General features: G+C 72.2%; 55 protein-coding genes and 1 tRNA gene (2 of these 56 only partly in view). 33 read left to right on the top strand and 23 right to left on the bottom strand.

The window, feature by feature from the left end:
- From dxs to E5083_RS10010, 4 genes are all read left to right on the top strand, one after another.
- Window positions 1–1,568, top strand: partial view of a 1-deoxy-D-xylulose-5-phosphate synthase gene (gene dxs / locus E5083_RS10025; protein WP_135785226.1) — the 3' portion only. It extends 331 nt beyond the left edge of the window; 1,568 of the gene's 1,899 nt are visible here — the last part of the coding sequence; its start codon lies beyond the left edge, outside the window; its stop codon occupies window positions 1,566–1,568.
- Window positions 1,569–2,954, top strand: a complete 1,386-nt coding sequence (locus tag E5083_RS10020; protein ID WP_135785225.1) for an aspartate aminotransferase family protein — start codon at window positions 1,569–1,571, stop codon at window positions 2,952–2,954.
- Between the two features lie 65 nt (window positions 2,955–3,019).
- Entirely contained in the window at window positions 3,020–3,643 is a 624-nt protein-coding gene (locus E5083_RS10015; protein ID WP_135785224.1) for a helix-turn-helix domain-containing protein, read from the top strand.
- Window positions 3,640–3,762, top strand: coding sequence for a DUF6126 family protein (locus tag E5083_RS10010; RefSeq protein ID WP_135785223.1), 123 nt, complete (start codon window positions 3,640–3,642; stop codon window positions 3,760–3,762). Before E5083_RS10015 ends, E5083_RS10010 begins: the two co-directional genes overlap by 4 nt.
- Before the next feature lie 17 nt (window positions 3,763–3,779).
- Here the strand turns inward: E5083_RS10010 and E5083_RS10005 are convergent, their stop codons facing one another.
- Entirely contained in the window at window positions 3,780–4,577 is a 798-nt protein-coding gene (locus tag E5083_RS10005; RefSeq protein ID WP_135785222.1) for a tyrosine-protein phosphatase, read from the bottom strand.
- A gap of 260 nt (window positions 4,578–4,837) precedes the next feature.
- Here E5083_RS10005 and E5083_RS10000 point away from each other — a divergent pair, with 260 nt between their 5' ends.
- Complete coding sequence (locus E5083_RS10000; RefSeq protein WP_135785307.1) at window positions 4,838–5,623, top strand: SGNH/GDSL hydrolase family protein; 786 nt, start codon at window positions 4,838–4,840, stop codon at window positions 5,621–5,623.
- Between the two features lie 230 nt (window positions 5,624–5,853).
- Window positions 5,854–7,041 carry an MBL fold metallo-hydrolase gene (locus E5083_RS09995; RefSeq protein ID WP_135785221.1) on the top strand — a complete coding sequence of 396 codons (1,188 nt, stop codon included), beginning with the start codon at window positions 5,854–5,856 and terminating at the stop codon, window positions 7,039–7,041.
- Window positions 7,042–7,110: 69 nt separating this feature from the next.
- On the opposite strand, the gene E5083_RS09990 is transcribed toward E5083_RS09995, so the two are convergent.
- Both E5083_RS09990 and E5083_RS09985 read right to left on the bottom strand, forming a co-directional pair.
- Complete coding sequence (locus tag E5083_RS09990; RefSeq protein ID WP_135785220.1) at window positions 7,111–7,557, bottom strand: SRPBCC family protein; 447 nt, start codon at window positions 7,555–7,557, stop codon at window positions 7,111–7,113.
- 34 nt (window positions 7,558–7,591) lie between these two features.
- Complete coding sequence (locus E5083_RS09985; protein WP_135785306.1) at window positions 7,592–9,511, bottom strand: hypothetical protein; 1,920 nt, start codon at window positions 9,509–9,511, stop codon at window positions 7,592–7,594.
- A 473-nt stretch (window positions 9,512–9,984) separates the two neighbouring features.
- Here E5083_RS09985 and E5083_RS09980 point away from each other — a divergent pair, with 473 nt between their 5' ends.
- The 4 genes from E5083_RS09980 to E5083_RS09965 are packed head-to-tail and all read left to right on the top strand — an operon-like array spanning window position 9,985 to window position 13,667.
- Window positions 9,985–10,845 (top strand): ABC transporter permease, encoded by an 861-nt coding sequence (locus tag E5083_RS09980; RefSeq protein WP_208754007.1) that lies wholly within the window; start codon window positions 9,985–9,987, stop codon window positions 10,843–10,845.
- A 37-nt stretch (window positions 10,846–10,882) separates the two neighbouring features.
- The gene (locus E5083_RS09975) at window positions 10,883–11,938 is read left to right on the top strand and encodes a taurine ABC transporter substrate-binding protein (protein WP_135785219.1); all 1,056 of its coding nucleotides are present in this window, start codon (window positions 10,883–10,885) and stop codon (window positions 11,936–11,938) included.
- Window positions 11,925–12,731, top strand: a complete 807-nt coding sequence (locus E5083_RS09970) for an ABC transporter ATP-binding protein (RefSeq protein WP_135785218.1) — start codon at window positions 11,925–11,927, stop codon at window positions 12,729–12,731. The genes E5083_RS09975 and E5083_RS09970 overlap by 14 nt, the downstream gene beginning before the upstream one ends.
- 60 nt (window positions 12,732–12,791) lie before the next feature.
- Window positions 12,792–13,667, top strand: a complete 876-nt coding sequence (locus E5083_RS09965) for a TauD/TfdA dioxygenase family protein (protein WP_135785217.1) — start codon at window positions 12,792–12,794, stop codon at window positions 13,665–13,667.
- Window positions 13,668–13,717: 50 nt separating this feature from the next.
- Here E5083_RS09965 and E5083_RS09960 read toward each other — a convergent pair whose 3' ends face one another.
- Together E5083_RS09960 and E5083_RS09955 are read right to left on the bottom strand one after the other, a co-directional pair.
- Window positions 13,718–15,703: an FAD/NAD(P)-binding protein gene (locus E5083_RS09960; RefSeq protein ID WP_135785216.1), complete on the bottom strand. Its 1,986-nt coding sequence runs from the start codon at window positions 15,701–15,703 to the stop codon at window positions 13,718–13,720.
- Window positions 15,700–16,689: an amino acid ABC transporter permease gene (locus E5083_RS09955; RefSeq protein ID WP_135785304.1), complete on the bottom strand. Its 990-nt coding sequence runs from the start codon at window positions 16,687–16,689 to the stop codon at window positions 15,700–15,702. Before E5083_RS09955 ends, E5083_RS09960 begins: the two co-directional genes overlap by 4 nt.
- A 600-nt stretch (window positions 16,690–17,289) precedes the next feature.
- On the opposite strand from E5083_RS09955, the gene E5083_RS09950 reads away from it, so the two are divergent.
- From E5083_RS09950 to ssuE, 10 genes are all read left to right on the top strand, one after another.
- Entirely contained in the window at window positions 17,290–18,414 is a 1,125-nt protein-coding gene (locus E5083_RS09950) for an LLM class flavin-dependent oxidoreductase (protein WP_135785215.1), read from the top strand.
- A gap of 2 nt (window positions 18,415–18,416) precedes the next feature.
- A complete protein-coding gene (locus tag E5083_RS09945) occupies window positions 18,417–18,986 on the top strand; it encodes a GNAT family N-acetyltransferase (protein ID WP_135785303.1) in 570 nt (189 codons plus the stop codon).
- Window positions 18,983–19,933, top strand: coding sequence for an ABC transporter substrate-binding protein (locus E5083_RS09940; protein ID WP_244317447.1), 951 nt, complete (start codon window positions 18,983–18,985; stop codon window positions 19,931–19,933). Before E5083_RS09945 ends, E5083_RS09940 begins: the two co-directional genes overlap by 4 nt.
- Window positions 19,934–19,951: 18 nt before the next feature.
- Window positions 19,952–20,956, top strand: coding sequence for an amino acid ABC transporter permease (locus tag E5083_RS09935; RefSeq protein ID WP_135785214.1), 1,005 nt, complete (start codon window positions 19,952–19,954; stop codon window positions 20,954–20,956).
- Window positions 20,953–21,717, top strand: a complete 765-nt coding sequence (locus E5083_RS09930) for an amino acid ABC transporter ATP-binding protein (RefSeq protein ID WP_135785213.1) — start codon at window positions 20,953–20,955, stop codon at window positions 21,715–21,717. Before E5083_RS09935 ends, E5083_RS09930 begins: the two co-directional genes overlap by 4 nt.
- Window positions 21,718–21,753: 36 nt before the next feature.
- Window positions 21,754–22,734, top strand: a complete 981-nt coding sequence (locus E5083_RS09925) for an ABC transporter substrate-binding protein (protein ID WP_135785212.1) — start codon at window positions 21,754–21,756, stop codon at window positions 22,732–22,734.
- Between the two features lie 14 nt (window positions 22,735–22,748).
- Window positions 22,749–23,735 (top strand): LLM class flavin-dependent oxidoreductase, encoded by a 987-nt coding sequence (locus E5083_RS09920; protein ID WP_135785211.1) that lies wholly within the window; start codon window positions 22,749–22,751, stop codon window positions 23,733–23,735.
- Window positions 23,732–25,057: an NtaA/DmoA family FMN-dependent monooxygenase gene (locus E5083_RS09915; RefSeq protein WP_135785210.1), complete on the top strand. Its 1,326-nt coding sequence runs from the start codon at window positions 23,732–23,734 to the stop codon at window positions 25,055–25,057. Before E5083_RS09920 ends, E5083_RS09915 begins: the two co-directional genes overlap by 4 nt.
- The gene (locus tag E5083_RS09910; protein ID WP_135785209.1) at window positions 25,054–26,121 is read left to right on the top strand and encodes an LLM class flavin-dependent oxidoreductase; all 1,068 of its coding nucleotides are present in this window, start codon (window positions 25,054–25,056) and stop codon (window positions 26,119–26,121) included. The genes E5083_RS09915 and E5083_RS09910 overlap by 4 nt, the downstream gene beginning before the upstream one ends.
- Before the next feature lie 61 nt (window positions 26,122–26,182).
- Window positions 26,183–26,737 carry an NADPH-dependent FMN reductase gene (gene ssuE, locus E5083_RS09905; RefSeq protein ID WP_135785208.1) on the top strand — a complete coding sequence of 185 codons (555 nt, stop codon included), beginning with the start codon at window positions 26,183–26,185 and terminating at the stop codon, window positions 26,735–26,737.
- A 25-nt stretch (window positions 26,738–26,762) separates the two neighbouring features.
- Here the strand turns inward: ssuE and E5083_RS09900 are convergent, their stop codons facing one another.
- The gene (locus E5083_RS09900) at window positions 26,763–28,256 is read right to left on the bottom strand and encodes a SulP family inorganic anion transporter (protein ID WP_135785207.1); all 1,494 of its coding nucleotides are present in this window, start codon (window positions 28,254–28,256) and stop codon (window positions 26,763–26,765) included.
- A gap of 172 nt (window positions 28,257–28,428) precedes the next feature.
- Between E5083_RS09900 and E5083_RS09895 the strand changes: the two genes are divergently transcribed.
- The gene (locus E5083_RS09895; protein ID WP_135785206.1) at window positions 28,429–28,773 is read left to right on the top strand and encodes a barstar family protein; all 345 of its coding nucleotides are present in this window, start codon (window positions 28,429–28,431) and stop codon (window positions 28,771–28,773) included.
- Window position 28,774: 1 nt separating this feature from the next.
- Here the strand turns inward: E5083_RS09895 and E5083_RS09890 are convergent, their stop codons facing one another.
- Window positions 28,775–29,869 carry a hypothetical protein gene (locus tag E5083_RS09890; protein ID WP_135785205.1) on the bottom strand — a complete coding sequence of 365 codons (1,095 nt, stop codon included), beginning with the start codon at window positions 29,867–29,869 and terminating at the stop codon, window positions 28,775–28,777.
- A gap of 332 nt (window positions 29,870–30,201) precedes the next feature.
- Between E5083_RS09890 and E5083_RS09885 the strand changes: the two genes are divergently transcribed.
- The 9 genes from E5083_RS09885 to E5083_RS09845 all read left to right on the top strand — a co-directional run bounded on the left by E5083_RS09885 (window position 30,202) and on the right by E5083_RS09845 (window position 38,216).
- The gene (locus E5083_RS09885; RefSeq protein ID WP_135785204.1) at window positions 30,202–32,382 is read left to right on the top strand and encodes a sensor histidine kinase; all 2,181 of its coding nucleotides are present in this window, start codon (window positions 30,202–30,204) and stop codon (window positions 32,380–32,382) included.
- Window positions 32,383–32,453: 71 nt separating this feature from the next.
- Window positions 32,454–32,888, top strand: a complete 435-nt coding sequence (locus tag E5083_RS09880; protein ID WP_031181523.1) for a roadblock/LC7 domain-containing protein — start codon at window positions 32,454–32,456, stop codon at window positions 32,886–32,888.
- 2 nt (window positions 32,889–32,890) lie between these two features.
- Entirely contained in the window at window positions 32,891–33,262 is a 372-nt protein-coding gene (locus E5083_RS09875; RefSeq protein ID WP_135785301.1) for a DUF742 domain-containing protein, read from the top strand.
- Window positions 33,240–33,869 (top strand): GTP-binding protein, encoded by a 630-nt coding sequence (locus tag E5083_RS09870; RefSeq protein ID WP_030816689.1) that lies wholly within the window; start codon window positions 33,240–33,242, stop codon window positions 33,867–33,869. Before E5083_RS09875 ends, E5083_RS09870 begins: the two co-directional genes overlap by 23 nt.
- A complete protein-coding gene (locus tag E5083_RS09865; RefSeq protein WP_135785203.1) occupies window positions 33,866–34,429 on the top strand; it encodes a GAF domain-containing protein in 564 nt (187 codons plus the stop codon). Before E5083_RS09870 ends, E5083_RS09865 begins: the two co-directional genes overlap by 4 nt.
- 193 nt (window positions 34,430–34,622) lie before the next feature.
- On the top strand, window positions 34,623–35,651 hold the full coding sequence (tdh, locus tag E5083_RS09860; RefSeq protein WP_135785202.1) for an L-threonine 3-dehydrogenase: 1,029 nt from the start codon (window positions 34,623–34,625) through the stop codon (window positions 35,649–35,651).
- A gap of 29 nt (window positions 35,652–35,680) precedes the next feature.
- The gene (locus E5083_RS09855; RefSeq protein WP_135785201.1) at window positions 35,681–36,880 is read left to right on the top strand and encodes a glycine C-acetyltransferase; all 1,200 of its coding nucleotides are present in this window, start codon (window positions 35,681–35,683) and stop codon (window positions 36,878–36,880) included.
- Window positions 36,881–36,910: 30 nt separating this feature from the next.
- Entirely contained in the window at window positions 36,911–37,816 is a 906-nt protein-coding gene (locus E5083_RS09850; protein WP_135785200.1) for a LysR family transcriptional regulator, read from the top strand.
- Between the two features lie 40 nt (window positions 37,817–37,856).
- On the top strand, window positions 37,857–38,216 hold the full coding sequence (locus E5083_RS09845) for an MmcQ/YjbR family DNA-binding protein (RefSeq protein ID WP_030816684.1): 360 nt from the start codon (window positions 37,857–37,859) through the stop codon (window positions 38,214–38,216).
- On the opposite strand, the gene E5083_RS09840 is transcribed toward E5083_RS09845, so the two are convergent.
- Both E5083_RS09840 and E5083_RS09835 read right to left on the bottom strand, forming a co-directional pair.
- Window positions 38,213–39,127: a transketolase family protein gene (locus tag E5083_RS09840; RefSeq protein ID WP_135785199.1), complete on the bottom strand. Its 915-nt coding sequence runs from the start codon at window positions 39,125–39,127 to the stop codon at window positions 38,213–38,215. The genes E5083_RS09845 and E5083_RS09840 overlap by 4 nt on opposite strands.
- A gap of 32 nt (window positions 39,128–39,159) precedes the next feature.
- A complete protein-coding gene (locus E5083_RS09835; RefSeq protein ID WP_135785198.1) occupies window positions 39,160–39,858 on the bottom strand; it encodes a thiamine pyrophosphate-dependent enzyme in 699 nt (232 codons plus the stop codon).
- Between the two features lie 124 nt (window positions 39,859–39,982).
- Between E5083_RS09835 and E5083_RS09830 the strand changes: the two genes are divergently transcribed.
- Window positions 39,983–40,056 (top strand) — tRNA-Pro (locus E5083_RS09830).
- Between the two features lie 78 nt (window positions 40,057–40,134).
- Here E5083_RS09830 and E5083_RS09825 read toward each other — a convergent pair.
- The 4 genes from E5083_RS09825 to ctaD all read right to left on the bottom strand — a co-directional run bounded on the left by E5083_RS09825 (window position 40,135) and on the right by ctaD (window position 43,683).
- Window positions 40,135–40,545 (bottom strand): hypothetical protein, encoded by a 411-nt coding sequence (locus E5083_RS09825; protein WP_244317446.1) that lies wholly within the window; start codon window positions 40,543–40,545, stop codon window positions 40,135–40,137.
- 289 nt (window positions 40,546–40,834) lie between these two features.
- Entirely contained in the window at window positions 40,835–41,581 is a 747-nt protein-coding gene (locus tag E5083_RS09820) for an SDR family oxidoreductase (RefSeq protein ID WP_135785196.1), read from the bottom strand.
- A 39-nt stretch (window positions 41,582–41,620) separates the two neighbouring features.
- Entirely contained in the window at window positions 41,621–41,974 is a 354-nt protein-coding gene (locus E5083_RS09815) for a cytochrome C oxidase subunit I (protein WP_135785195.1), read from the bottom strand.
- 14 nt (window positions 41,975–41,988) lie between these two features.
- Entirely contained in the window at window positions 41,989–43,683 is a 1,695-nt protein-coding gene (ctaD, locus tag E5083_RS09810; RefSeq protein ID WP_135785194.1) for an aa3-type cytochrome oxidase subunit I, read from the bottom strand.
- A 288-nt stretch (window positions 43,684–43,971) separates the two neighbouring features.
- Between ctaD and E5083_RS09805 the strand changes: the two genes are divergently transcribed.
- Window positions 43,972–45,603: an alkaline phosphatase D family protein gene (locus tag E5083_RS09805; protein WP_135785193.1), complete on the top strand. Its 1,632-nt coding sequence runs from the start codon at window positions 43,972–43,974 to the stop codon at window positions 45,601–45,603.
- On the opposite strand, the gene E5083_RS09800 is transcribed toward E5083_RS09805, so the two are convergent.
- From E5083_RS09800 to E5083_RS09765, 8 genes are all read right to left on the bottom strand, one after another.
- The gene (locus tag E5083_RS09800; protein WP_135785192.1) at window positions 45,598–45,921 is read right to left on the bottom strand and encodes a CU044_2847 family protein; all 324 of its coding nucleotides are present in this window, start codon (window positions 45,919–45,921) and stop codon (window positions 45,598–45,600) included. The genes E5083_RS09805 and E5083_RS09800 overlap by 6 nt on opposite strands.
- Before the next feature lie 15 nt (window positions 45,922–45,936).
- Complete coding sequence (locus tag E5083_RS09795) at window positions 45,937–47,049, bottom strand: ABC transporter substrate-binding protein (RefSeq protein ID WP_167513500.1); 1,113 nt, start codon at window positions 47,047–47,049, stop codon at window positions 45,937–45,939.
- 98 nt (window positions 47,050–47,147) lie between these two features.
- A complete protein-coding gene (locus E5083_RS09790) occupies window positions 47,148–47,987 on the bottom strand; it encodes a hypothetical protein (RefSeq protein ID WP_135785190.1) in 840 nt (279 codons plus the stop codon).
- Entirely contained in the window at window positions 47,984–49,384 is a 1,401-nt protein-coding gene (locus E5083_RS09785) for a VWA domain-containing protein (RefSeq protein ID WP_135785189.1), read from the bottom strand. Before E5083_RS09785 ends, E5083_RS09790 begins: the two co-directional genes overlap by 4 nt.
- 106 nt (window positions 49,385–49,490) lie before the next feature.
- Entirely contained in the window at window positions 49,491–51,593 is a 2,103-nt protein-coding gene (locus E5083_RS09780) for a tetratricopeptide repeat protein (protein ID WP_135785188.1), read from the bottom strand.
- Window positions 51,594–51,596: 3 nt separating this feature from the next.
- Entirely contained in the window at window positions 51,597–53,297 is a 1,701-nt protein-coding gene (locus E5083_RS09775) for a trypsin-like serine peptidase (protein WP_135785187.1), read from the bottom strand.
- A gap of 61 nt (window positions 53,298–53,358) precedes the next feature.
- Window positions 53,359–53,613, bottom strand: a complete 255-nt coding sequence (locus E5083_RS09770) for a DUF3253 domain-containing protein (protein ID WP_135785300.1) — start codon at window positions 53,611–53,613, stop codon at window positions 53,359–53,361.
- A gap of 27 nt (window positions 53,614–53,640) precedes the next feature.
- Window positions 53,641–54,504 (bottom strand): LysR family transcriptional regulator, encoded by an 864-nt coding sequence (locus E5083_RS09765; protein ID WP_135785186.1) that lies wholly within the window; start codon window positions 54,502–54,504, stop codon window positions 53,641–53,643.
- A 93-nt stretch (window positions 54,505–54,597) separates the two neighbouring features.
- On the opposite strand from E5083_RS09765, the gene E5083_RS09760 reads away from it, so the two are divergent.
- Window positions 54,598–55,335, top strand: a complete 738-nt coding sequence (locus E5083_RS09760; protein WP_135785185.1) for an SDR family oxidoreductase — start codon at window positions 54,598–54,600, stop codon at window positions 55,333–55,335.
- Window positions 55,336–55,364: 29 nt separating this feature from the next.
- On the opposite strand, the gene E5083_RS09755 is transcribed toward E5083_RS09760, so the two are convergent.
- Both E5083_RS09755 and E5083_RS09750 read right to left on the bottom strand, forming a co-directional pair.
- Window positions 55,365–56,129: an SDR family NAD(P)-dependent oxidoreductase gene (locus E5083_RS09755; RefSeq protein WP_135785184.1), complete on the bottom strand. Its 765-nt coding sequence runs from the start codon at window positions 56,127–56,129 to the stop codon at window positions 55,365–55,367.
- Window positions 56,130–56,183: 54 nt separating this feature from the next.
- Window positions 56,184–56,434 carry the end of a TetR/AcrR family transcriptional regulator gene (locus tag E5083_RS09750; RefSeq protein ID WP_135785183.1) on the bottom strand. 334 nt of this gene lie beyond the right edge of the window, so only the last 251 of its 585 coding nucleotides appear in the window; its start codon lies beyond the right edge, outside the window; the stop codon is at window positions 56,184–56,186.

The raw sequence follows: 56,434 nt of genomic DNA, 5'->3' as shown, positions 1-56,434 counted from the left end.
AGAACAGTCACGCCTCCACCTCCCTCGGCTGGGCCGACGGCCTCGCCAAGGCGCACCAGGTGCTCGGGGAGCGCGGGCACGTCGTCGCGGTCATCGGGGACGGCGCGCTGACCGGCGGCATGGCCTGGGAGGCGCTGAACAACATCGCGGCCGCCAAGGACCGCCCGCTGATCATCGTCGTCAACGACAACGAGCGCTCGTACGCGCCGACGATCGGCGGCCTCGCCAACCACCTCGCCACCCTGCGCACCACCGACGGCTACGAGCAGGTCCTCGCCTGGGGCAAGGAGGCGCTCCAGCGCACCCCGGTCGTGGGCGGGCTGCTGTACGAGGCCGCGCACGGCGCCAAGAAGGGGTTCAAGGACGCCTTCGCCCCGCAGGGCATGTTCGAGGACCTGGGGCTGAAGTACGTGGGCCCCATCGACGGCCATGACATCGGCGCCGTCGAGTCCGCGCTGCGCCGGGCCAAGCGGTTCCACGGGCCGGTGCTGGTGCACTGCCTCACCGAGAAGGGGCGCGGGTATCCGCCGGCCCTGGCGCACGAGGAGGACCACTTCCACACCGTCGGTGTGATGGACCCGCTGACCTGCGCCCCGCTCAGCCCCACCGGCGGGCCCTCGTGGACCTCGGTGTTCGGCGAGGAGATCCTCCGGATCGGGGAGGAGCGCGAGGATGTCGTCGCCATCACGGCGGCCATGCTGCACCCGGTCGGCCTCGGCCCGTTCGCGGCGCGCTTCCCCGACCGGGTCTGGGACGTCGGGATCGCCGAGCAGCACGCGGCCGTCTCCGCGGCGGGCGTGGCCACCGGGGGAGCGCACCCGGTCGTCGCCGTCTACGCCACCTTCCTCAACCGCGCCTTCGACCAACTGCTGATGGACGTGGCGCTGCACCGCTGCGGGGTGACCTTCGTGCTGGACCGCGCCGGGGTCACCGGTGTCGACGGCGCCTCGCACAACGGCATGTGGGACATGTCGATCCTCCAGGTCGTCCCCGGCCTGAGGATCGCCGCCCCGCGCGACGCGGCCCAGCTCCGGGCCCAGTTGCGCGAGGCGGTCGCGGTGGACGACGCCCCCACCCTGATCCGCTTCCCCAAGGAGTCCGCCGGCCCCGAGATCCCGGCCCTCGGACATGTCGGCGGCATGGACGTCCTCCACCGGGACGACGAGCCCGACGTACTCCTCGTCGCCGTCGGCGTGATGGCGCCGGTCTGCCTCCAGGTCGCCTCGCTGCTCGGGGCGCGGGGGCTCAACTGCACGGTGGTGGACCCGCGTTGGGTCAAGCCCGTCGACCCCGCCCTGCCCGGACTCGCCGCCCGGCACCGGCTGGTGGCCGTCGTCGAGGACAACAGCCGGGCGGCGGGCGTGGGTTCGGCCGTGGCGCTGGCCCTCGGGGACGCCGATGTGGACGTGCCCGTACGACGGTTCGGCATCCCGGACCAGTTCCTCGCACACGCCAAACGGAGCGAGGTGCTGGCCGACATCGGTCTCACCCCGGTGGAGATCGCCGGCCGGATCAGCGCGAGCCTCGCCGTCCAGGACGTCGGCGCACGGCAGAACCAGGAGAGCTGAATGAGCACGGAGTTCGACCTCGGAGCCCTCCTCGCCGCGCGCGGAGCCGAGCGCTACGACCTGCACACGCGCCATCTCAACCCCCAACTCCCGCGCATGCTGCACACCATCGGCTTCGACAAGGTCTACGAGCGTGCCGAGGGCGCCCACTTCTTCGACGCCGAGGGCAACGACTACCTCGACATGCTCGCCGGATTCGGCGTGATGGGCCTCGGCCGCCACCACCCGGTCGTCCGCAAGGCCCTGCACGACGTGCTCGACCTCAACCTGGCCGACCTCACCCGCTTCGACTGCCAGCCGCTGCCCGGCCTGCTCGCCGAACGCCTGCTGGCCCACAGCCCGCACCTGGACCGGGTGTTCTTCGGCAACAGCGGCACCGAGGCCGTCGAGACCGCGCTGAAGTTCGCCCGCTTCGCCACCGGCCGCCCCCGCGTCCTCTACTGCGACCACGCCTTCCACGGCCTCACCACCGGCTCCCTGTCGGTCAACGGCGAGAACGGCTTCCGCGACGGCTTCGCCCCGCTGCTCCCCGACACCGCCGTACCCCTCGGCGATCTCGACGCCCTGGCACGGGAGTTGAAGAGGGGCGACGTCGCCGCCCTCATCGTCGAGCCCATCCAGGGGAAGGGTGTGCACGAGAGCCCGCCCGGCTATCTCCGGGCCGCGCAGGAGCTGTTGCACAAGCACAAGGCGCTGCTCATCGCGGACGAGGTGCAGACCGGGCTCGGCCGCACCGGCGACTTCTACGCCTACCAGCACGAGGACGGCGTCGAGCCCGACCTGGTGTGCGTCGCCAAATCGCTCTCCGGCGGCTATGTCCCGGTCAGCGCCACGCTGGGCAAGGACTGGATCTTCAAGAAGGTCTACTCGTCCATGGACCGGGTCCTGGTGCACTCCGCGAGCTTCGGCGCCAACGCCCAGGCCATGGCGGCGGGGCTCGCGGTGCTGTCCGTCATGGAGGACGAGCAGATCGTCGCCCGCGCCCGGACCATGGGCGAGCTGCTGAAGTCCCGGCTCGCCGCGCTCATCGGGAAGTACGAGCTGCTGGCCGACGTGCGCGGGCGCGGGCTGATGATCGGCATCGAGTTCGGCCGCCCCGACTCGCTGAAGCTGCGCGGTCGCTGGACCATGCTCCAGGCCGCCCGCAAGGGGCTGTTCGCGCAGATGGTCGTCGTCCCGCTGCTCCAGCGGCACCGGATTCTCACCCAGGTCTCCGGCGACCATCTGGAGGTGATCAAGCTGATCCCGCCGCTGGTGATCGACGAGGCGGACGTGGAGCGGTTCGTGGACGCCTTCACGGCCGTCATGGACGACGCGCACAGTGGGGGCGGGCTGATGTGGGACTTCGGGCGGACCTTGATCAAGCAGGCGGTTGCGGGTCGCTGAGGGGGGCTTTTTGCCTCTGAGGCAAGAAAATTGCCCCGCAGGCAAAAGTGGGGCTCAATGGAAGTATGAACGCCTCCGAAGCGGCCTCCCCGGCGGGCCAGGGCGACGACCTGCCCGCCGTGGCGCCGCAACTGCGCGCCCTGCGCCGCCGGGCCGGCCTCACCCTGGAGGCCGCGGCCGGGGCCGCCGGGCTCTCCCCGGCGCACCTCTCCCGGCTGGAGACCGGACACCGCCAGCCCTCGCTGCCGATGCTCCTGGCCCTCGCCCGTATCTACGGTACGACGGTCTCCGACCTGCTCGGTGAGACGGCCGCCGACCGGGACGCCATCGTGCGCGCCGCCGGCATGGAACCCACCCGCGCCGCCGGCTGGACCTACTTCCAGGCCGGCGCCCCCGGCCGCGGCATGCAGGCCCTGCGCGTCCGCGTCCCGTACCGCGCCGAGGGCGACATCGTGCGCGTCCACCCCGGCGAGGAGTGGCTGTACGTCCTCAGCGGCCGGCTGCGGCTGCGCCTCGGGGACAGCGCGCATCTGCTCGCGCCCGGCGACAGCGCCCACTTCGACTCGCTGACCCCGCACCGCCTCAACGCCGACGACCCCGACGGCGTGGAGCTGCTGTTCGTCCACACCCTGCTCCAGAGCCCCACGGCCACCCTGTGCCTGGGCCATCCGACCGGAGACCCGTCATGAGTGACATCGAAGACAAGCTGCCGCGCTCCCTGTGGGTCCGGCTCGTCGTGTACGTCGCCCTCGGCCATGTCCTGGCCGCCTTCCTCTACCTGCTGTTCTCGCTGGGCGCCAAGGGGTAACGGGGCCTGAGGGCAGGTCAGTTCACCAGGCGCTCGCGCAGCCGCTCCCGCGCGGAGTCCGAGAGCTTCAGCCCCCGCTCCAGGTACGCGTCCACACCGCCCCAGGTGTCCTCGATGCTGTCGAAGGCCGCCGTCAGGTACTCCGCGCGGGCGTCGAAGAGCGGGCTGAGCAGGTCCATCACCTCGGGCGTGTACGCGCTGGCCTGGTCGCCGCTGCGGCTGACCTTGTAGCGCCGGTGCTTGGCGTTGGACTCCAGGTAGTCGGCGGTGATCGCGTCCCGCTCCACGCCCACCGCGAGCAGCGTCACCGCCACCGAGATGCCCGCGCGGTCCTTGCCGGCCGCGCAGTGCATCAGCGCGGGCACGCTGTCCTCGGCCAGCGCGTGCAGCACGCGGGAGTGCTCGGCGGTGCGCTCGGTGACGATCCGCCGGTACGAGTCGATCATGCGGCCCGCGCCCTTGCCGTCGGCCAGGATGTCCCGCAACTGGTCCAGGTCGCCGTCGCGGACCATCCGCCAGAACTCCGCGCCGTCGGCCGGGTCGCTCAGCGGCACGTTCACGTTCCGCACGCCGGGCAGCTCCACGTCGGGGCCTTCGAGGCGCTGGTCGGCCGAATTGCGGAAGTCGAAGACCGTGTGCAGGCCGAGCGAGGAGAGGTAGGCCGCGTCCTCCTCGGTCGCGTGCGCGAGGTGCCCGCTGCGGAACAGCACCCCGTGCCGCACCCGGCGCCCGTCCACCGTCGGGAGGCCGCCCACGTCACGGAAGTTGCGGACGGCGGACAGCTCGGGTTCGGTCGACGGGACCTGCTGCGTCACGGGTGCTCCTGGAAGTTCCGCCCCGCCACGCGGCTCGTCGACGGGCGCACCGCCGACGATACGACATCGGATTTCGGCCGCTCCGACCCCGTGATCGCCCGTTCAACAGGGCGGCCGACAGGGCTATTCCGCGATTGGCAAATTCTTTAAGCGTGGCTTATCTCACCGTACGTCAACCCCTGCTTACGGTCGCGTAGGTCACATCCTGAGGTGAATCATGGTCCGATGTGGCAGACGATATGGAGAATGACAACAGGACACTGATCGGGTCGTACGTGGCGGTGGGGGACAGCTTCACCGAAGGCGTCGGCGACCCCGGCCCCGACGGGGCGTTCGTCGGCTGGGCCGACCGGCTCGCGGTACTCCTCGCCGACCGGCGCCCCGAAGGCGACTTCAGGTACACCAACCTCGCCGTGCGGGGGAAGCTGCTCGACCAGATCGCGGCGGACCAGGTGCCCAGGGCGGCGGCGCTCGCCCCGGACCTCGTCTCCATCTGCGCCGGGGGCAACGACATCATCCGGCCCGGCACCGACCCGGACGAGACGGCCGAGCGCTTCGAGCGCGCCGTGGCCCAGCTCGCGGCGGGCGCCGGCACCGTACTGGTGGCGACCGGCTTCGACACCCGCGGCGTCCCGCTGCTCAGGCATCTGCGCGGCAAGATCGCCACGTACAACGGTCATGTACGGGCCATCGCCGACCGGTACAACTGCCCCGTGCTCGACCTGTGGTCCCTGAAGTCCGTGCAGGACCGCCGGGCGTGGGACGGCGACCGGCTGCATCTCTCGCCCGAGGGTCACACCCGGGTCGCGCTGCGCGCGGGCCAGGCGCTCGGCCTGGAGATCCCGGCCGACCCTGAGCAGGAGTGGCCGGTGCTGCCGCCGCGCGGCACGCTGGAGATCCGGCGGGACGACGTGCACTGGGCGCGTACGCATCTGGTGCCGTGGATCGGGCGCCGGCTGCGCGGCGAGTCCTCCGGGGACCATGTGGTGGCCAAGGGCGCGCTGTCGCCGAGCGACATCAGGATGCGGATCGCTTCGGTGGCGTGAGGTCTGCCGCCGCCCCTGCGCCGTGGGGGCGGCGGTTTCGTCGCCTGGACGTCGTCCGGGCGCAACGGGAACGACCCCACGCGGTAGGGCAGATACGGAACACTGTTCGGGAACAGTGAGGGCCGCGTGAGCGTTGGGACTTGTGGCCGGGTCGCCCGGCCCGCGGCGGCTTGGGGCCGTCGCAGTCGCCGTCGACCATGGAGCCCTGAGCGACTCCACCTGGAGGTACCGTGTCCGGTCTGCGTTCCCTGAGCTCCGGGCTCCGCGCGCTACAGCCCGAAGCCTTCGGCGTGGAACCGAGCGGTGAGCGCCTCGCCCGCATCCGGCGCTCCCCGCACTTCAAGGACGGCGTCTTCCAGAACCCCGGCGGCACGGCCCGTACCCGGCCCTCCGGCTCCACGCTGGACCTCGCCAAGGCGTTCTTCGACAAGGACACGCGTCCCGTCCGCGCGCCGCAGGGCATCATCCCGGTGCACCCGACCACGGTGGCCGACCTGGCCAAGCCCCCGGCCGACGGCCTGCGGGTGACATGGCTCGGACATTCCAGCGCGCTGGTGGAGATCGACGGGTGCCGGGTGCTGTTCGACCCGGTCTGGGGTGAGCGGTGTTCGCCGTTCCCCTTCGCCGGGCCCAAGCGGCTGCACCCCGTCCCGCTGCCGCTGGCCGCGCTCGGCCCGGTCGACGTGGTGGTCATCTCCCACGACCACTACGACCACTTGGACCTGCCCACCATCAAGGCGCTGGCCGGCACCGACACCCTGTTCGCCGTCCCGCTGGGCGTGGGCGCGCATCTCGAACACTGGGGGGTGTCCCCGGACCGGCTGCGCGAGCTGGACTGGCACGAATCGACCGAGGTCGGCGGGGTGACGCTGACCGCGACCCCGGCCCGCCACTTCTGCGGGCGCGGCCTGCGCAACACCCAGCACACCCTGTGGGCCTCCTGGGTCGTCGCGGGCGAACGGCACCGGGTGTACCACAGCGGTGACACCGGCTACTTCGACGGCTTCAAGGACATCGGCGCGGCCCATGGCCCGTTCGACGTCACGATGATCCAGATCGGCGCGTACAGCCCCTACTGGCCCGACATCCACATGACCCCCGAGGAAGGCGTGCGCGCCCACCTCGACCTCCAGTCCGGCACCCCCCATGGCATCCTCCTCCCCATCCACTGGGGCACCTTCAACCTCGCGATGCACCCCTGGGCGGAACCGGGCGAGTGGACGAAGGAGGCGGGCGAAGCGATCGGCCAAGTGGTGGCTTCCCCTCGGCCGGGCGAGCCCTTCGAACCGGGCGGCCGGGTGCCGTCCGACGCGTGGTGGCGGTCGGTGTCGGGGCCGATCGCGCACACGTGGGAGCACCAGGAGCCGGTGACGGCCGCAGAGCGTCGCAGTGACGACCTCAACTACAGCGGCTCGTAACAGCGTTCAAGCGGGCCCCCTCCGATCGGTCGTCAGAAACCGTTCGGAGGGGGCCCTTTGGCGCTGCCCTCAACTCAGCGGCACCGCCGACTCGATGGCCTTTGGCATGGTGTGGGTGATCTCGTCGCCGAGGCGTTCGAACTCGCTGCGGAGGAAGGGGTCGGCGAGGCGGGCCAGGCCGTGGAACTGGATGGTGGCGTCGTAGGTGATCTCGGTGCCGTCGGGGGTGGGGCGGAGGGTGATGTCGTCGGTGGAGGTCGCCGTTTTGTTGGTGCCTACGAAGGTGAGGTGGTCCTCCGTGCGGTGGTCCAGGCGGTAGTCGAGTTCCGTGCGGCGGCCCCGGAATTCGGAGACGTTGTGCCAGGTGGCGCCCTCGGTGGGGGTGCCCGTGCCGTTCGTGCGGTCGCACTCCTGGGTGCCGGGGTCCCAGTCCACGGCGTGCGCGAAGTCGGCCAGGTAGGCGTTCACGGCGGGCAGGGGGCGGGGGACGGTGAAGGAACGTCGGACGTGGACCATGGTCGATCTCCAGGGGTCGGGCAGCGGGTCGCCGCTAGGGCCGGGTACCCCGGGACGGCCCGGAACCGACCTCCGGCAGCGTTTCGCCCGAGGTCAGCCGGGCCCGGACCTTGGTGGAGGCGTCCTTGGGCGCCCGTACGGCCAGGGTGTGACCGCTTCGGGTGGCCGACACGTCGCCGGTGAGGGTGAGCGAGGTGACGGCGCGGCTGCCGGCCGCCAGGACGTACCAGTGCCCGTGCGGGGACTTCCAGTGCGTCCGTGCCACCACGTGCTGACCGAACCTGCTGCACGCCGCCGTCGACCGCACCCGTGTCACCACCTGTGCGTTCTTGCCCGGCCTGCGCAGGGAGACGGTGATGTTTCCCGGGCCCTGCCAGGTGTCCGCCCGCGCGCACGTCCACACGGCGTGACCTCCGCCGTCGGGAAGGTCCTGCTCGGCGAAGTCCCAGGCGTTGACTGCCCGCACGCCCGAGCCGCCAGCGGAGTCCAGGTCACAGCCCGTCCGGCCCCAGGCCACCAGCGCGGCCGGACCCGTCGCCTCGCGCGGTTGCCGGGCGGGCGGGGAGCCGTGGCCCGGCAGCGGGGTGTACGTCAGATGCGCGGGCGTGAGCCCGCCCAGGTCGGCCAGCAGGAACGCGTGGTGCTCCGCGATCGCCGGGGACGACCGCAACTGCAGCGCCGGACGACGCCCGCAGCCGCCGCCCGTCCACCGGGGCACCGGGGCGGTCACCCCGTCCCGCGCCACGGAGAGGGGCTGGGCGGGCGCGTCCGGACGGGTCAGGTCGCGCACCGAGGACTCCGCCACCCACGGTGCCAGCAGATACCGCACCGCGCCGCCCCGCTCCTCCAGCACCACGGCCGCAGCGGTCGTCACGTCGGCGTCGTCCACGCGGGCCAGCGCGAGCCGCTCACCGGTGCCCGACTCGCCGTACCGCACCAGGCGTTGGCCGTCGTGGAACACCACCACCGCGTGCCCGCCCACCGACCCGGCGTACAGCAGTCGCGGTGCGCGCGGCGGGGGATCGGCCGGGGTGCCGGGGGCGCGGTCGATCCGCGTACCGGACGGCGGGTCGGCCCAGACGGCCAGCGCCCGGTCCAGCAGCGCGCGGTCGCGCACCCGGTCCCCGCGCGCGGGCCAGGCGGTGAAGTCCACTCGCGAGGTGTCCGCCCACGCACCGGGATCGACGCGGACCAGACCGGCGGACCGGGGCTCGCGCGCGTCCGGCGCGGAGTGGGTGACGGCGGCCAGGCCGCCCGCCGTGAGGGCCCCCGCCAGCACGGCGAGTCCGGCCACGCGCACCCGGCGCCGGCGGCGGACCAGGTCGGTGGGGCGGGCGCGGAGAGTGCACGCGTCGAACTCGTCCGAGGTGAGCACCGCCTCGGCGGCCGTACCGAGCGAGGCGTCGAGCCGGGCCGCCTGCCGTACCGCCACCTGGGCATCCGCCTCCCCGGCCGCCTCCAGCACCCCGCGTGTGTGGTCGGCGGTGAGGCCCTCCACGCGGAGGAGGACGAAGGCGGCGCGGGCCGGGGCGGAGAGGTCGGAGAGGGCCTGGCCGAGCGCCATCTCCTCGGCCCCGCCCGAGCGCGGCGCCAGCCGCAGCCCGAGCACCACGGGCAGCCGGGGCACCAGCAGCCGGGGCGGCCGGGCCCCCTCCGGCCACAGCCGGGGCCGCCGGCACTGGGCCAGCGCCCCGCGCACCACGGCCACCCGGAGCGAGCGGTCCGGGTCGGTGCCCGGTGTGCGGGGCGCCGGTACGGCGGGCGTGGCGTCGGGCAGGCTGCGCTGCACCAGGGAGTGCGCGGCGAGCACCCGGCGGTGCCGGCCGAGGGAGGCCGGGAGGACGAGGTAGGCGAGGCGGACCAGCTCGGCGTACCGCTCGGCGAGTCTGCGCTCGGCGTGCAGCAGGCGGCCGCGCGAACCGTGCGGGGAACGACTGAGCGAGGACAGGACCATCGGGCGACTGCCTTCCACGACCGGGGGCGTTCGGAGCTGGTGCTACGGCAAACGAGTGAACGCCGCTCGGGTCACCGGGCGGTTCGGCGGCCTGTCCAGGCAGAACGTTTCTCCCGGCGGCCTCTCCTAGCGGCCTCTCCCGGCTCTCTCGGGGCGCCCTTTCTCACCCTGTGGTCCACTTCGTGGACACCTCTTGGTGGTGAGCCCCGGCTGAGGTAGAAAAGGGCCCCATGAATCCCATGCCGCTGGTGCGACGCCTGGTCATCGACCTGTGCCGATGCCCGGCCGCGTGTTGTCGCTGACCGCCGCTGTCCGCGCGTTCCTGACGGTCCGCCCCGCCCGGTGAGGTAACCCGGCGCGGTTTCAGGCGAGTTGTGTCTCGCAGGACCGGTCTCTCCCGCTGTGCAGGCGGCACTTCGCCGTACCCGCTCATCCCCACCGCCGCTGTTACGAGGCCCCCATGGAGGCCGCCCGTGTCCCTTTCCCTGCGCCCGGAGAAGGCCGACCCGCTCCCGGCCGCCCCCGTCGCACCCCGTCCCGCCCGCTCCTCAAGTGCCCTCAGGCGCACCGCACTTCCGCTCGGCTCGCTCGTCCTGTTCCTCCTCCTGTGGCAACTCCTCGCGGTGAGCGGCACCTGGAGCGAGACGCTGGTGCCGCCGCCGGCCAAGGTGTGGCGGGCCTTCATCGACGTGTCGACCACGCACGACGGAGTCCGGGGCTACAACGGCACTTACCTCATCGAGCACTTGGGCATCAGCCTGCGCCGCATCGCGTTCGGCGCCGGTATCGGCATCGCCGCCGGAGTGGTGTTCGGGCTGCTGATGGGCACCGTCGGCTGGGTGCGCTCGCTGTTCGAGCCGTGGATCACCTTCCTGCGCACCCTGCCCCCGCTGGCGTACTTCTCCCTGCTGATCATCTGGCTCGGCATCAACGAGGAGCCGAAGATCACCCTGCTGGCCGTGGCCGCGTTCCCGCCGGTCGCCGTCTCCACCACCACGGCCGTGGCCGCCGTACCCAAGGCGCTCACCGAGGCCGCCCGCGCGCTCGGCGCCTCCCGCTGGGACGTCGTACGGGACGTCGTCATCCCCTCCGCCCTGCCGGAGACGCTGACCGGCGTCCGGCTGGCCGTCGGGGTCGCCTACTCCTCGCTGGTGGCCGCCGAGTTGGTCAACGGACTGCCCGGCATCGGCGGCATGGTCAAGGACGCCGCCAACTACAACAACACCCCGGTCGTGCTCGTCGGCATCATCGCCATCGGCATCTCCGGCCTGATCATCGACGGCCTGCTGCTGCGCCTGGAACGGGCCGTCGTGCCCTGGCGCGGCCGCACCTGAGAAGCACCCGACTCCCGCTAGAAGAAACGGCACTTCCATGTCTCACGCCCCGCACCGCCCGTCCCGCCGACAGATGCTCGCGGGTGCGCTCGCCGTCGCCGCCACCGCGGCGGTCACCGGCTGCTCCACCGACAGCTCCGCCTCGGCCTCCGGCTCCGGGAAGCGGCTGCGCATCGGCTACTTCGCCTTTCCCAGCGGCGACTTGATCGTCAAGAACAGAAAGCTGCTGGAGAAGGCGCTGCCGGACCACACCATCACCTGGATCAAGTTCGACTCCGGAGCCAGCGTCAACCAGGCGTTCCTCGGCAAGTCCCTCGACATCGCCGCGCTCGGGTCTAGCCCGTTCGCGCGCGGGATATCCGGGCCGTCGCCGATCCCGTACAAGGTCGCCTGGATTCTCGACGTGGCGGGGGAGAACGAGGCGCTGGTCGCGCGGAAGAGCACCGGGATCTCCGCCGTGGCCGGGCTGAAGGGGCGTACGGTCGCCACGCCGTTCGCGTCGACCTCGCACTACAGCCTGCTGGCCGCGCTGGACAAGGCCGGGCTGAAGCCGTCCGACGTGAAGCTGATCGACCTCCAGCCGCAGGCGATCCTCGCCGCCTGGCAGCGGGGCGACATCGACGCCGCGTACGTCTGGCTGCCCACGCTGGACGAGCTGCGCAAGACGGGCAAGCAGCTCACCAGCAGTAAGCAGGTGGCCGGTTCGGGCAAGCCGACCCTGGACCTCGCCGTCGTCTCGGACGAGCTGATCGCCCGCGACCCGAAGGCGATCGACGCCTGGCGCAAGGCCGAGGCGGAGGCGCTGCGGCTTCTGAAGTCCGACCACGAGGGCTCGGTGAAGGCGGTCGCGGCCGAGCTGAACATCAGCGCCGCCGACGCCCGCGCCCAGCTCGCGCAGGGCGTGTTCCTCACCCCGGAGCAGGTGACCTCCGACGAGTGGCTGGGCACCGACGGCAAGCCCGGCAAGCTGCTGACCTACGTCGGCGACACCGGCCGCTTCCTGGCCGGCCAGAAGCAGATCGACGCGGCGCCCTCCGCGGCCTCCGTCGAGAAGGCGTTCTACCTCAAGGGGCTGCCCGATGTCCTCAAGTGAGCTGACGAAAGCGAAGGTTGAGTCAGGCGGAGTCGAGGCCGGTGCCGTCCGGCTCGACCACGTCACCCATCGGTACGGTGCCGTGACCGCCGTCGGCCCGGTCGATCTCACCGTGCCCACCGGGGAGTTCCTCGTCCTGGTCGGCGCCTCCGGCTGCGGCAAGAGCACCCTGCTGCGGCTGATCGCCGGGTTCGAGCGGCCCAGCGAGGGCAGCGTGCAGGTCTCCGGCACCGACCCCCGCCCCGGCGACACGGCGGGCGTGGTGTTCCAGACGCCGAGGCTCTTCCCGTGGCGCACCGTGCGCGGAAACCTCGACCTGGCCCTGAGGTACGCGGGCGTCGACCGCGCCCAATGGCCCGAGCGCAGGGCCGAGTTGCTGGTGCGGGTCGGGCTTGAGGGCACCGAGGCGCGCCGGGTCTGGGAGATCTCCGGCGGCCAGCAGCAGCGCGTCGCCATCGCCCGCGCACTCGCCGCCGAGAACCCGCTGCTGCTGCTCGACGAGCCCTTCGCCGCGCTGGACGCGCTCACCCGCGAACGGCTCCAGGAGGACGTACGCCGGATGGCCGCCCGGGCCGGGCGCACCACGGTGTTCGTCACGCACTCGGCCGAGGAGGCCGTGTTCCTCGGGTCCCGCATCGTGGTGCTGACCAAGAGCCCGGGGACCGTCGCGCTCGACCTGCCAATCACCCTGCCGCGCGGTGAGGTGGACGCCGAAGAGCTGCGCGGCTCACCGGAGTTCGGGGAACTGCGCGCCGAGGTCGCGCACGCCGTGAAGAGCGCCGCCGCGGCCTGACCGCCGTACCGCGACAAGAACCCAGGTCCCGGACGGGGCCGTACCGGAAAGGACACCCGTATGAGCATCCTCAGCGACCGGCCCGTGGCGACGCGGCTGCCGCTCACCGAGCTGGGCCCGAACATCGGCGCCGAGATCGACGGCATCGAGCTGGCCCACCTGGACGACGACGGCGTGCTGGCGTTGCGCGCGGCACTGGTGCGCCACAAGGTCCTCTTCGTGCGGGGACAGCACCTGCTCGACGACGCCGGGCAGATCGAGCTGGGCCGCCGGCTCGGCGAGGTCACGGTCGGGCACCCGGTGCACGACTCCGGTGACGTGGCGCCCGAGGTGTACTCGCTGGACAGCCAGGACAACGGCTTCGCCGACGTGTGGCACACCGACGTCACCTTCGTGCCGCGCCCGCCCGCCATCTCCGTGCTGCGCGCGGTGGTGCTGCCGCCCACGGGTGGGGACACCAACTGGGCCGACAGCCAGGCCGCGTACGAGTCGCTGTCGCCGGGGCTGCGGGCGCACATCGACACCCTCACCGCCGTGCACGACGGTTCCCGCGAGTTCGGCTACTACCTGGCCCAGCGCCGGCAGGGGAAGGGGAACCTGTGGGAGGGCGAGGTGTTCACGCAGCTCACGCCGGTGGAGCATCCGGTGGTGCGGGTGCACCCGGAGAGCGGGCGCAAGGGGCTGTTCGTGAACCCCGGCTTCACCTCGCACATCGTCGGTGTCTCCGAGCACGAGAGCCGGGGCCTGCTGGACATTCTCTACGCACACCTCACCAAGCCGGAACATGTGGTCCGGCACCGCTGGCAGCCGGGTGATGTGGCCCTGTGGGACAACCGCAGCACCTCCCACTACGCCAACCGCGACTACGGGGACCAGCACCGGGTGATGCACCGGATCACCCTGCGCGGCGACATCCCGGTGGGGCCGCAGGCGTAAGCACATACGGAGGGGCTGCCCGGTCGTCGTCCGGGCAGCCCCCTCGTACATCAGCCCCCGACCCGCGCGCAGTCGACATGTGGCCCCCGCACATGTGGCCCGCGCCCATGTGGCTCCGGTTCGGCGTCCAGCGTCCGCAGCACCGCCCGGGCCACCGTGTCGTTCTGCCGGAAGGCGGGCGCGTCGGTGCGGGGCCGGGCGAAGGCGGCGATGGCCCGGCTGTCGGTCGGGGCGCCCAGGGCGATCCGGCGCGGGTGCGGCCGGCCCAGGCCGGGGTCGATCAGATGGCCGTCGGCGAGGGAGACGGTGATCCGCCCGGACCGGTGCCGGTGCGTGCCGTCGGCCACCACCTCCTCCGCCAGCGCGCCGGTGCGGTGCAGATGCCGCAGCAGCGGGTCCTCGGTGCGCTCCAGGTTCGGACCCGGCAGATACGCCTCGATCAGGGCGGTCGCGTGCACCGTGTGCCCCGGCACCGTGGGACTCGTCGCTGTGAAGGTGCCGGTGGCCTCGTCCGTGCCGACCCTGATGTCGGCGCCGAGGAAGCGCACCACACCGGCGCGGGACAGCGCGTCCAGCTCGCGCAGCCGGAAGCCGGGCGGGCCGGAGGCGAGGAAGCTGAAGAACCCGTGCCACCAGCCGTCCAGCCCGTCCGCCAGCGAGCGTGCCGTCAGCCGTCCGGAGGCGACCAGACCGGGCAGTTGGCCGTATATCGAGAGCAGCGCGAGGAACGCGCCCAGGTCGGCGCTGTGCTCCGGGTCCTCGCGGCGGGCCAGGTCCTCGCGGGCGTAGGCGCGCAGGTGCTCCTGGAAGGCGTCCGGGGTGTCGAAGACGAGTCCGTCCAGCGGGCGGTCCAGCGCCTCGAAGTCCAGCCGGTCGGCCGGGTCGGGCACGGCGGTGGCGACCAGCCCGGCCAACTGAGCGGAGTACCAGCCGAATTGGTCGTAGGCGGCCAGGAACTCCGGCCAGGGCATGGCGGTGCGCTCGGGGTGGGCGTGGAACAGCTCGTGGTAGTGGCCGAACCCGATCTCCTTGGCCATCAGCGGCCACACATCGCGCCGCAGGTCCAGCGGACCGCCCCCGGCGGCCAGCGCCTCGACCGCCTCCGGACCGAAGTACCGGGGGAGCGGCGGCCGGGGTCCCTGGAGCCGGTAGCCGGTCTTGGCGTGGTACGGCACCCCGCGCCGCGAGCCCACGTGCAGCACGGGTTCGCGACCCGAGGGCAGGTAGGTCAGCGTGCCGTCCGGCCCGGTCCGGTAGGCGCCGCCCCGGCCCTCGGTGAGCAGCACCATCAGGTCGACGAACGCCAGCCCGAAGCCCCGCAGTACGACGTCCTCACCGGGCCGCAGCCCCGACAGGTCCGCGTCGGCGGAGAAGGCGGGCGGCAGATGGAAGCGCCCGTGCCGCCGGGCGAAGTCGGCGTGAACGCGGTGCGCCGGAGCGGGGGTTGAGCCCAGATGCCCCTGGGTGAGTATCACCAGGTCGGCGCGGAGCGGCTCGCCGCGGCCGGCCAGGCGGACCTCCTGGGGGCCGTCGGCCGGGCCGGTGACCGACGTCGCGGTGGTGCGGTGCCACTCGACGGTCACCGAGGGCGGCAGGTCGGCCAGCGCCCGGCGGAACACCCAGTCCAGATAGGCGCTCTGGGCGCGCCGGGTCGGGAAGTGGGCCGGGTCCAGGGTGCGGAGTTCGGCGAGCACCTCCGGGTCGGCCGGTTCCGCGTACGGGGAGAAGCGCGGGGCGTCCGGCGCGGCGAACTGGGCCGCCCACTCGGCCAGCGAGGGGCCGGGGCGCACCGGTCCTTCCACGGTGGAGGACTCGTCGGTGAACATGGTGACGTCCTCGGCCATGGAGTTCATCCGCAGCAGCGGCGACTGCTCGTCCCGCCAGACCCGGCCCGGCCCCGGCGGATGCGGGTCCACCAGATGGACGCGCAACTCATGCGCGCCGGACCAGAGTTCGGGTGCGTTGGCGCCGATGCGCTCCAGCAGTCCGGTGGCGCGCGGTCCCGCGCCGACGATCACCAGGGTGCGCGTGCTCACCGGTCACCGCCGACAAAGGCGCGGTGGGTCCGGGCGCGCAGCACGGTCAGCCAGGGGCCGAGCCGGGCGAGCGGACCGGGTGCCCGGTCGCGGGCGGCGCCCCGGCCGTAGTACCGCTCGACGTGGTACTGGCCCACGCTGAGCACCGAGGTCACCACGATGTACCAGACGGTGGCGACCAGCAGCAGCGGGATGACCTGGTAGGTCCGGTTGTAGATCAACTGAACGGAGAACAGCAGGTCGTGCACGGCCAGCACGCTGACGATGCTGGTGCCCTTCAGGGTGCCGATCAGCATGTTCCCGGCCGTCGGCACGATGGAGCGCATCGCCTGGGGTACGACGATCCGGCGCAGGGTGCGCCATCTGCCCAGGCCCAGCGCCTGCGCCGCCTCGGTCTGCCCGGCGTCCACGGAGAGGATGCCGCCCCGGATCACCTCGGCCGCGTACGCGGTCTCGTGCAGGGTGAGGCCGATCAGCGCGGTCAGGGTCGGCCCGAGCAGGTTCACCGTCTTGACCGTGACGAACTCGGGGCCGAACGGGATGCCGACGCCGAGCGTCGGGTACAGCGCGCCGATGTTGAACCAGAACAGCAACTGCACCAGCAGCGGGGTCGAGCGGAAGATCCACACATAGCCCCAGCTCAGGGTGCGCAGCACGGGGTTGGCGGAGAGGCGGAGCACCGCGATGCCGGTGCCGAGCAGGAACGCCAGCACCATCACGGCGGCCGTCAGCCACAGGGTGAGCAGCAGCCCGTCGAGCACGGCGGCGGTGGTGAAGTACTGGCCCACCACCTGCCACTGGAAGGCGTCGTTGCGCACCACGGAGTTGAGCACCATGGCCAGGACCAGCAGTGCGACGGCCGCGGCTATCCAGCGGCCGAGGTGCCGGCGGGGCACGATCCGGGGCAGCTCGGTGCCGTCGGAGGGCGGCGCGGCCGCCGGGGGCTTCAGCAGGGAGGGGGAGGTGACATCGGAAGGCGTGGCCATCGGTAGACGCTCCGGGAGGGAGGTGCGGACGTGGGTGACCGTCCGGTGGCACACGTACTCGCGTACGGTGCGGCCGGTGGCCTGCGTCGTCACGTGCCGCGTCCCTCAACGCGACCGGAGGAGCCCGCCATGTGGCAGGCCCGTCCGCCGTCGATCGTATGGGTGTACCGCACATGTCTGTCAACCACACCTCCGGCAACCACACCGGACACCCGGTCGGTTGTGGTCCGACATGCGGTCATGGGTTGACGAAAAGCGAGATGCGCTGCTCAATTGACCGCATGGATGCCCAGCAGCGCTTGGTCACGCGCGATCACATCGACTTCGGTCGAGTGTGGTCGTCCTCGTGTTGCGCCTGACTCGGCAGCGGGCCGTCTGACCGGCCCTTTCCCTCCGCCGGCGCAACCCCGGCGCGGGCCGATGCCCACCCTTCCGCGCGCTGCCGCCGCACCGTTCCACCCGACGCCCGTCGTCGTCACGCCGCATTTCTGACGTCATTGTCCTGACGCTTCATCAACTTGCTTACTACGCACGGCAGTTCAGTTCTGTACGCCTGCTCGGTCCTGCACGCCTGCGCTCTTTCGCCGGAAAGGCTCACTCATGCCAGTGGAGTTCCTCGGCATAGCCGCGACCAACGACGGCTCCGAAACCACCCCGCGCTCGGGCGCGGCCTTCGACAAGGACTACACCCTCCGCCTCGCCCGGGCCCACGAGGACCACGGCTGGGACCGGGTGCTGTTCGCCTACGGCTCCGGCTCCCCGGACCCCGCGCCCGCTGCCGCGTACATCGCCGCCCGCACCGACCGGCTGCAGCTTCTGCTCGCCCACCGGCCCAATGTCTCGTACCCCACCTTCGCCGCGAAGACCTTCGCCACCCTGGACCAGATCAGCGACGGCCGGCTCACCGTCCACTTCATCACCGGCGGCAACGACCACGAACAGCGCCGCGAGGGCGACACCCTCACCAAGGACGAGCGGTACGCCCGCACCCGCGAGTACATCGGAATCGTCAAGAAGATCTGGACCACCCACGAGGCGTTCGACCACGAGGGCGAGCACTACCGGTTCCACGACTTCGTCAGCGACGTCTTCCCCGTCCAACAGCCGCGCCCCGGCGTCTCGTTCGGCGGCTCCTCGGCCGCCGCGTACGCCGCCGGAGGCGCCGAGGCCGACATCTACTGCCTGTGGGGCGAGCCGCTGGCCGAGACCGCCGCGCAGATCGAGAAGGTCAAGGCCGCCGCCCGCGAGGCCGGCCGCACCGACGTGCCCCGCATCCAGGTCGCCTTCCGCCCGATCATCGCCCCCACCGAGGAGCTGGCCTGGGAGAAGGCGCACCGTACGGTCGGCGCGATCAAGGAGCGCCGCGAGGCGGGCCTCGTCCGCCACCGCCGCGGCGGCGCCCCCGAGAACGCCGGCTCGCAGCGTCTGATCGCCATCGCCGAGGCGGGCGAGCGCTACGACCGCGCCCTGTGGACGCCGACCGCCGCCGCGACCGGCGGCGCGGGCAACTCCAACGCCCTGGTCGGCACCCCGGAGACCGTCGCCCAGGCCCTCCTCGACTACTACGACCTCGGCGTCGACATCCTCTCCGCGCGCGGCTACGACCTGCTCGGCGACGCCATCGACTTCGGCCGCCACGTCATCCCGATCGTCCGCGAGGAGGTCGCCAAGCGGGACGCCGCCCGCGCGGCCGCCACCGGCCCGCTCACGGCGGTGGGCGAGTGAGCCTGCCCGCCCTCTCCGAGCGGTCGGTCGTCCAGGTGACCGTCTCCGACCCACGGGTACGCCCGCTGCTGCGCGAGCTCGGCGAGGAGTACTCCGCCCGCTACGGCAAGGACGCGCACGCCGAACTCGCCCGCTATCCCGACGAGGAGTTCACCGCGCCGCACGGCGGTGTCCTGCTGCTGATCCTGGAGGGCGGCGAACCCGTCGCGGGCGGCGCCTTCCGCCGGTACGACGCGGCCACCGCCGAGCTGAAGCGGATCTGGACCCACTCCGGCCACCGCCGCCGGGGCCTGGCCCGCGAGGTCGTCGCCGAACTGGAACGCGAGGCCCGTGCCCGCGGCTACCGGCGGATCTACCTCACCACCGGCCCCCGCCAGCCCGAGGCCCGCGCGCTGTACCTCAACACCGGCTACCGCCCGCTCTTCGACACCGAGGCCGACCCGGAGTCCATCGGCCCGCTGCCCTTCGAGAAACACCTCGAAAGACCCGCCCGGACCGGACAGCCCGAGACCGGACAGCCCGAGACCGGACAGCCAGAAGACCTCCGCACCGGAAAGGCCACCGCCCAGTGAAGCTCCCCGGCATCCCCGGCCGCACGCGCCCGCTCGTGGCCGCCGCCGCGCTCCTGCCCCTGCTGGCCTTGACCGGATGCGGCTCCGGCGACCCCGCCGACGCGACCGCGGCGGGCGGCTCGCCCGCGCCCACCGCCGACCCCGTGGCCGCCGTCCACAAGGTCGACTCCGCCGCCGCCCTGCTGCCCGCCGACGTACGCGCCGCCGGCACCCTGCGTATCGGCAGCTCGGTCGGCGCGCCGCCCTCCGCGTACTACCCGAACGGCTCCCGCACCCCCCAGGGCCAGGACATCGACATCGCCTCGGCGGTCGCCAAGGTGCTCGGGATCAGACTGGAGCGGCAGGACGCCTCCTTCGAGACCATCCTCCCCGCCCTCGGCAGCGGCAAGTACGACGTGGGCACCGGCAACTTCGGCGTCACCACCGAGCGGCTGAAGACCATCGACTTCGTCACCTACATCGACGACGGCCAGGGCTTCGCCGTGAAGCAGGGCGACACCTCCTTCGGCAAGAAGATCACCGAACTCACCCAGCTCTGCGGCCGCACCGTCGGCATCAACGCCGGCACCACCTTCGAGGCCACCCTCGCCGCGCAGAAGGGGGTGTGCGCCAAGGCCGGCAAGAAGCCGTACGAGGTGAAGGTGTACGCGGAGAACGGGGCGACGATCACCGCGCTCCAGCAGGGCCGTATCGACGTGATCATGTCGACCATCAACGGACTGCGCTACCAGGCCGCCCAGCCCGCCGCGCACACCGCGTTCCTCGGCGAGTACCACCGCCTCGACGTCGGCTTCGCCTTCAAGAAGGGCTCGAAGCTGACCAAGGCGTTCCAGGCGGCCGTCAACGAGCTGATCGAGAACGGTACTTACGACCGCATCCTCAAGAAGTGGGGCACCACCGGCTCCGCCATCGACAGCTCGCGGATCAGCCCGCCCGAGCACACCTGAGAAGCGACGGAACCCACCATGACCACCGCCGCCCCCGACACCGCCCCGGCCGCGCCCCGCGTGCCGCCCGCCACCGCGGACCCGGCCGCCTTCAAGGTCGTTCCCGCCCGGCACCCCGCCCGCTGGGCCGGGGCCGCCGCCGTGCTCGTACTGGTCGCCCAGTTCACGCACGGGCTCGCCACCAACCCGGTCTGGGAATGGCGGGTCTTCGGCGACTACGTGCTGTCCGAGACGATCGTCCAGGCCGTCTGGGTCACCCTCCAACTCACCGCCTACGCGACCGTGTTGGGCTTCCTCCTCGGCACGGTGCTCGCCTTCATGCGGCTCTCGCACAGCCCGGTGCTGCAGACCGTCGCCTGGACCTATATCTGGGTGTTCCGGTCCATCCCGATGATCGTGCAGCTCGTGTTCTGGTTCAATCTGAGCGCCCTCTACGAACGCCTCGGCGTCGGCATCCCGTTCGGGCCCGTCTTCTGGTCCGTCGACAGCGACAGCCTGATCGGCACCATCGGCGCCGCCGTCATCGGCCTCACCCTCCACCAGGCCGCCTACGCCGCCGAGATCGTCCGGGGCGGAGTCCTCTCCGTCGACTCCGGACAGCGCGAGGCCGCCGCCGCGCTCGGCATCCCCCGGCTGCGGCAGATCCGCCGGATCGTGCTGCCCCAGGCCATGCGCGCCATCCTGCCCACCGCCGGCAACGAGATCATCGGCCTGCTCAAGGGCACCTCGGTGGTCTACGTGATGGCCATCGGCGAGCTGTTCTACCAGGTCCAGGTCGTCTACGGCCGCAACGGCCGCGTGATCCCGCTGCTGCTCGTCGCCACCGCCTGGTACGTCCTGCTGACCTCGCTGCTGTCCATCGCCCAGTACTACGTGGAGCGCCGCTACGCCCGCGGCGCCGACCGCACCCCGCCGCCCACCCCGCTCCAGCGGGCCCGCCGCTTCCTGCGCGACCTGCGCGCGGCCGCCGCCCGGCGCGAGGCACCCGTCACCGCACTTCACCTCGGGGGAGAGAGCCGATGAACGACGTCATGGTGGACGTCCGCAGCGTCCGCAAGAGCTTCGGCCCGCTGGAAGTCCTGCGCGGGGTCGACCTGACCGTACGGGCGGGCGAGGTCACCGTGATCCTCGGCCCCTCCGGTTCCGGCAAGTCCACCCTGCTGCGGACCATCAACCATCTGGAGAAGGTCGACAGCGGCTGGATCAGCATCGACGGCGAACTCATCGGCTACCGCCGCGCCGGGAACAAGCTGCACGAACTGAAGGAACGGGACGTCCTCAAGCAGCGCACCCACATCGGGTTCGTGTTCCAGAACTTCAACCTGTTCCCGCACCTCACCGTGCTGGACAACCTCCTCGAAGCCCCCGTCTCCGCGCTCGGCCGCCCCAAGAAGGAGGCCGAGGCCACCGCGCGCCGCCTGCTGGACCGGGTCGGCCTCGCCGACAAGGCCGACGTCTACCCGCGCCAGCTCTCCGGCGGCCAGCAGCAGCGCGTCGCCATCGCCCGCGCGCTCGCCCTGGAGCCCAAGGTGCTGCTCTTCGACGAGCCCACCTCCGCGCTCGACCCGGAGCTGGTCGGTGAGGTGCTGGACGTCATCAAGGACCTGGCCCGCACCGGCACCACCATGATCGTCGTCACCCACGAGATCGGCTTCGCCCGCGAGGTCGCCGACACCGTGGTCTTCATGGACGACGGCACGGTGGTCGAACAGGGGCCGCCGTCCGCCGTGTTGGACGACCCGCAGCGCGAACGCACCCGCGCTTTCCTCGCCAAGGTCCTCTGACCACCCCAACTCGTCTTTCGCATAGGAGATTTCCGCGTGTCCACCACCGCCCGCCGTATCGCCGTCCCCGCACTCGGCCTCGCCTCCGCCCTTGTCCTGGCCGCCTGCGCCAACCCCACCGACGGCGGCACGGCCGAGGTCGCGGCCGGCAAGGGCACCACCACGAAGATCAACCTCAGCCCCGACCAGCACCGGATCACCACGCCCCAGGTCGCCTCCATCGCCGCCGAGGTCCCGGAGAAGATCCGCAAGAGAGGCACCCTGGAGATCGTCGACTCCTCGGGCTCGGCCGCGCCACTGGGCTTCCACGCCACCGACAACAAGACCGTCATCGGCGTCGAACCCGACCTCGCCTACTTGGTCGCCGGGGTGCTCGGCCTCAAGCCGCACCTCAACACCGTCTCCTGGGAGAACATCTTCGTCGGCCTGGACAGCGCCAAGTACGACGTGGGCTTCAGCAACATCACGGTCACCGAGGAGCGCAAGGAGAAGTACGACTTCGCCACCTACCGCGAGGACAACCTCGGGTTCTCGACGAAGAAGGGCAGCGGCCTGAAGGTCACCGGCCCCGCCGACCTCGCCGGGCAGAACGTCGCCGTCTCCAGCGGCACCAACCAGGAGAAACTCCTGGTCGAGTGGAGCAAGGAGAACGAGAAGGCGGGCCGTAAGCCGATCCACATCAAGTACTACCAGGACGAGAGCGACACCTACCTCGCCCTCCGCTCCGGCCGCATCGACGTCTACGTCGGCCCCAACCCGACCGCCGCCTACCACGCGGCGACCACCGGCGAGACCGAGGTCGTCGGCACCTACTCCGGCGCCGGCGCCACCCTCCAGGGCCTCATCGCGGCCACCACCAAGAAGGACAGCGGTCTCGCCAAGCCGCTCGCCGACGCCCTCAACCACGTGATCGAGAACGGCACTTACGCGAAGGTGCTCAAGCGCTGGGGGCTGTCCGACGAGGCCGTGACCAAGTCCGAGATCAATCCGCCCGGCCTGCCCAAGGCCGGGAAGTAGGGGAGGGGGACAGCATGACCCGCGAACTCCATCTCTCCGTCGGCCTCGGCAGCGCCGGGCCCCGCTCCGCCGCCCACTGGACCGGCCTGGTCCAGCTCGCCGAACTCGGTGCCCTCGACTTCGTCACCCTCGACGACTCCCTGGACCCCGCCGACGGCGACGGCCGCCTCGACGCCGTCGCCGTACTGGCCCACGCCGCCGCCCGCACCAGCCACATCGGCCTGATCCCCACGGTCACCACCACCCACACCGAGCCCTTCCACACCTCCAGTGCCCTCGCCACCCTGGATTTCGTCAGCGAGGGCCGGGCCGGCTGGCTGGTCGACGTCTCCACCACCGGGGAAGCGGCCCGCGCCGTCGGCCGCCGCGCCCCCGCCCCCGAAGCCGAGCTGTGGGCGGAGGCCGCCGACGCCGCCGAGGTCGCCGCCCGGCTCTGGGACAGTTGGGAGGACGACGCCGAGATACGGGACGCCGGCACCGGCCGCTTCATCGACCGCGACAAGCTGCACTACATCGACTTCGACGGGCCGCACTTCTCGGTCCGGGGACCGTCCATCGTGCCCCGGCCACCGCAGGGGCGGCCGCCGATCGCGGTCGCGCTCGACGCCCAAGGCCGCGACGCACGGTGGGAGTTGGCCGCTCAGTACGCCGAGATCGTCCTGCTGGACGCGGACAGCCCGGCCACCGCCCGCGAGGCCCGCACCGAACTGCTGAGCCGGGCCGGCCGGGACGACCTGCGCGTGCTGATACGGATCGCCGAAACCCCGGACAAGCTACCGGAGTTGCTCGCCCACTGGCACGCCGAGGCCGGTACGGACGGCTTCCACCTCGCCCTCACCGACCCCACGGAGGAACTGCCCGCCGTGATCCACGACGTCGTACCCGCCCTGCGCGCCCGCGGCCTCTTCCGCGCCACCCACACCGGCCGCACCCTGCGTGACCACCTCGGCCTGGCCCGGCCCGACAGCCGCTACGCCGTACGGACGGAGGCCGCGCTGTGAGCGCTTCAACTCCCGCCCGACGCAAGCAGGTCCACCTCGCCGCGCACTTCCCCGGCGTCAACAGCACCACCGTGTGGCGCGACCCCGGCTCCCGCAGCCAGATCGACTTCTCCTCCTTCCAGCACCTGGCCCGCACCGCCGAACGCGGCCGGTTCGACTTCTTCTTCCTCGCCGAGGGGCTGCGGCTGCGCGAACGCAAGGGCCGTATCCACGACTTGGACGTGGTCGGCCGCCCCGAGTCGCTGACGGTGCTGAACGCGCTCGCCGCCGTCACCGAGCACCTCGGACTGGCCGCCACCGTCAACGCCACCTTCAACGAGCCGTACGAACTCGCGCGCAGGTTCGCCACCTTGGACCACCTCTCCGGGGGCCGGGCCGCGTGGAACATCGTGACCTCCTCCGACGCGTTCACCGGCGAGAACTTCCGGCGCGGCGGCTACCTCGACCGCGCCGACCGCTACACCCGCGCCGCCGAGTTCGTGGAGGTGGCCCGCGCCCTGTGGGACTCCTGGCCCAGCGGCGGCACCCCGCACACCGTGCGGCACAGCGGGCCCCAGTTCGACATCACCGCCCGGGCCACACTGCCCCACTCGCCCCAGGTGCACCCCGTCCTCATCCAGGCCGGGGACTCCGACGAGGGCCGCGAGTTCGCCGCGCGCACCGCCGACATCGTCTTCAGCCGGCACGGCACCCTGGAGGCGGGCCGCGCCTTCCACGCCGACGTCAAGGGCCGCCTGGCCCGGTACGGGCGCACCCCGGACCAGCTCAAGATCCTGCCCGCCGCGACCGTCGTCCTCGGCGACAGCGAGGCCGACGCGCAGGAACGCGCCGCGCACATCCGGCGGCAGCAGGTCAGCCCGCAGACCGCCATCGCCACGCTGGAGAACGTCTGGGGCCGCGACCTCACCGGCTACGACCCCGACGGACCGCTCCCCGACGTCGAACCGGTACCGGACGGCGAACTCGCCCAGGGCTGGGCCCACATGGCCGACCGCTTCGGCATCGCGGCCCGCTGGCGGGCCCTCGCCGAGGAGAAGCACCTCTCCATCCGCGAGCTGGCCATCGAACTCACCGCCCGCCAGTCCTTCATCGGCACCCCCGGCTCGGTCGCCGCCGCCATGGACGAACACGTACAGACCGACGCGGCCGACGGCTTCATCCTCGTACCCCACCTCACCCCCGGCGGCCTCGACGAGTTCGTGGACCGGGTCGTGCCGCTGCTCCAGGAACGCGGTGTGCTGCGCACCGAGTACCAGGGCCGCACCCTGCGTGACCACCTCGGCCTCGGCCGCCCCGCACCGCGTCAGGAGGAGTCCGCATGAGGTTCCAGGTCCTCACCATCGGCGGCCACGCCCCGCACCCCCTGACCGGCGAACAGGTGCCCGCCGACGAGCGGTTGACCGAGATCGTGGAGACCGGGGCCATCGCCGAGGAGCTGGGCTTCGACGCGTACGCGATCGGCGAGCGGCACGCCGGGCCCTTCCTCTCCTCCAGCCCCACCGTGCTGCTCGGCGCGCTCGCCGCCCGCACCTCCCGCATCCGGCTGCTCACCGGCGTCACCGTCCTCGCCATCCTCGACCCCGTACGGGTCGCCGAGGACTACGCCACCCTCCACCAGCTCTCCCGCGGCCGTCTCGAACTCGTCATCGGCAAGGGCGCCGAGGCCGGCCACTTCGACCTCTTCGGCCTGGACGAGGGCCTCCAGTGGGACTACCAGGCCGAGAAGTACGAGCTGCTGCGCAGGCTCTGGCGCGAGGAGGACGTCACCTGGCAGGGCAAGTTCCGCCCGCCCCTGACCGGCGTCACCACCCTCCCGCGCCCCTACGAGGGCCGCCCGCCCCGCGTCTGGCACGGCTCCGCCACCAGCCTCAACTCACCCGAACTGGCCGCCCGTCACGGCGACCCGCTGTTCAGCGCCAACGCCATCCAGCCCCGCGAGGCGTACACCCGGCTCATCGACCACTACCGGGAACGCTTCGCCGCCCACGGCCACGACCCGGCCGGCGCCTACGTCGGCGCGGGCTCCGGCGGGCTGTTCATCGCCCGCACCAGCCAGCAGGCCGTCGCCGAGTTCAAGGACTTCTACGAGGCCCGCGTCCGCCAGTCGTACAAGCCGCACCTGGCCGGCAAGCCGGGCTACAACACGCCGTTCCGGACCGTGGAGGAGGCCATCGCGGACGGGCCCCACCTCATCGGCAGCCCGCAGCAGGTCATCGACAAGATCCTCGGCTTCCACGCGGCCTACCGGCACGATCTGCAGTCCGTCACCGTCGACGGCTCCGGCCTCTCCCTGGCCCAGCAGACCGACCAGCTCCGCTGGTTCGCCGAGGAGATCGCACCCGTGGTGCGGACGGAAGCGCCCACCACCCTGTGGCAGCAGGCGTAGGGGGCTGTCGTACGAGACACCCCCCGACCGCCCACCGAACCCCGCTTGAAAGGTCCCCCCCATGGCAACCGTCCTGTCCATCTCCGGCAGCCCCTCCGCCACCTCCCGCACCGGCCGCCTGCTGCGCCACCTGGACGAGCGGCTGAGCCGCCAGGGGCACCAGGTGGTCCCGCTGGACGTGCGCGGGCTGCCCGCCGACGCACTGCTCGGCGCCGATGTCAGGCACCCGGCCATAGCGGCCGCCGCCGAACTGGTCGACCGGGCCGACGGCGTCGTGATCGGCACCCCCGTCTACAAGGCCGCGTACTCCGGCCTGCTGAAGTCCTTCCTCGACCTGCTCCCGCAGTACGCGCTCACCGGGAAGACGGTGCTGCCGCTCGCCACCGGCGGCACCACGGCCCATGTCCTCGCCATCGACTACGCCCTGCGGCCGGTGCTCAGCTCCATGGGCGCCGCCCACATAGTCCAGGGCTGGTTCACCCTCGACAAGGACATAGTGGTGCGCGAGGACGGCACCCTGACCGTCGCCCCCGGCACCGCCGAGGCACTGGCCCAGATCACCGACCAGTTCTCCGTCGCCCTTGGCGGCCGGACCCTGCTGGCCGCGACGGGGTGACGGGGCCGCGCGGGTCGGCGTCCGCTCAGCCCTTGCCCACCAGCTCGCCGGTCAGCGTGCTGTGCAGGCGGGCGCTGCGCTCATCGAGGCCGGTGATCTCGACCGTCGTGCCGTGCTCGGCGTACCGCGCCTCCACGGCGTCCAGCGCGGCGACGGACGAGGCGTCCCACACATGGGCGGCGGACAGGTCGATCACCACCCGGCGGGGATCGGTGGCGTAGGCGAAACGGTGCGCCAGATCGTCGGCCGAGGCGAAGAACAGGTTGCCGGTCACCCGGTACACCACCGTCGAGCCGTCCGGGTCCAGGACCGAGGTGACCTCGGCGGACCGGGCGACCCGGCGGGCGAACACCGTCAGCGCGACCAGCGAGCCGACCACCACACCGATCGCCAGGTTCTGGGTGGCCACCACGACCACGACCGTGAGCACCATGACCGCGATCTCCCCGGCCGGCATCCGCCGCAGCGTGCGCGGCGCGACCGAGTGCCAGTCGAAGGTCGCCACCGACACCATCACCATCACGGCGACCAGCGCGGCCATCGGGATCTTCGACACCGCCGGCCCGAAGACGATGCACAGCACCATCAGGAACACCCCGGCGAGGAACGTCGACAGCCGGGTACGGGCACCCGACACCCGTACGTTGATCATGGTCTGGCCGATCATCGCGCAGCCGCCCATGCCGCCGAAGAATCCGGTCACGATGTTGGCGACGCCCTGCCCGACCGACTCGCGCGTCTTGGAGGAGCGGGTGTCGGTGATGTCGTCCACCAGCCGCGCCGTCATCAGCGACTCCATCAGGCCGACCAGCGCCATGGCCAGCGCGTACGGCGCGATCGTGGTCAGCGTGTCCAGCGTGAACGGCACGTCCGGCAGCCCCGGCACCGGCAGCGCCGAGGGCAGCGCGCCCCGGTCGCCGACGGTCGGCACCGCGATGCCCGCCGCCACCGTCACCGCGGTGAGCGCGACGATCGACACCAGCGGCGCCGGAACGGCCCGCGTGACCCTGGGGAACAGCGCCAGCAGCGCCACCCCGGCCGCGAACAGCGGATACACCGGCCACGGCACCCCGGTCAGCTCCTTGAGCTGCGTCAGGAAGATCAGTACCGCCAGCGCGTTCACGAAGCCGACCATCACACTGCGCGGCACGAACCGCAGCAGCCGCGCCACCCCCAGCGCGCCCAGCACGATCTGGCAGACGCCCGCCAGGATCACCGTGGCGATCAGGTACCCGAAGCCGTGCTCCCGGTTCATCGGGGCGATCACCAGGGCCACCGCGCCGGTCGCGGCGGAGATCATCGCCGGGCGGCCGCCCACGAACGCGATGGTCACCGCCATGGTGAACGACGCGAACAGCCCGATGGCCGGGTCCACCCCGGCGATCACCGAGAACGAGATCGCCTCCGGGATCAGGGCCAGGGCGACCACCAGCCCGCCCAGCACCTCGGTGCGCAGCACCCTCGGATCGGACAGCCAGGGCGGACGGCGGAAACGGGGCGAGGGCACGGAGAGGGTCAAGACGCGGGGTACCTGTCGGGCTCGGGCGCGCCCGGTACGGCTCCGGGGCACAAAGGGGACAGCCTACCGTGGCGGCCGTCGGAGCCCCGCCCGGCGGACCTGCGGAGCCGCTCCGGCCGGGGCATCATGGGGGGACCGACGCAGTTCCCGGGACCCCGAAGGCGGTGCCGACATGCCCGCAGCCACCCTCGCCGAGGTCGTCCACCAGGCCGGCTGGAAGGTCATCCCGCTCGACCTCGCCAGCGTCACGGACCAGGCCGGATTCATGGACCGCGCCACCAAGGCCCTCGACCTGCCCGAGTTCGCCGGACGCAACTGGCAGGCGTTCCAGGACGCCTGCGGCGACATCGGCTGGGGTCCCGAGGTACCGGGCCGCCTCCTCGTCGTCGTCGGCTGGCGCGACTACGCCAAGGCCCAGCCCGAGCAGTGGGAGAGCGCCCAGCAGGTCCTCGAATCGGTCGCGGGCCGCCAGCAGAAGTACGACTCGACGCTCGCGGTGGTCCTGACGCTGGTCTGAGTCATCGGTCCTCGACCGGGGCGGGACCGGCCGTGAGCCGCAGCGTCACCGCGGCCAGCGCCCCCGCGACCAGCCCCCACAGCAGCGCGGCCGAGACACCGGCGCCCAGGTTGCCGACGATGTACCGCAGGCCCCACTTCATGCCGCCCCCGACCGTCACCACCCGCAGCAGTTGCCCGGCCATCAGCCCGAGGACCGTGGCACACACCGCGCCGAGCGCCATCGCCGGGACCGTGACCCGGGTGAGCAGTCCGGGCAGCAGCCGGAGCGTCCACCACACCACCGCGAGCACCAGCACGTCGGACAGCCGGGCGAGCAGCCAGTCGCCCATCGGTGTGCCCGCCGGGCCCGACCATGCGCCGAGCAGCAGCAGCTCGCGCAGCAGATCACCCGGCTCGGAGAAGAACCCGCCGCCGTAGGGCGCCGTCTGGATCGCGGCGGCGACCCGCTGATACGACAGCACCAGCAGCGACAGCGCGATCACCGCCGTACCGGCCGTGGCCGCCGGCCGCGCGGCCCGCGCCGGGACCTCCCGCCGGGGCAGCGGGCCCGCGCCCTTTGCGGTGGCCCGTCCCACCAGCACCGTCACGGCCGCCGCGACCAGTCCGACCACCACCACGAGCTGGCGTCCCCCGGCCATCACACCCGCCAGATCGGGCAGGAAGCGATAGCTGCCGTGCCCGTACGCGGCGATCTGCCACGGCGCCGACACCGTCACCGCGAGCATGGCGGACACCAGCGCCCAGGCCCACGAGGTGAGCAGCGCTGCGGTCACCCGCCCCGCGACCGGCGGCAGCCACCGCATCAGGAACACCGCTCCGACGGTGAAGAACACGAAGAGCGCCCCGAACCGGATCTGCCTCCCGGTGTGGAACAGGTCGAGGTAGTGCGTGGCGTCACCGTCCGGCGCGAACTGCGGCGGGTCGTACGCCCACGGGCCGAGCCACTGCTGCAGGTCGGACACCGCCTCACCGCCCAGCAGATCGGTGCTCCCCTGAAGGTGCAGCGCGTCCGTGCTCGCCCCCGCCCACCACAGCAACGCCGTCAGCAGCAGCCCGCCGACCAGCGCCGGTATCGCCGCACGTCCCCAAGTCATGCTTCATCCCCCGTAGTTGTGGCGCGCTCGTGCACACCGATCAGGCGGGAGCGTACGGGATGTTGATCACGTACGGATCACGGGAAATGATTTCTTCTGATCGGGGCGGACCGTTTTCTTTTCCGTCTGACGCGGAAATTCACCGGCTTTATCGATCGGACGTACGACGCCTCATACCAGAGCGGGACGCAGGCCGGGAGACTTTGTCAACTGCCCGCCGCACCTACCGCTCAGGCAACTAACGTGAATTCCCGTCGGACACATCAGGGCCCCTTTTCTTTCCCCTTCTTTCTTTCCGACGTCAGGCCCGCCGGACCAGTACGAGGACGCAGATGTCTCACCTCCGCGCACCGGCCGCCCGTGCCGACCGCCGAGAGGGCGGCCGACACGGGAGACCGGTCGCCCGACCCGCTCCCGCACTGCCCGAGACGCTCATTCGGCCCCAGCTCATGCGGCTCGCCGTACTCCCGCCCGTCGCGGTCGCCCTCGCCGCCACCGCGGCCGTCGTCTTCACCGTCCGCGCCGGTGGCGCCCACACCGGCCTGGTCCTCTGGGCGGTGCTCGCCCTCACCGTCGTGGTCGCCGGGGCCGCCATCGGCATCGCCGCCGTGGCCGCCGACCGCGCCGCCCGCTCCGTCGGCGACCGCGTCGGCGCCCTGCGCCGCAACGCCGCCCGCGGAGAGGCCGACCTCCGTGCCCTGGTCGACGCGCTGCGCCGGGGCGAGCCGCCGCCCCGCGGCAAACCGCGCCGCCGGCCGCCCGAGGACGCCGACGACTTCGAACTCCTCGCCGCCGACCTGGCCCGCGCCCACGACGGCGCCGTCACCGCCGTCGTCCGCGCGGCCCAGCTCTCCAGCCAGGCCGCCAACGAACAGAAACTCGAGGTCTTCGTCAACCTCGCCCGGCGCCTCCAGTCACTGGTGCACCGGGAGATCTCCATCCTGGACGAGCTGGAGAACGAGATCGAGGACCCCGACCTGCTCAAGGGGCTCTTCCACGTCGACCACCTCGCCACCCGCATCCGCCGCCACGCGGAGAACCTCGCCGTGCTCGGCGGCGCCGTCTCCCGGCGGCAGTGGAGCAACCCCGTCGACATGACCGAGGTACTGCGCTCCGCCATCGCGGAGGTCGAACAGTACTCACGGGTCAAGCTCGTTCCGCCGGTCGAGGGCGAGCTGCGCGGGCACGCCGTCGCCGACGTCATCCATCTCCTCGCCGAACTGGTCGAGAACGCCACGGTGTTCTCCGCCCCGCAGACCCAAGTCCTGCTCCGCGCCAACCTGGTGACCTCCGGACTCGCCATCGAGGTCGAGGACCGGGGGCTCGGCATGCCGGTCGAGGAACAGCACCGGATGAACGCCCTCCTCGCCGACCCCGACCAGGTCAACGTCGCCAGCCTGCTGGCGGACGGCCGCATCGGTCTGTACGTGGTTTCTCAACTGGCCCGTCGGCATGGGATTTCGGTACGTCTCCAGACCAACATCTATGGGGGCGTGCAGGCGGTACTGGTTGTGCCGCAGGGGTTGTTGGGGGTGTCGGCGGGGGTCGGTCAGGAGGTTGCCGGTCCGGGGGCCGAGGTGGCTGGGGCGGTGGAGGCTGCTGCTCCGAGTACCCCGAGTGCTCCGAGTGCTCCGGCCACCGGGCGGCATCGGCAGGCGGCTCGGCGGGAGAGCGGTGCCGATACGGGGACTGCCGCGCCGCCTCCCCTGCCGATGCGCGGGGCGCAGGAGCAGCGGGCCAACCCCGCCGAGGCGGTGCCCGGCATCAGCGCCGGGGACCGGACCGTGGTGGAGGCCAACGCGGGCGTGCTGCCGACCCCGCGAGTCGCTACGGCGCCCTTGGCTACGGAGAGGCCCTCGCTGCCCCGCCGCCGCGCCCAGGAGCACATCGCTCCGCAACTCCGGGGCGGGCCGGTACCGCGCCAGGACAACGATGTTGTCGTGGGCCACGATCCCGGCCTGATGGCCGCCTTCCAGCGCGGGATCGGCCTCGCGGAGTCCCAGCAGAGCCTGGAGGCCGCGGGGGAGGGGTTCGGGCAGCCGGCGCCCGGTGGCGAGGGGTCGCCCGCGGAGACGGCGTACGGGGAGGGCACGCACACGGAGGCCCCGCACATGGGCGCCGAGGACATGGCTTCCGCGCACATGGAGGCCGAGCCCATGGAGTTGCCGCACATGGAGGTTGGGCACATGGGGCCCGCGCACGTGGGAGTTGGGCACATGGAGCCGCCCCACATGGAGCCGGACCACATGGAGCCGGACCACATGGCCCCCACCCCCATGGAGTCCGACCACACCTTGTCGCCCTCTCTGGAGCCGAACCACATGGCGTCGGACCACACCGTGTTGCCCCCCACTGAGCCAAACCAGGTAGCGGCGGACCGCATGGCGCCGGACCACATGGCGTCGGACCACACGGTGCCGCCCCCCACGGAGCCCCACCACATGGCGCCGAACCGCATGGAGCCGGACCCCACGCCCCCCGGCCCCCTCGACAGGAGCGCGCCCCCCGCATGACGCAGACCCCCACCGCCCCCACACCCCCCACCGCTCCCGCAGCCCCCCGTACCCCAAGGAGTCGATCCACCATGGCGAGCGATGCGCCGACCGCCCACGCATCCGACCTCGACTGGCTGCTGAGCGGCCTCGTGCAGCGCGTGCCGCACACCGGCAGCGCGGTGCTGCTGTCCTGCGACGGGCTGGTGAAGGCCGTGCACGGGCTGGACCCGGACAGTGCCGACCACATGGCCGCGCTCGCCTCCGGCCTGTACTCGCTGGGCCGCAGCGCGGGCGTCCGGTTCGGGGACGGCGGGGAGGTGCGGCAGGTCGTGGTGGAACTCGACTCCACGCTGCTGTTCGTCACCACCGCCGGCTCCGGCACCTGTCTCGCCGTGCTCGCCGGACGCGAGGCCGACGCCGCCGTGCTCGGCTACGAGATGGCGATGCTGGTCAAGAGCGTCCGCCCGTACCTCGTCACCGCGCCCCGGCAGCCCGCCGCCGACCCGACGGCGATGAGGCCGTGAGCGTGGCCGCCGTGGGCGACGGGCCCTGGCTCGACGACGCGGCCGGGCGGCTGGTGCGGCCGTTCACGGTCAGCAACGGCCGTACCGAACCCAGCGTCGCGCTGGACCTGATCTCCCAGGTGATGGCCACCGGCGTCTCCCCGCTCGGCTATCTCGGCCCGGAGCACGCGCAGGCGCTCGATCTGTCCCGCGCGCCCGTCTCGGTGGCCGAGGTGGCCGCCCATCTGAGGCTGCCCGCCGTGGTCACCAAAGTGCTGCTCTCGGACCTCGTCGACTGCGGGGCGCTGACCACCAAGCCCCCCGCGTTCCGCCACAACCCCACTGACCGGTCTCTGCTGGAGGCAGTGCTCGATGGACTACGACGACAGCTCTGACCCGTACAGCTCCGACCCGTTCCCCACCGCGCTCAAGATCCTGGTGGCGGGCGGGTTCGGGGTGGGCAAGACGACCTTCGTGGGTGCGGTCAGCGAGATCGCGCCGCTCAGTACGGAGGAACTCCTCACCACGGTCGGCGCGGCCACCGACAACCTGGACGGCATCGAGAACAAGGTCGAGACGACCGTCGCCATGGACTTCGGCCGCATCACCCTCGACCCCCGGCACGTCCTCTACCTGTTCGGCACGCCCGGCCAGGAACGGTTCTGGTTCATGTGGGACGAGCTGTCCGAGGGCGCCCTCGGCGCGGTCATCCTGGCCGACACCCGCCGCCTGGAGGAGTGCTTCGCCGCCGTCGACTTCTTCGAGGAACGCGGCGTCGCCTTCATCGTGGCCGTCAACGAGTTCGACGGCGCCTTCCGCTACGACCCCGACGAGGTGCGCGCCGCCCTCGACCTGAGCCCCGCCGTCCCGGTCGTCCCCTGCGACGCCCGTATCTCCAGCTCGGGCGTGCAGACCCTGCTCACCCTCGTCCGCCACCTCCTCGCCCATGTCCCGGCGCCCGTGCCCGTGCAGGGAGCCCCCGTCCAGGGAGCGCGGTCATGATGTACGAGCCGGTCCGCCGCGTCCGGGGTCTGCTGCTCACCCCGGAGGACAAGGAGGCCCCGGCCCGCACCTCCCGGCTGCGCCGGCTCGGCCTGGGGGAGCGCGCCGAACCCGCGCTGGACGCCTTCGCCGACCACCTCGCCCAGGTCACCGGCGCGCCGTACGCCATGGTCAACTTCATCGGCGAGCAGCAGCAGTTCTTCGCGGGCCTGAGCGCCCCGCCCGCCGGCCCCCTCACCCGCGAGGACGGCACCGGCCGGGTCCTGCCCCGCGAACATGGGTTCTGCCCACATGTGGTCGTCCGCCACAAGGCCCTGGTGCTGGAGGACGTCCGCGACTACCCCCGTTTCGCGGGCAACCCGATCGTCGACGACCTCGGCATCCGCTCCTATATGGGCGCCCCACTCATCGACAGCTCCGGCATGGTGCTCGGCACCGTGTGCGCCGCCGACACCGAGCCGCGCACCTGGGGCAGGTCCGGGCTTGAGGCCATCAAGGGGATGGCAGCGGAACTCGCCGTACGCATCGAAAGGGCCGCCGATGACGGGCTGCCCATCTGAACGAACGTAAATAGGACCGGAGTTGAGACGGAGCCCTGAAGGTGTGAAGGAAAGCTGCGGCGCCGGTTAAGAAAAGCTCGATGGATTCCGGTCGGCGCATACGGCAGATTGCGGGGTGATTCCACCCCTCGGACCCGGTGCGGACGCCTCGGCGAGCCCGTACGGCCGGGCCTCACCCACAGGAGCCGTAGCGTTGAAGGCGCTGGTCAAGGAGAAGGCGGAGCCCGGTCTCCGGCTCATGGACGTGCCCGAGCCCGTAGTGGGTCCCGGTGACGTGCTCATCAAGGTCATGCGGACCGGTATCTGCGGCACCGACCTGCACATCCGCGCCTGGGACGGCTGGGCCCAGCAGGCCATCCGCACCCCGCTGATCGTCGGCCACGAGTTCGTCGGGCAGGTCGTGTCCATCGGCCGCGACGTCACCGACATCCGGGTGGGCGACCGGGTCAGCGGCGAGGGCCACCTGGTGTGCGGCAAGTGCCGCAACTGCCTCGCCGGCCGCCGCCACCTGTGCCGCTCCACCATCGGCCTGGGCGTGGGCCGCGACGGCGCGTTCGCCGAGTACGTGGCGCTGCCCGCGGCCAACGTGTGGGTGCACCGGGTCCCCGTGGACCTCGATATCGCCGCCGTGTTCGACCCGTTCGGCAACGCCGTGCACACCGCGCTGTCCTTCCCGCTGGTCGGCGAGGACGTGCTGATCACCGGTGCGGGCCCGATCGGCCTGATGGCCGCGGCCGTCGCCCGGCACGCGGGCGCCCGCAATGTCGTCGTCACCGACGTCAGCGAGGAGCGCCTCGAACTGGCCCGCAAGATAGGAGTGAGCCTGGCACTGAACGTCTCGCGCTCCACCATCGCGGACGGTCAGCGGGAGCTGGGCCTGCGTGAGGGCTTCGACATCGGCCTGGAGATGTCCGGCCGCCCCGAGGCCATGCGCGACATGATCGCCAACATGACGCACGGCGGCCGCATCGCCATGCTGGGCCTGCCGTCGCAGGAGTTCCCGGTCGACTGGTCCCGGATCGTCACCTCGATGATCACCATCAAGGGCATCTACGGCCGGGAGATGTTCGAGACCTGGTACGCCATGTCGGTCCTCCTGGAGGGCGGCCTCGACCTCGCCCCCGTGATCACCGGCCGGTACGACTACCGCGACTACGAAGCGGCCTTCGAGGACGCGGCCAGCGGCAAGGGCGGCAAGGTCATCCTCGACTGGACCGCGTAACCCCCGTCAGCACCTTCGAAGGAGCCCCCATGTTCGACACCGTCCGCGACGACCTCCGCGCCACCCTCGACGAGATCCGCGCCGCCGGTCTGCACAAGCCCGAGCGGGTCATCGGCACCCCGCAGTCCGCGACCGTCGAGGTCACCCGGGGCGGGCGCCCCGGTGAGGTCCTCAACTTCTGCGCCAACAACTACCTGGGCCTGGCCGACCACCCCGAGGTGATCGCCGCCGCCCACGAGGCGCTGGACCGCTGGGGCTACGGCATGGCCTCCGTGCGCTTCATCTGCGGCACCCAGGAGGTCCACAAGGAGCTGGAGGCCCGCCTCTCGGCGTTCCTCGGCCAGGAGGACACGATCCTCTACTCCTCCTGCTTCGACGCCAACGGCGGTGTCTTCGAGACCCTGCTCGGCGCCGAGGACGCGGTGATCTCCGACGCCCTCAACCACGCCTCCATCATCGACGGCATCCGCCTGTCCAAGGCCCGCCGCTTCCGCTACGCCAACCGCGACCTCGCCGACCTGGAGACCCAGCTCAAGGAGGCGACCGCGGGCGGCGCCCGGCGCAAGCTGATCGTCACCGACGGCGTCTTCTCCATGGACGGCTACGTCGCCCCGCTCGCCGAGATCTGCGACCTGGCCGACCGCTACGACGCGATGGTCATGGTCGACGACTCGCACGCCGTCGGCTTCGTCGGCGCGGGCGGCCGCGGCACGCCCGAGCTGCACGGCGTCATGGACCGCGTCGACATCATCACCGGCACCCTCGGCAAGGCCCTCGGCGGCGCCTCCGGCGGCTATGTCGCCGCCCGCGCCGAGATCGTCGCCCTGCTGCGCCAGCGCTCGCGCCCGTACCTGTTCTCCAACACCCTCGCCCCGGTGATCGCCGCCGCCTCCCTGAAGGTCATCGACCTGCTGGAGTCCGCCGACGACCTGCGGGTGCGGCTCGCCGAGAACACCGCGCTGTTCCGCTCCCGCATGACCGAGGCCGGCTTCGACATCCTCCCCGGCGACCACGCCATCGCCCCGGTGATGATCGGCGACGCGGCCGAGGCGGCCCGCATGGCGGAGCTACTGCTGGAGCACGGGGTGTACGTGATCGCCTTCTCGTACCCGGTGGTTCCGCAGGGCAAGGCGCGCATCCGCGTCCAGCTCTCCGCCGCGCACTCCACCGAGGACGTGAACCGCGCCGTGGACGCCTTCATCGCGGCCCGCGCCGAGCTGCAGGGCTGAGCTGGGCGGCCGCCTTGCGATAATGGCGGCATGATCGAGGCGCGGCGGCTCCACATCCTCCGTGCGGTGGCCGACCACCGCACGGTCACGGCGGCGGCCGCCGCGCTCTACCTCACCCCCTCCGCCGTCTCCCAGCAGCTCACCTCGCTGGAGCAGGAGACCGGCCACCGCCTGGTCGAGCGCGGCGCGAAGGGCGTACGGCTCACCCCGGCCGGCGAGATCCTGCTCAGCCACACCAACGCCGTGCTCGCCCAGTTGGAGCGAGCCGAGGCGGAGCTGGCGGCGTACGGCAAGGGCGAGGCCGGGACGGTCACCGTCGCCGCCTTCGCCACCGGGATCGCGCAGGTCGTCGCGCCCGCGCTGGCCCGGCTCGGCCGGTCGGCGCCCGGCATAGGAATCCGGGTCCAGGACGCCGAGGGCGACGCCAGCCTCCGGATGCTGCTGGACCGGCAGGTCGACGTGGCGGTGGCCGTCGAGTACCGGGGCGCGCCGCCCGCGGACGACCCCCGGCTGACCCATCTCCCGCTGTACGCCGAGCCGTTCGACGCCGTGGTCCCGCTCGGGCACCGGCTCGCCGACGACGCCGAGGTGCCGCTCGCGGAGCTGTCCAAGGACCCGTGGATCGGGCCGTACCCCGGCAACCCCTGTCACGATGTGGTGGTGCTGGCCTGCGAGAGCGCCGGGTTCCAGCCGCGTCTGGAGCACTCCTCCGACGACTTCCGCGCGGTGGTCGCGCTGGCCTCGGCCGACGCGGGCGTGGCCCTCGTACCCCGCTCCGCGCTGCGCGGCATGGACCTGACGGGTGTGGTCGTACGGCCCGTGGACGGGGTGGCGCCGACCCGGCGCGTGTTCGCGGCCGTGCGCCGGGGCGCGGAGGCGCATCCGCTGATCCGGCCGGTGCTGGAGGCGCTCGGACGGGCCGCGGCCGGGGGCTGAGCCGGGGCCGTTGTCAGTGCCGGGGGTTACGGTGCGTTGCATGCCGGACGCAGAAGACGTACGCCGTATCGCCCTGTCCCTGCCGGACACGACCGAGAAGACGGCCTGGAGCATGCCCACCTTCCGGGTGGCCGGGAAGATGTTCGCCACGCTCCCGGAGGAGGAGACCTCCCTCGCGGTGCGCTGCCCGAAGGAGGAGCGGGACGAACTGGTGCTGGCCGAGCCGGAGAAGTTCTGGATCGCGGACCACGAGGCGAACTTCGCCTGGGTGCGGGCACGGCTCGCGGCGCTGGACGGCGAGGACGAACTCCGGGACATCCTCGCCGACTCCTGGCGTCAGGCGGCCCCCATACGGCTGCTGGAGGAGCATCCGGGGCTGGGGGTGCCGCAGGAACGCTAGGCGCTGACCGCGCCCGCCCCGGTGAACGCGCCGATCCGTTCCCGCAGGCCACGGGCGTCCAGGCCGTGCGCGGCGAGGTGTTCGTCCAGCGTGCCGTACCGGCGCAGCTCGCGGCGGCCGACACCGAGCCCGAGCACGCGGTGCGGCACGTCGGAGAGGGCCTCCGCGGCGGCGCGGGTCGAGGTTCCGGCGAGGTAGGGCTCGACGAGGACCACGTCGGTGCCGGCCGCCTCGGTGGCCTGGCGCAGGGCGGTGGCGTCGAAGGGGCGGACGGTCGTCGCGTAGAGCACCGTCACGTCCAGGCCCTCGGTGGCGGCGAGTACGGCGTCCAGCATCGGGCCGACCGCGACGACGACTCCGGCGCGGCCCTCGCGCACGGTGAGGAAGCGGGCGCCGTCGACGGGGAGCGGGAGCCGGTTGCGCTGGAGGGAGAGGCGTACGTACACCTTGTCGTCGCCCGCCGCGACGGCGTGCCGCAGCAGGGTCTCGGCCTCGTCGGGGTGGCCGGGGACGTGCACGGTCCAGTCGTCCAGGGTGTCGAGGAGGGCCACGTCGCCGGGCGACATGTGGGTCTGGCCGCCGGCCGGCCAGTCGAAGGAGGCGCCCGCGCTGACCAGCACCGCGCCGGTGTCCTGGTGACCGAGGTCCAGCTTGACCTGCTCGAAGGGGCGCTCCACGAGGAACGCGGCGAAGGTGTGCACGAGGGGCCGCATCCCGGTGAGCGACAGCCCGGCGGCGGCGCCGACCAGGAGCTGCTCGCGGATGCCGACGTTGATCAGCCGGTCGGGGTGGCGGCGGGCGGCGTCCGTGAACGCGTCCCGGCCGATCTCGGCGAGGACGACCGCGACCCGCGGGTCCTCGTCCAGCAGTTGGGAGGCGACGACGCCGAACCGGTCACGCATGGTTTCCATGATGTCCACGAGGGTGGGCCTTTCTGATCCGGTCAGCGGGCGTTCTTCGGTTCCACCCGGGCCACGACGGCGTGCGGGCGGCCGGGGTGCGGGGCGGTGAAGGCTTCGTACAGGGCGGCGTGGTCGCGTCCGTCGACGGTCGCGGTGGACCAGTTCGCGGCCTCGAACCGGGCGGCGATGCCGCCGGGCAGGGCGTGGCTGGCGGAGGCGTTGTCCACGACCACGGTGTGCAGCCGGTCCAGGCCGGCCGCCCCGGCGTAGGCGATGGCCTCGTGGTTGCTGCCCTCGTCCAGCTCGGCGTCCCCGATCAGCACCCACACGGCCGGCTCCGTGAGCCCCTGCGCCCGCAGCCCGAGCGCGCTGCCGACGGCGAGCGGCAGCCCGTGCCCGAGCGACCCGCTGCCGATCTCGGCCCCCGGCACGAGCACCCGGTCCGGGTGATGCCCGAGCGGCGAGTCGTACGCCCCGAAGCCGGGCAGCCACTCCTCGGGCACGAACCCCTTCGCCGCGAGCACGGCGTAGTACGCCATCGGCCCGTGCCCCTTGCTCAGCAGGAACCGGTCCCGGTCCCTCGCCTCCGCCCGCTCGGGCGTGACGTCGAGCACCCGGTCGTAGAGCACCCACAGCACATCGAGCGTGGAGGTCGCGGCGAAGTCGTGCTTCTCGTCGCCGGTCATCAGGCTCATCAGCCGGGGCAGATCGTCGTAGCCGTGGTCCGCTGTGATCGTCATGCCGACGATCCTGCAACCTCAAGCCGACTTGAGGTCAACAACCGACCGGTGCGCAAGCACCGACCCGAGTGCGGTAGAGTTTCCCTGCGCGTTTCGACCAGGGAAACCCCAGGTCAAACAGCATCGGGACGTGGCGCAGCTTGGTAGCGCACTTGACTGGGGGTCAAGGGGTCGCAGGTTCAAATCCTGTCGTCCCGACTGGAGACAGTCGCAGATCAGGGCCGGTTCGGAGCAATCCGAACCGGCCCTGATCTTGTTCTGCCCTGTGTCGACCGCTCACGTCTGCTTCGGGTCGGAGAGCAGGACGTAGTCGTAGTAGAGCGGGTCGCCTTCGTCGTCGGTGGGGTACTCGAAGCTGCTGTTGTTGGCGAAGCGCAGGCCGAGGGCGGGGACCTCGTCGAAGCCGTAGTCGCTCTCAACGACCTCGTGCCCCCGTGACTCCAGGAGCTGGACGAGGTCCTCCGACGGGGTACGGAAGACGTCCACGCCGTCGAGGAGGAACCGGATGTCCGCGCTCTCCTTGCGGAAGCGCCACACCTCGATGCCGGTCAGCTCTTCGTGCCGCTCGGACTCGAAGAGGAGGACGAACTCGAAGTCGTAGGGCTCGTTGAGCACGACCCATTTGCCCGGTGGCCGTCCTCCGGCGGGCGCGTGGTCGACGCGTCCCCAGGCGGGTGCCTCGGTCATCGCCTGGTCGAACGGCATTCCGAGCCGGAACGAGGCGGTGCCGACGTGGGGGATCAGCTCGACGTTCAGTTCGATCAGCCAGCCCGGGATCGTGTACCCCCTCCGCGCCTCTCCCCGTGAGCGTCGCCCCCGCGATCAAATGCGACGCGCGTACGAGCAAGAACTGTAACGGGTGAGGCTGACAGCAGTGGTCACGTGAGAGGGGGCGTGCTTCGGTGTCCGCCGGTCAGTCCGTGCGAGGGGCGCGGCGGTGACTCCGCCGCGCCAGCTCCTCTTCAGTGAAATGGGGTCAGGCTTTGTGCTGACCCTGCAGCCACTGCTCATAGGACGTCGTGCCCAGGCGGGCGCCCGGGGGCGCGACGATGGCGTCCGGCGGGACCTGGCCGAAGAGGCCCGCGTTCTCGTCGATGAGCACCTCGCGGCCGTCGGGGTGGGCGCCGAGGGTGAGGCGGGCCAGTTCGGCCAGGGGGAAGATGTCGGGGCCCGCGATGTTGATGGTGCCGTTGCGGGGAGGGGTGGTGGCGGCCTCGGCGAGGGTGTCGACCACGTCTTCGACGGCGACCGGCTGGAGGCGCGTGGTGGGGAGGCGGACGGTGTCGCCGGATGTCGTCCAGGACATGATCGGCTCTACGAAGTCCATGAACTGGGTGGCCCGCACGATCGTGTACGGGACGGGGCCCGCCTTCAGCAGGCGTTCCTGCTCCAGTTTCGCCTGGTAGTACTCCACGTCCGGCACCTGGTCGATGCCGACGATGGAGAGGAGCACCACGTTTCCGGTCCCGGCCCCGTCCGCCGCGCGCAGTAGCGTCTCCGTCGTGGTGCGGAAGAACGGGACGGCGTCCGCGTCGAAGCTGGGGGCGTCGATGGTGTTGACGACGACCTCCGCCCCGGCGAGTGCCTCCGGTACGCCCTCGCCCGTCAGCAGGTCGACTCCGGTGGAACGGTCGTGGGCGCTGACCTCGTGGCCCTCCGACCGCAGCTTCTTGACCAGGCGTGATCCGACGAATCCGCCCGCTCCGACGACGGCGATCTTCATACGAAGGGTCCTCTCCAGTCAGCGGCCGGCGGCAAGCGCTCAGCGGCTCAGCGCCAGCGCGGCGGCCGCCGCCGAGGTGAGACCGGCCGCCGCGCCCAGCGTGTATCCCACACAGCGCAGCCGCAACACGCGATAGCGCTCCTCGTACTCGCCCCGCAGCGACCGGCAGCGGGCCGCGATGCGCTCCAGGTCCTGCTTGGCACGGCGCAGGCTGTCGGAGACGTAGAGCTGCTCGATCTCCTCGCGCTGCGCCGTGGTCAGCCAGTCCATGCGCTCGGTGAACTCCCGCGCCCGCTGCTCGGCCACCGCGATGGTGGCCTGCCACAGCAGATATCCCTCGACCTCGTTGCCGAGGCCGGTGCCCTCGGCTTCCTGCCCCGGCAGTCCGGTCATGGTGGCCTCCGGACTCAGTGCCCGATGGCGTACGCCTCGCGCTCCGCCCGCGCGATGTCCGGGTGATGCAGGTCGAACGCCGGGGATTCGCTGCGGATGCGGGGCAGGGTGACGAAGTTGTGGCGCGGGGGCGGGCAAGAGGTCGCCCACTCCAGCGAACGGCCGTAGCCCCACGGGTCGTCCACCTCGACCGGCTTGCCGTACTTCGCCGTCTTCCAGACGTTGTAGAAGAACGGGAGCATCGACAGGCCGAGCAGGAACGACGCGATCGAGGAGACGGTGTTCAGGGCCGTGAAGCCGTCGGCCGCCAGGTAGTCGGCGTAGCGGCGCGGCATCCCCTCGGCGCCGAGCCAGTGCTGGACCAGGAAGGTGCCGTGGAAGCCGATGAACAGCGTCCAGAAGGTGATCTTGCCGAGCCGCTCGTCCAGCATCTTGCCGGTGAACTTGGGCCACCAGAAGTGGAAGCCGGCGAACATCGCGAAGACGACCGTACCGAAGACCACGTAGTGGAAGTGGGCGACCACGAAGTAGGAGTCCGAGACGTGGAAGTCCATCGGGGGCGAGGCCAGGATGACGCCGGTCAGGCCGCCGAAGAGGAACGTCACGAGGAAGCCGGTCGTCCAGAGCATCGGTGTCTCGAAGGAGACCGAGCCCTTCCACATCGTGCCGATCCAGTTGAAGAATTTGACGCCTGTGGGGACCGCGATCAGGAACGTCATGAAGGAGAAGAACGGCAGCAACACACCGCCGGTGACGTACATGTGGTGCGCCCACACCGTCACCGAGAGACCGGCGATCGCGATCGTGGCCGCGATCAGGCCCATGTAACCGAAGATCGGCTTGCGGGAGAACACCGGGATGATCTCGGTGACGATGCCGAAGAACGGCAGCGCGATGATGTACACCTCTGGATGCCCGAAGAACCAGAACAGGTGCTGCCACAACAGGGGCCCGCCGTTGGCCGCTTCGAAGATGTGGGCGCCGAACTTGCGGTCCGCCTCCAGCGCCAGCAGCGCCGCCGCGAGCACGGGGAAGGCGAAGAGGACCAGGACGCTGGTGAGCAGCACGTTCCACACGAAGATCGGCATCCGGAACATCGTCATACCCGGCGCGCGCATGCAGATGATCGTGGTGATGAAGTTGACCGAGCCCAGGATCGTGCCGAAGCCCGAGAAGGCCAGGCCCATGATCCACAGGTCACCGCCGACACCGGGGGAGCGGATCGCGTCCGTCAGCGGCGAGTAGGCGAACCAGCCGAAGTCGGCCGCGCCCTGCGGAGTGATGAACCCGCTGACCGCGATGAGCGAGCCGAACAGGTACAGCCAGTAGGCCAGCATGTTCAGCCGGGGGAACGCCACATCGGGCGCGCCGATCTGCAGCGGCATGATCCAGTTCGTGAAGCCCGCGAACAGCGGGGTGGCGAACATCAGCAGCATCACGGTGCCGTGCATCGTGAACGCCTGGTTGAACTGCTCGTTGGACACGATCTGCATGCCCGGACGCGCCAGCTCCGCCCGCATGACCAGCGCCATCACGCCGCCGAGCAGGAAGAACGCGAAGGACGTCGTCAGATACAGCGAGCCGATCGTCTTGTGGTCGGTGGTCGTCAGCCACTTGACGACGACATTGCCGGGCTGCCTGCGGTGGATGAGAAGCTCGTTCTCGCTCGAGTCCTCAGCCGCCGGCTCGGGCTGATTGATGATTGTCACAGGTCCCGCTTCTCCTGGTGCTCGAGTTCCACCCGCGCCGTGGCGTCAGTGACGGCCATCCTTGCGGCTCGGGCCGGACCCCGGCTTCCTGAGCGGCCGACACGCCGCCGATCGGGGGGTTTTGACACCCGCATGGAGTAGTGGGCCCGCCCGGTGCTGCCGCCATGGCGGACACAGCCGCGGGTCGATCCCGTCCGGCCGTGGAGGGGGGACTGTCGGCCCCGGTTCTTCGTTGACTACCGTACGGTCCGCCCCGCCCGCACCGGCCGGGGCGGGACGGAGGACATCTTGCCGAGCCTGACCCTGGGCCCCCTGCTGCGCTACGTCGACAGCTCGTCCGCGACCGTCTGGGTCGAGACGAGCGGTCCGTGCACCGCCGAGGTGCGCTGCTCCGACGGCGCCAAGGGCACCGCGCGCACCTTCCGGATAGCGGGCCACCACTACGCCCTGATACCGGTGACCGGCCTCACCCCGGGCACCGAGGCGGAGTACGAGGTGCTGCTGGAGAGCGAGACCGTGTGGCCGCCGGCCGACTCGCCCTTCCCGCCGTCCCGCATCCGCGTGCCCGGCCCCGACGACGGCCTGAAGGTTGCCTTCGGCTCCTGCCGCTGGGCCGCGCCGCCCGCCGACGGCGGCCACGACCCGGCCGGCCCGGACGCCCTCGACACCCTCGCCACCCGGCTCGTCGCGGGCGGCGAACGCCCCGACGTCCTGCTGCTGCTCGGCGACCAGGTCTACGCCGACGAGACCTCCGAGCAGACCCAGAAGCGGATCGCCGCCCGCCGCGACCTGGACGAACCGCCCGGCCCCCAGGTGGCGGACTACGAGGAGTACACCGGGCTGTACCGCGAGTCCTGGCTCGACCCGGAGGTGCGCTGGCTGCTGTCCACCGTGCCGAGCTGCATGATCTTCGACGACCACGACGTCATCGACGACTGGAACACCTCCGCCTCCTGGCTGGCCGACATGCGGGCCACCCCCTGGTGGCGGGAGCGGCTGCTGAGCGGCCTGATGTCCTACTGGGTCTATCAGCACATCGGCAACCTCGCCCCGGACGACCTGGCCGCCGACCCGCTGTACACCGCCGTCACCTCCGCCGCGGACGGCACCGACGCACTGCGCTCCTTCGCCGCCGAGGCCGACGCCGACCCCGCCTCGACCCGCTGGAGCTACCGCCGCGACTTCGGCCGGGTGCGCGTGCTGATCGTGGACTCACGGGCGGCGCGGGTGCTGGCCGAGGACGAGCGGGCCATGCTCGACCCGGACGAGGAGCGCTGGCTGCGGGACCAGGCGCTCACCGGCCGGGAGAACGTCGACCACCTGCTGATCGGGACCTCGCTGCCCTGGCTGATGCCCCACCTCGTGCACGACGCCGAGGCGTGGGACTCGGCCCTGTGCCGGGGCGAACGCGGCCCGCGCTGGGCCAGGTTCGGGGAGTGGTTGCGCCGGGCGGCCGACCTGGAGCACTGGGCGGCGTTCCCCGCGTCGTTCACCGCGCTGGCGGACCTGATCGCCGAGGCCGGCTCGGGCCCCGAGGCACCGGCGACGATCAGCGTCCTGTCCGGCGACGTCCATCACGCCTACGTCGCCGAGCCCGCCTGGCGGTCCGCGACGGTCGACTCCCGCGTCACCCAGCTCACCTGCTCGCCCGTGCACAACTCGGTACCCCGGTCGATGCGGTTCGGCTTCCGCTTCGGCTGGAGCCGGACGGCACGCGCACTGGGACGCCTGCTGGCCCGGCACGGACGCTGCGCCCAACTCCCCATCGTCTGGCGGCACACGGGCGGCCCCTGGTTCGGCAACCAGCTCATGACCCTGAACCTGCACGGCCGTTCGGCCCGGCTGCTGCTGGAGCAGGCACGGCCGGCCGATGGGGAGCGGGCCCGCCTGGAGAAGGTGACGGAGCGTCAACTGTCATAGCGCGGGGTCGGAGCCGCTCCAGCGGAGGGTGACATCGAGGTGGGCACTCGTGCCCGCGCTCGTCAGGACCGCGCCGAGCTTGGCGTCCAGGGTGACACCGAAGGTGACCTCCACCTCGTCGGGCCGCTGGGCGACCTCGCGGAACTGGCCGATCACCTCGGAGGCGGCGGCGGTGACCGGCCGCAGCGCCTCCCGCAGGCTCTCTCCCGCGCTCTCCAGCCGGGTGCCCAGGCCCACGGCCCCGGTTCCGGTGCGGGTGGGCGGGGCGACGAGGACGCAGGTGCCGTCGTCGAGGGTGAACTGGATGGCGTCCGCCATGGGGTCTCCTGGGAGTCAGCGGGGTTCGGGCGTGCTGCACAGCGGTGCGGGCGCGGACTCCCGCGAGGAATCACCGAGTTGCTGCTGCACCTTGTCGAGCGCGGTCAGCAGCGGCCCCGGGTCCTTGCCGTTCGCGTAGTCCAGCACCGCCCGGTAGAAGGCGGCGGACACATCGGGGTCCATCGCGTCGGCGGCGCTGAAGCAGAGCGCGAAGTCGGGGGAGCGGAGTATCCGGGCGATCCGGCCCTGGATCGCGTTGTCGTACTCCGTCACCTTCCGGTTGGCCGAGACCGCGAAGCCGGGCTGGTTCACCCAGGTCCGCTGGGCCTCGGTGCTCGCCAGGTAGGTGATGAACGCGTCGGCGCCCTCGTTCCGGGTGAACTTGCCGACGAAGTCCGCCGAGACCTCCAGGGCGTCGCGCGAGGACGGTACGTAGGTGTACTGGTCGTCGCTCACCTGGGCGGAGCTGAAGGGCATCGCGGAGAGGGAGCCGTGGCTCAGCGAACACCCGTGCGCGTCCTTGCTGTTGGCGGCCTGGCGGAAGGCGCGCGAGGTCGCGCCCTTGAGGCCCGCCCCCACCAGCTTCCCCCACGCGGTCCACGCCTCCTTGACCGGTCCCTCCGCCCACTCCGCGTTGCCCGAGGCCCAGTCGGTGTAGGTGTCGACGCCCGCGTCGGAGAGCACCAGGTCCGCGATCCAGTCGGCCCCCGGCCAGCCGGAGGTCGGCCCGGACTCCAGCCCCAGGCACCAGCGATACCGGCCGGGCCGGCCCGGTGAAGGCGGCTCGGTGGTCCGGGCGTCGTACCAGATCAGGCTCTTGAGGTCGGCCTTCACGGGGACCGCGTAGACGTCACCGCCGTCCATGCCGAGGGCGCGGAAGGGCTGGACGTAGGCGCCCGTGTCGACGTCCAGCTTCAAGAGCGCGTCCTCTCCCCGGTACTTGGTGATCGCGCCCACGCTGGGCAGTACGGCCAGGTCGGGCTTGGCGTCGGCGCCCACCGCCGCGTCGAGCTGCTGGGTGAGGGCGCGGGTGACCTGGGGTTCCACGTCGATGCCGGGGTGGCCGCGCTCGAAGTCCTTGACGACCGCGTAGAACGCCCGGAACTCGGTGCCGGACCAGGGAACCATGATCGTCACCTTGCTCCGTTCCGGCCCGCCGCACGACACGGACGCCAGGAGCAGCCCGAGAATCAGGGCGCAGCGCAGGAAGGGTGCCGTGGGCCGTCTCATGGGCGCGGGAATCTGTACTCGGCGAGCCGGGGACGGTAGGCCAGATACCCGAGCGCACCGGCGGCGGCGAGCACGGGCAGTGCGATCGCCACGTTCGGCGGGTTGATCGTGCACATGGGGATGCTGATCGACGTGGTGGCCAGCGGGGCCAGGACGAGGGCCGGGCCGGGGTAGCGGCGGAAGCGGTGGACGATCAGGTGGCCGGTGACGCCGGCCAGCAGCAGCATGAGCGCCAGCGGGCCGAGGAACAGGGCCCGGAGGAGGCCGGGGTCCCGCCAGCCCGAGCTGCGCTGGTGGTCGCGGGCTTCGGCCTCCAGTGCCTTGAGGTCCATGAGCGACTGCTTGAGGCCGCCGGTGAAGGGGACCGGGTTCCTGCCGTCGTACTCCGGTTCGTCGTCCAGGGCGTCGCGGGCGCGGTCCAGGCCCGGTCTGCCGTCCAGGACCGCCGTGTTGGCCGACTGGACGCAGGTGGTCAACTGGCCCTGGACGAACTGTATATGGCTGAGCCCCTGTTCCCCGGCCGCGTTGCCCTCGGTCGCCGAGGTGAGGTGGGAGCTGACGCGGGCGGTGGCGTTGGCGAAGTCGCCGCTGGTGCCGATCAGGTCGATCGCGCCGGTCCGGGAGACGGCCTTCAGCGCGGTGTCGGCCTCCCCGGCCTGGACGTACGCGGCGCCGATGTGCCGGATGGCCGTCGTCGTGCGGTCGGCGGCGGCGATCTGCTCCTCGGCGCCGTTCGCCACCACCAGGTACAGCAGCGCCGTCACCGCCACCATGCCCAGTACGCCCGCCCGCAGCCACCGCAGCAGCACGACCGTATGCGGCCACCCGGCGGTCACCACGCGTCCACCGGGCCCCCGGCCCCGAGCGGGTGGCCGCACTCCTCGCAGAACTTGGCCGTGGGGGAGGTCGCCGTCGTATCGCAGTTGGGACACACGCGCGGCAAACCCGTTTCCCGCAACGGGAGTTCGCGCGACTCGGCCGGGCGGCTCACGGTCTTGGTCGAGTCGACGCCGATCCGGAGCATCTGTCCACGGGAGGCGTCCCGCCGCAGCCGGGGCCGGCCGTCGGGGCCGGTGGTCGCCACCGCGCGCAGCAGCCGCAGGCGTGCCGTGTCCCCGAGGGACTCCGCGAGGCCGGTCGCCAGGCGCAGTTCACGGTCCGCGCGGTCGAGGTCGCCGCGCAACTGGGCGTCCACGCAGGCGCGCATGGCCATGCCGAGTTCGCGTTCGTTCTCGACGCGCGTCAGGTCGGGGGAGCGGGCGATGCCGAAGCCGGGGGTCGCGCGGCGGCGTACGACCATGGCCGCGCTCTCGGAACAGGGGCGGCGGGTGCCGTCGGGGAACTCGGCGTGCAGGGTGAGGCGGGCGGCACGCAGCAGCTCGTCGACGGTCAGGCTCTCGGGCTCGAAGCGGAGGGAGACTTGATACTGGCGGGACTCCGCGGGCCAGGAGCCCAGAGGCACATGGGTCTCGCCGTCTGCGAGTTGACGTCCTGTCAGGTCGGCCTCGACCGGGCGGGTCTGCCGCACGAACCCGAGCTGGAAGCGGCTGTTGAGGCGCAGGCCCAGGTACAGCCGGGGGACCACGATGCGTTGGGCCTCCCGCATCAGGCGGGTGAAGTCCTCGGTGAGGTCCGCGATGGTGACGACGGCCTCGGCGGTTCCGTGCAACGCCTGGGTGATGCGCAGGAGTTCGTCGTGGTGCCAGTCGTCGCCCAGGCCACGCGCGTGGCAGATGAACCGGTCGGCGCACGCGGCGAGGATCTCCCCGAGCTGTTCGGGGGTCTCGTGCTCGTCCTTGCCGTCCGTGTAGAGCACCGCGTGGCGCACCGTGCCGGGGGACTCCACCGAGGCGAAGAGGTCGCGCGCACGGTCGAGCCACTGACCGATCGCCGTTCCGCCCTCGGGGAGTTGGCCGACGACCCGGAGCTTGGCGTCCTCGCGGGACCGGGCGTCCACGACCGCCAGTCCGCCCGTCGGCGGGAAGATCACCTCGGCTTGGTGGTTGCCCGCGACGATGCCCAGCAGGGTGCCGTCGCGCAGGGTGTCGATGGCCGCGCACATCGCGCGCTTGGCCTCGTCCAGTTTGTGCCGGGACATCGACAACGAGCGGTCCATGATGAGGACTTGGGCGCTACGGACCTGCGGTTCCGGCCCGGCGGCAGCGTGTGCCGTGACGGTGATCAGGGCGTCCGCACGCCGCTCGTCGTAGGCCAGGTCCGAGGGCGAGTCCACTTCCAGGGCAAAGCTGAGCCCCAAGGGTGTCCTGTCCCCCACCGGCACCACCCGATCTGTCGCTGCGCTTCGTTGCGGAGCGTGCTCCCGTCATCGACGGAACGTCTTACGAGCTTAACGGTCCTGGTGCGGCACCGGAACGGGTGTGACCCGATCTGTCGCGCTTTCCCCACCATCCCCAACTCAGCGCCGGGCGCAGCTTGTTAGCCAGGTCCACCAGGGCGACGTACTCACGTTCGGTGGGCGCGTGCGGGCCGAGGGCGCGGACGGCGCCGGACAGCTTCAGCCGGTCGCGGGTGCGCAGGAACTCCGCGTACTGGATCTCGGCGCGGAGTGCGGCGGCCGCCGCGTCGGTGACGTCGAGGCCCGGCAGGGCTGCCCTGGCCCGGTTCACGTCGTCCTCGGTGGGCGGCCGAAGGCCGGGGAGGGTCATGACCCGCAGGCGCACCGCCGCCACGCGTGCCTCGCGCTCGTAGCGGAACTCCTTGGCCAGCTTCTCGGCGACCTCCACCGCCTTGGCGCGCTCCCCGGCCAGCAGCAGGACGCGGGCCAGCCCGAAACCGGCCGCGCCGAGGGCGGGGGAGGTGTCGAAGACGGTGCCGTAGTGCGACCGGGCCGCGGTGCGGTCGCCGTGGAGTTCGGCGCACAGGCCGAGGGCCAGGCCGGGTATCAGCTCGCCGGGCAGTGCCTTGCGCACCTCGGTGAACGCGACGGCGGCCCGCTGCGCGTGCCCGGCGGCCAGGGCGATCAGGCCGCAGTACCAGCCGGTGAGCCAGTGCCAGTCGGGCAGGCCCGCCGCCGCGAGCCGCTCCGCCGCCTCCTGGGCGTCCCGTCGGCGCAGAGCGAGCCGGCTTTCGGTGAGCGCGCCTCCGGCGCCCGGATCGTCGGGGTCGGACAGGGGAGCCGGGAGGGTGGCCGCCACATCGCCGGGGTCCGGGGAACGGAACGGCGGGGCCATCTCCAGCAGCGCGTCGCGGTCCGGCCGCGCCTCGGCCCAGTGGGCGAGGGGACGGGCCAACCCCAGCCCGCCGTGCAGGGGTTCGGGCGCCGGGCCGAACAGGGCCGAGAGGCGGGTCACTTGGCGGCACGTGGGAGGGGCCGCCACCACCTGCCGTACGACACCGCTGAGTTGCTCCGCGAACTGCCGGGCCGACCCGAACCGCCGCCACGGCTCGGGGTGCGTGGCGCGCTCCAGCAGCAGATGGAGGGAATCAACTCCGGGCGCGGAGCGGTCGGTTCCGTAGGAGCGGCAGACCTCGCGGAGGGTCATGCCGAGCCCGTACAGGTCGAAGCCGGGAGTGGGCCGCAGATGCTCCGGGTCGGACTCCGGGGGAGCGTATGCGCGGGTGAACGCCACCACCGGGCCGGTGTCCTTGGTCTGGCTGCGTACCGCGCCGAAGTCGATGAGCCGTACCCGGTCGAGCGCGCCGGCCGGGTTCTCCTCGCGGAAGCGGATGATGTTCAGCGGCTTGACGTCACAGTGCAACAGGCCCCGCGCGTGCAGGTAGTCGAGCGCCTGGAGAACCCGTACGCCATGCGCGAGCAGGGTTTCGAGGCGGTCGCCGGGGCGGGCCGCGAGCGGTTCACCGGGGACGTATTCGAGGACCAGGTGCGGGCCCTCGTCCTCGTAGCCGAGGATGCGGACGATGCTGTCGTGCCGCAGCTCGACCAGGATGTCCCGCTCGTGCAGCGCGGTCTTGGCCACCGACTTGTGCAGGGCCTTGAGGACGACGTCGGTCGCCAGGTTGCGGTCGTGGGCGAGGTAGGCGGCGCCGTACGCCCCCGAGCCGAGGGTGCGCCGGACCTCGTAGCGGTCGGCGATGGTGAAGCCGCCCGGCTGGGTGAAGTCGAAACCGGTGCCGCACTGGGGGCAGAAGCCGGTGGTCCGGCCCGGCTCGCCGTCGTGGTCGCGGCCGACCGGCTGCCCGCACACCGGGTTGGGGCAGAAACGGTGCTGCTCGGCGACCGGTTCCGGGGGCACGTCCGGGGCAGCGAGGGCCTCCGGAGCCTGGACGGGATCGACCAGGCCGAGGCCGTACCAGGGGTCGGGGCGCACCTGGGCCACACCGGCACTTGCCCGCACCGGGCTCTCGGGGGCCGCGTCGCGATTCGGCAGCGGCAGCCGGTCGCACCGGTCGCAGAAGCCCTGGTCGTCGATGGTGCCGCGCCCGCAGTCGGGGCGGTTGCACCGTTGGCGGCTCGTCGTCACCCGTCACCTCTCCTCGAACCGGCGGTTCACCTCGTCGAGGTAGCGCCGGACCAGCTCGCGGGCGGCCCCGAGGTCGATCGGCTCGGTATGGAGGGCGCGGGCGGCCGGGGCGTGCCGTTCGGCGAGCGGGCGGTCCTCGTCGCCGAAGTACCGGGCGGCGCGGACGCGGTGGAGTTCCAGGGAGGTGGTGAGGTCCTCGTGGGCCGTGACCATGCGGCGCAGGCCGCGCTCGAACCGGGTCAGGGCGGCGCGGGCCTCGGCGGCCTGGTCGTGGATCGCGCTGAGTTCGGGGTTGGGCTCGGTCGCGCGGGCCACGGCCAGCCGGACCCGCAGGCGCGGCGCGGCCAGCGGCGGCAGCCGGGGCGCGGCGAAGAACCGTACGCCCCACTCCAGTTGGAGCGCGGACGCGGCTTCCTCCTGTACGGCGAGCTGTGCGACGGCCGCCTGGACCTCGGCGGCGCTCACGCTGCGGGCGGGGTCCCCGCGCAGTGGTTCGGGGTCCAGGGAGACGTCGTGGGCGAGGCCGGGCGGGGGTGTGCCCTCGAAGCCCAGGACGAGACGGAGGCCGCGCGGGCGGGCGCGGGCGGCCAGTTGGCCCAGTAACTCGCCCAGGAGGGCCTCGGGGTCCTGGGCGCGGTCGACGCCGCCGACCACCAGGCAGGCGGGCGGTCTGCGGCGCAGCAGTTGCCGCCGTACCTCGTGCGGGTCGCCGCCGGGGAGCCCGAAGCGGCGGGTGAGGTAGCCGGCGAAGTCGCCGACCGATCTGCCGCGCGCGTCGTAGGCCGCGTCGATGGTGCCGAGGCCGAGGACCGTGTCGCCGGGGGAGCCGGTCAGCTCCGCGTCCGTGACGCCGACGCGGGCCGCCGGGTCGGCCGTGCGCACCAGCCGGACCAGCCAGGAGTCGCCCACGGCGGTCGTGCCGCCGGTGCCGACCACGGCGGTGCCGGACCAGCCGCTGTCGAGCAGCCGGGTGAGCTCCTGGGTCAGCGCCAGCCGCAGCGGGTCGCCCAGCACGTCTGCGGGCAACTCGCCACGCGTGGGCCCCAGTTCGTCGTTGCGGTCACCGCCGGTGAACTCCTCGATCGCCGGGAGGTACCGGAGGATCGTCTCGGTCGGCAGCATCCAGGCCGCCTTCTCGTCGCCGTTGACGTAGTCGGCCACCACGATGCCGATCACATGGCCGTCGAACTCCCCGCCCACCGCCATCGCACCGGCGCCCGAGTACCCCGGCTCGATCCACGGGACGCCCTCGCGCATCCGGTTCAACAGGCCCCACTCGCCCTGCCGGTGACCGGACCCCGCCAGCCGGGCGTCCGCGCCCATGCCGAACGGCGCGTGCTGCGGGAAGCCGTACACCTGGACGGTGCCGCCGGAGATGGGCGCCTTCCACAGCCTGGTCCGGATGCCGCACCCGGCCGGCTCGTCGAGTTCGAGCAGCGCCACGTCCCCGCGCTGCGTGCCGTTCTCGTGCACCCAGGTGTCCGGCGCCACGTACGCGGTACGGCTCCACTCCGGGCGGCAGGCCACGCTACTGATCCGCAGGCGGGACGTGGTGCCTCCGGGGGCCGCCCCGGCGTACCGCACCACATGCGCGCAGGTCAGCACGTGCCGGTCGTCCAGCAGCACGCCGGCGCCACAGGGCGTGCCCTCCTCGTCGTCCACTCGCACACGCCACGGCCGGTCACTGTGGTGATGCAGCGCCATGCGCCAACGGTAGGGCACATGACGGGAGTTTGACCCTGGAGCGTCGGGACGAGGAGGCGCGCTACCGGCGTGCGCGGCGGATACGGATGGGCCCGCGCGCCTCGGACTCCTCGACCGGCTTCCCGGACCGGGTCACCTCGACCTGACCGGCCGCGACCAGCCGCCAGGCCGCCCGGCGCGCCGGTTCCATCAGGTCGCGCCAGCCGTCGTCGTCACCCTCGTAGACCGCGCGGGCGGCGTCGGAGGGGCAGATCGAGGACGTGTCGGCACGCTGTTCCAGCAGGCTCATGATGGTCCGCTCGAGCCGCTGGTCCATGTCCGTCACGCGACCAGTCTGGCACCGTCAGAGCCGGGTCGCCGTACGGATCAGACCGGCCAGGGCGACCGAGCGGCTGTGCGCGGGCCAGGCGATGTGGGTGACGACCGGGGGCGCGTCGGTCAGCGGTACGGCGGCGTGCTCGGACCACAGCCAGGCGTGGGCGGACTCGGGGAAGACGGCCATCGTCCGCCCCAGCGCGATCAGTTGGGCCAACTGGGTCTGGTCGTGGATCTCCGGGCCGGGCCCCGGCGGGTACGCGCCGTCGCGGGGCCAGCGGGCGGGTGGCAGGTCGGGTACGTCGGTGATGTCGGCCAGGGTGAGGGTCTCGCGCGCGGCCAGCGGATGCCCGGCGGGCAGTACGGCGATCTGGCCCTCGCGCATCAGCTCCTCGTGGTCGAACCCGGCCAGGGAGTTGAACGGGGCGTGCATCAGGGCCACGTCGGCGCGGCCGTCGCGCAGCATCTCCTCCTGCTCGCACATCCCGCTGGGCAGCACCTCGATCTCGGCGGCGCCGGGCTCGGCCGCGTAGGCGCCGAGGAGCTTCTGCAGCAGGTCGTGGGAGGCGGCGGCCTTCACCGCCAGCACCAGGCGGTCGCGGGTGCCGTTCGCACCGTCGGCGTCGCCCGCGCGGCGGGTGCGGCGGGCGGCGGCCGTGGCCGCGTCGAGCGCCACGCGGCCCTCGTGCAGCAGCACCTCACCGGCGCCGGTGAGGGACACGCCCCTACGGTCGCGGGCCAGCAGAGTGACTCCGAGGCGCCGCTCCAACTGCTGGATCGCCCGCGACAGCGGCGGCTGCGCCATACCGAGCCGCTCGGCGGCGCGCCCGAAGTGCAGCTCCTCCGCGACGGCCACGAAATACCGCAGCTCACGGGTCTCCAATGCCTCCATGCCTCCAGCGTAGACCCGGTGATACCCGCCGGGTATCACAGCCCACCGCATCGGTGTTGGCACCACCCCCGGTCCACGAGCGAGCATCGAATCATGAGCGAAGCGAAGACCGCGCTGGTCACCGGCGCGAACAAGGGAATCGGATACGAGATCGCGGCCGGCCTCGGCGCCCTCGGCTTCCGGGTGGGCGTCGGAGCCCGCGACGACGCGCGGCGCGAGGCGGCGGTCGACAAGCTCCGGGCCGCCGGGGTGGACGCCTTCGGGGTGCCGCTGGACGTGACCGACGACCGGAGCGTGGCCGAGGCGGCGGCGCTGGTCGAGCGGCAGGCGGGCGGCCTGGACGTCCTGGTCAACAACGCCGGCATCTCCGGCGACCTGGGGCCGGACTGGGTCCAGGACCCGACCACGATCGACCTCGGCCTGATCCGCACCGTCGTGGACACCAACGTCCTCGGCGTCGTCCGGGTCACCAACGCGATGCTGCCCCTGCTGCGCCGCTCCTCCGCGCCGCGCATCGTCAACGTCTCCAGCTCCGTCGGCTCCCTGACCCGGCAGGCGGACCCGGACACCGAGATCGGGCCGGTCATGGCGGCGTACGCCCCCTCGAAGACGTTCCTCAACGGCATGACCGTGCAGTACGCCCGGCAGCTCGCCGGGACCGGCATCCTGATCAACGCCATGTGCCCCGGCCTGGTGGCCACCGACTTCAACGGCCACGCGGGCTCCCGCACCCCCGAGCAGGGCGCGGCCACGGCGATCCGGCTCGCCACCCTGCCCGACGACGGGCCCTCCGGGTCGTTCCACGAGGACGCGGGCGTCGTCCCCTGGTAGCCGCGTCAGGCCGTTCCTGGCGAGCCGCGTCAGGCCGCCGCGCCTCCGTCCACGACCAGGTCGGTGCCGACCACGGAGGCGGCGTCGGGCGAGGCCAGGTACAGCACCGCCGCCGCGATCTCGGCGGTGGACGACACCCGCCCCAGCGGCGCCACGTCCTTCATCCGGGACGCCCGGTCGGCCTCGGTCTCACCGGGCCGCAGTGACATCGCGGTGTCGGACGGACCGGGGCTCACCGCGTTGATACGGACCCCGTCGGCGATGTGATCGAGGGCGGCGGCACGGGTCAGCGCGGAGACGGCCGCCTTGCTCGCGATGTACGCCGCCAGGCCCTTCGCGCGGCGGTGGGCGCCGAGGTTGGAGGCGATGTTGACGATCGCGCCGCCGCCGGGCTGGGTGCGCATCTGGGCCACCTCGGCCTGAAGGCTGAACAGGACTCCCGTGACGTTGATGTCGAGCAGGGCCCGCCAGTCCTCCTCCGGCAGATCGGCCACGGGGGCGCCGCCCCGGAAGACGCCCGCGTTGTTGACCGCGATGTCGAGGGCGCCGAACCGGTCGACGGTGCGGCGGACCAGCTTCCGGACCTCGGCGGAGCGGCTTACGTCCGCCGTGATCGCGACTGCGTTGCCGCCCGCTGCCTCAATCAAGGCAGCCGTTTCTTCGAGCGGGGCGGCGGTGCGGCCGGCCGCGACCACGGAGGCCCCCTCGGCGGCGAAGGCGAGCGCGATGGCACGGCCGATGCCGGAACCCGCGCCGGTGACGAGGACGGTTCTGCCGGTGAAGCGTGCGGTCACGTTGACAACTCCCCTTGTTGACTGTTCGTTCCACATTCGAGGCACCCGCACCGCTCAATCCAGCAGCTTCAGCGCCTGCTCGGCCGCGTCCACGACCCGCCCCGGATCGCTCGACGCCTTGCCGACCACCCGCAAGCCCTGCATCAGCACCAGCAGCATCCGGGCGAGCGCCTGCGGATCACGGTCCGGGGGCAGCTCGCCCTGCGCGCGGGCCCGCACGAGTGCCGAGTGCAGCAGGGTCTCGATGTGGTCCCAGCTCGCCCCGACCCGGCCGGCCGCGGCCGCGTCGTCCGCACCCAGCTCGA

This window comes from Streptomyces bauhiniae, from assembly GCF_004784475.1.
In the GTDB taxonomy this organism is placed as follows: domain Bacteria; phylum Actinomycetota; class Actinomycetes; order Streptomycetales; family Streptomycetaceae; genus Streptomyces; species Streptomyces seoulensis.
Note: the sequence above shows the minus strand (reverse complement) of the source record. Positions and strands in the feature narration are given on the sequence as shown.

Bases quoted from the DNA above. Each gene is read 5' to 3' on its own strand.
- E5083_RS09985 (WP_135785306.1), bottom strand. From the start codon at position 9,511: ATGGTCCTGTCCTCGCTCAGTCGTTCCCCGCACGGTTCGCGCGGCCGC.
- E5083_RS09895 (WP_135785206.1), top strand. From the start codon at position 28,429: ATGCCCGCAGCCACCCTCGCCGAGGTCGTCCACCAGGCCGGCTGGAAG.
- E5083_RS09955 (WP_135785304.1), bottom strand. From the start codon at position 16,689: ATGGCCACGCCTTCCGATGTCACCTCCCCCTCCCTGCTGAAGCCCCCG.
- E5083_RS09890 (WP_135785205.1), bottom strand. From the start codon at position 29,869: ATGACTTGGGGACGTGCGGCGATACCGGCGCTGGTCGGCGGGCTGCTG.
- E5083_RS09775 (WP_135785187.1), bottom strand. From the start codon at position 53,297: ATGGCGCTGCATCACCACAGTGACCGGCCGTGGCGTGTGCGAGTGGAC.
- E5083_RS09865 (WP_135785203.1), top strand. From the start codon at position 33,866: ATGATGTACGAGCCGGTCCGCCGCGTCCGGGGTCTGCTGCTCACCCCG.
- E5083_RS09765 (WP_135785186.1), bottom strand. From the start codon at position 54,504: ATGGAGGCATTGGAGACCCGTGAGCTGCGGTATTTCGTGGCCGTCGCG.
- E5083_RS10010 (WP_135785223.1), top strand. From the start codon at position 3,640: ATGAGTGACATCGAAGACAAGCTGCCGCGCTCCCTGTGGGTCCGGCTC.
- E5083_RS09885 (WP_135785204.1), top strand. From the start codon at position 30,202: ATGTCTCACCTCCGCGCACCGGCCGCCCGTGCCGACCGCCGAGAGGGC.
- E5083_RS09845 (WP_030816684.1), top strand. From the start codon at position 37,857: ATGCCGGACGCAGAAGACGTACGCCGTATCGCCCTGTCCCTGCCGGAC.
- E5083_RS09975 (WP_135785219.1), top strand. From the start codon at position 10,883: ATGTCTCACGCCCCGCACCGCCCGTCCCGCCGACAGATGCTCGCGGGT.
- E5083_RS09870 (WP_030816689.1), top strand. From the start codon at position 33,240: ATGGACTACGACGACAGCTCTGACCCGTACAGCTCCGACCCGTTCCCC.
- E5083_RS09920 (WP_135785211.1), top strand. From the start codon at position 22,749: ATGACCCGCGAACTCCATCTCTCCGTCGGCCTCGGCAGCGCCGGGCCC.
- E5083_RS09835 (WP_135785198.1), bottom strand. From the start codon at position 39,858: ATGACGATCACAGCGGACCACGGCTACGACGATCTGCCCCGGCTGATG.
- E5083_RS09840 (WP_135785199.1), bottom strand. From the start codon at position 39,127: ATGGAAACCATGCGTGACCGGTTCGGCGTCGTCGCCTCCCAACTGCTG.
- E5083_RS09820 (WP_135785196.1), bottom strand. From the start codon at position 41,581: ATGAAGATCGCCGTCGTCGGAGCGGGCGGATTCGTCGGATCACGCCTG.
- E5083_RS09990 (WP_135785220.1), bottom strand. From the start codon at position 7,557: ATGGTCCACGTCCGACGTTCCTTCACCGTCCCCCGCCCCCTGCCCGCC.
- E5083_RS09760 (WP_135785185.1), top strand. From the start codon at position 54,598: ATGAGCGAAGCGAAGACCGCGCTGGTCACCGGCGCGAACAAGGGAATC.
- E5083_RS09850 (WP_135785200.1), top strand. From the start codon at position 36,911: ATGATCGAGGCGCGGCGGCTCCACATCCTCCGTGCGGTGGCCGACCAC.
- E5083_RS09930 (WP_135785213.1), top strand. From the start codon at position 20,953: ATGAACGACGTCATGGTGGACGTCCGCAGCGTCCGCAAGAGCTTCGGC.
- ssuE (WP_135785208.1), top strand. From the start codon at position 26,183: ATGGCAACCGTCCTGTCCATCTCCGGCAGCCCCTCCGCCACCTCCCGC.
- E5083_RS09855 (WP_135785201.1), top strand. From the start codon at position 35,681: ATGTTCGACACCGTCCGCGACGACCTCCGCGCCACCCTCGACGAGATC.
- E5083_RS09815 (WP_135785195.1), bottom strand. From the start codon at position 41,974: ATGACCGGACTGCCGGGGCAGGAAGCCGAGGGCACCGGCCTCGGCAAC.
- E5083_RS09935 (WP_135785214.1), top strand. From the start codon at position 19,952: ATGACCACCGCCGCCCCCGACACCGCCCCGGCCGCGCCCCGCGTGCCG.
- E5083_RS10020 (WP_135785225.1), top strand. From the start codon at position 1,569: ATGAGCACGGAGTTCGACCTCGGAGCCCTCCTCGCCGCGCGCGGAGCC.
- E5083_RS09910 (WP_135785209.1), top strand. From the start codon at position 25,054: ATGAGGTTCCAGGTCCTCACCATCGGCGGCCACGCCCCGCACCCCCTG.
- E5083_RS09880 (WP_031181523.1), top strand. From the start codon at position 32,454: ATGGCGAGCGATGCGCCGACCGCCCACGCATCCGACCTCGACTGGCTG.
- E5083_RS09770 (WP_135785300.1), bottom strand. From the start codon at position 53,613: ATGGACCAGCGGCTCGAGCGGACCATCATGAGCCTGCTGGAACAGCGT.
- E5083_RS09950 (WP_135785215.1), top strand. From the start codon at position 17,290: ATGCCAGTGGAGTTCCTCGGCATAGCCGCGACCAACGACGGCTCCGAA.
- E5083_RS09970 (WP_135785218.1), top strand. From the start codon at position 11,925: ATGTCCTCAAGTGAGCTGACGAAAGCGAAGGTTGAGTCAGGCGGAGTC.
- E5083_RS09825 (WP_244317446.1), bottom strand. From the start codon at position 40,545: ATGACCGAGGCACCCGCCTGGGGACGCGTCGACCACGCGCCCGCCGGA.
- E5083_RS09795 (WP_167513500.1), bottom strand. From the start codon at position 47,049: ATGGTTCCCTGGTCCGGCACCGAGTTCCGGGCGTTCTACGCGGTCGTC.
- E5083_RS09965 (WP_135785217.1), top strand. From the start codon at position 12,792: ATGAGCATCCTCAGCGACCGGCCCGTGGCGACGCGGCTGCCGCTCACC.
- E5083_RS09800 (WP_135785192.1), bottom strand. From the start codon at position 45,921: ATGGCGGACGCCATCCAGTTCACCCTCGACGACGGCACCTGCGTCCTC.
- E5083_RS10015 (WP_135785224.1), top strand. From the start codon at position 3,020: ATGAACGCCTCCGAAGCGGCCTCCCCGGCGGGCCAGGGCGACGACCTG.